The 55,671-nt window shown below is 59.6% G+C and carries 55 protein-coding genes, 2 tRNA genes and 2 pseudogenes (2 of these 59 only partly in view); 26 read left to right on the plus strand and 33 right to left on the minus strand.

Annotated elements, in window-relative coordinates:
* Together V8P86_RS06385 and V8P86_RS06390 are read right to left on the minus strand one after the other, a co-directional pair.
* Positions 1-596 carry the 5' portion of an MFS transporter gene (locus V8P86_RS06385; protein WP_336326418.1) on the minus strand. Its footprint begins 598 nt before the window's first position, so only the first 596 of its 1,194 coding nucleotides appear in the window; the start codon lies at positions 594-596; its stop codon lies beyond the left edge, outside the window.
* A complete protein-coding gene (locus V8P86_RS06390; RefSeq protein ID WP_336326419.1) occupies positions 593-1,435 on the minus strand; it encodes a ribose-phosphate diphosphokinase in 843 nt (280 codons plus the stop codon). The genes V8P86_RS06385 and V8P86_RS06390 overlap by 4 nt, the downstream gene beginning before the upstream one ends.
* Before the next feature lie 194 nt (positions 1,436-1,629).
* On the opposite strand from V8P86_RS06390, the gene V8P86_RS06395 reads away from it, so the two are divergent.
* Entirely contained in the window at positions 1,630-4,224 is a 2,595-nt protein-coding gene (locus V8P86_RS06395; protein WP_336326420.1) for a PAS domain S-box protein, read from the plus strand.
* Between the two features lie 4 nt (positions 4,225-4,228).
* On the opposite strand, the gene V8P86_RS06400 is transcribed toward V8P86_RS06395, so the two are convergent.
* From V8P86_RS06400 to V8P86_RS06420, 5 genes and pseudogenes are all read right to left on the minus strand, one after another.
* Positions 4,229-5,098, minus strand: coding sequence for an HVO_0234 family beta-propeller protein (locus V8P86_RS06400; RefSeq protein WP_336326421.1), 870 nt, complete (start codon positions 5,096-5,098; stop codon positions 4,229-4,231).
* A gap of 2 nt (positions 5,099-5,100) precedes the next feature.
* Positions 5,101-6,438: a glutamate-1-semialdehyde 2,1-aminomutase gene (hemL, locus tag V8P86_RS06405; protein WP_336326422.1), complete on the minus strand. Its 1,338-nt coding sequence runs from the start codon at positions 6,436-6,438 to the stop codon at positions 5,101-5,103.
* Positions 6,439-6,482: 44 nt separating this feature from the next.
* Positions 6,483-7,835 carry an ABC transporter substrate-binding protein gene (locus V8P86_RS06410; protein ID WP_336326423.1) on the minus strand — a complete coding sequence of 451 codons (1,353 nt, stop codon included), beginning with the start codon at positions 7,833-7,835 and terminating at the stop codon, positions 6,483-6,485.
* A 124-nt stretch (positions 7,836-7,959) separates the two neighbouring features.
* On the minus strand, positions 7,960-9,672 hold the full coding sequence (locus V8P86_RS06415; protein WP_336326424.1) for an ammonium transporter: 1,713 nt from the start codon (positions 9,670-9,672) through the stop codon (positions 7,960-7,962).
* Between the two features lie 436 nt (positions 9,673-10,108).
* A pseudogene (locus V8P86_RS06420) lies at positions 10,109-10,510 on the minus strand (P-II family nitrogen regulator); the annotation flags it as partial.
* Positions 10,511-10,998: 488 nt separating this feature from the next.
* Between V8P86_RS06420 and V8P86_RS06425 the strand changes: the two are divergent.
* Positions 10,999-12,567, plus strand: a complete 1,569-nt coding sequence (locus V8P86_RS06425) for a methyl-accepting chemotaxis protein (RefSeq protein WP_336326426.1) — start codon at positions 10,999-11,001, stop codon at positions 12,565-12,567.
* A 2-nt stretch (positions 12,568-12,569) separates the two neighbouring features.
* Complete coding sequence (locus V8P86_RS06430; RefSeq protein WP_336326427.1) at positions 12,570-13,625, plus strand: ATP-binding protein; 1,056 nt, start codon at positions 12,570-12,572, stop codon at positions 13,623-13,625.
* Between the two features lie 8 nt (positions 13,626-13,633).
* Here the strand turns inward: V8P86_RS06430 and V8P86_RS06435 are convergent, their stop codons facing one another.
* The 3 genes from V8P86_RS06435 to V8P86_RS06445 are packed head-to-tail and all read right to left on the minus strand — an operon-like array spanning position 13,634 to position 16,178.
* On the minus strand, positions 13,634-14,458 hold the full coding sequence (locus V8P86_RS06435) for an SDR family oxidoreductase (RefSeq protein ID WP_336326428.1): 825 nt from the start codon (positions 14,456-14,458) through the stop codon (positions 13,634-13,636).
* A gap of 56 nt (positions 14,459-14,514) precedes the next feature.
* On the minus strand, positions 14,515-15,240 hold the full coding sequence (locus V8P86_RS06440) for an endonuclease V (RefSeq protein WP_336326429.1): 726 nt from the start codon (positions 15,238-15,240) through the stop codon (positions 14,515-14,517).
* Between the two features lie 2 nt (positions 15,241-15,242).
* Positions 15,243-16,178: a rhomboid family intramembrane serine protease gene (locus tag V8P86_RS06445; protein WP_336326430.1), complete on the minus strand. Its 936-nt coding sequence runs from the start codon at positions 16,176-16,178 to the stop codon at positions 15,243-15,245.
* 179 nt (positions 16,179-16,357) lie between these two features.
* Between V8P86_RS06445 and mptA the strand changes: the two genes are divergently transcribed.
* Both mptA and V8P86_RS06455 read left to right on the plus strand, forming a co-directional pair.
* The gene (gene mptA / locus V8P86_RS06450) at positions 16,358-17,296 is read left to right on the plus strand and encodes a GTP cyclohydrolase MptA (RefSeq protein ID WP_336326431.1); all 939 of its coding nucleotides are present in this window, start codon (positions 16,358-16,360) and stop codon (positions 17,294-17,296) included.
* A 101-nt stretch (positions 17,297-17,397) separates the two neighbouring features.
* Positions 17,398-18,270 (plus strand): DUF6159 family protein, encoded by an 873-nt coding sequence (locus V8P86_RS06455; RefSeq protein ID WP_336326432.1) that lies wholly within the window; start codon positions 17,398-17,400, stop codon positions 18,268-18,270.
* A 119-nt stretch (positions 18,271-18,389) separates the two neighbouring features.
* Here the strand turns inward: V8P86_RS06455 and V8P86_RS06460 are convergent, their stop codons facing one another.
* The 3 genes from V8P86_RS06460 to V8P86_RS06470 form a co-directional block, all read right to left on the minus strand.
* Positions 18,390-19,310: a sulfite exporter TauE/SafE family protein gene (locus V8P86_RS06460; RefSeq protein ID WP_336326433.1), complete on the minus strand. Its 921-nt coding sequence runs from the start codon at positions 19,308-19,310 to the stop codon at positions 18,390-18,392.
* A gap of 222 nt (positions 19,311-19,532) precedes the next feature.
* Positions 19,533-20,336, minus strand: a complete 804-nt coding sequence (locus V8P86_RS06465) for a TrmB family transcriptional regulator (RefSeq protein WP_336326434.1) — start codon at positions 20,334-20,336, stop codon at positions 19,533-19,535.
* 120 nt (positions 20,337-20,456) lie between these two features.
* Positions 20,457-22,100, minus strand: coding sequence for a DUF255 domain-containing protein (locus tag V8P86_RS06470; RefSeq protein ID WP_336326435.1), 1,644 nt, complete (start codon positions 22,098-22,100; stop codon positions 20,457-20,459).
* A 102-nt stretch (positions 22,101-22,202) separates the two neighbouring features.
* Here V8P86_RS06470 and V8P86_RS06475 point away from each other — a divergent pair, with 102 nt between their 5' ends.
* The 3 genes from V8P86_RS06475 to V8P86_RS06485 all read left to right on the plus strand — a co-directional run bounded on the left by V8P86_RS06475 (position 22,203) and on the right by V8P86_RS06485 (position 24,387).
* Positions 22,203-23,282: a DUF373 family protein gene (locus V8P86_RS06475; protein ID WP_336326436.1), complete on the plus strand. Its 1,080-nt coding sequence runs from the start codon at positions 22,203-22,205 to the stop codon at positions 23,280-23,282.
* Between the two features lie 117 nt (positions 23,283-23,399).
* Positions 23,400-23,505: transfer RNA gene (locus V8P86_RS06480), tRNA-Arg, on the plus strand.
* Between the two features lie 372 nt (positions 23,506-23,877).
* Positions 23,878-24,387, plus strand: a complete 510-nt coding sequence (locus V8P86_RS06485) for a DUF2062 domain-containing protein (RefSeq protein ID WP_336326437.1) — start codon at positions 23,878-23,880, stop codon at positions 24,385-24,387.
* Positions 24,388-24,391: 4 nt separating this feature from the next.
* Here V8P86_RS06485 and V8P86_RS06490 read toward each other — a convergent pair whose 3' ends face one another.
* Positions 24,392-25,075 (minus strand): DUF6517 family protein, encoded by a 684-nt coding sequence (locus V8P86_RS06490; RefSeq protein WP_336326438.1) that lies wholly within the window; start codon positions 25,073-25,075, stop codon positions 24,392-24,394.
* 88 nt (positions 25,076-25,163) lie between these two features.
* Here V8P86_RS06490 and V8P86_RS06495 point away from each other — a divergent pair, with 88 nt between their 5' ends.
* Complete coding sequence (locus V8P86_RS06495; RefSeq protein WP_336326439.1) at positions 25,164-26,030, plus strand: PhzF family phenazine biosynthesis protein; 867 nt, start codon at positions 25,164-25,166, stop codon at positions 26,028-26,030.
* A gap of 43 nt (positions 26,031-26,073) precedes the next feature.
* Positions 26,074-26,889, plus strand: a complete 816-nt coding sequence (locus V8P86_RS06500; protein WP_336326440.1) for a DUF8155 domain-containing protein — start codon at positions 26,074-26,076, stop codon at positions 26,887-26,889.
* A 15-nt stretch (positions 26,890-26,904) separates the two neighbouring features.
* Here V8P86_RS06500 and V8P86_RS06505 read toward each other — a convergent pair whose 3' ends face one another.
* Together V8P86_RS06505 and V8P86_RS06510 are read right to left on the minus strand one after the other, a co-directional pair.
* Positions 26,905-27,888 (minus strand): ornithine cyclodeaminase family protein, encoded by a 984-nt coding sequence (locus V8P86_RS06505; protein WP_336326441.1) that lies wholly within the window; start codon positions 27,886-27,888, stop codon positions 26,905-26,907.
* 54 nt (positions 27,889-27,942) lie between these two features.
* The gene (locus tag V8P86_RS06510) at positions 27,943-28,950 is read right to left on the minus strand and encodes a threonine aldolase family protein (RefSeq protein WP_336326442.1); all 1,008 of its coding nucleotides are present in this window, start codon (positions 28,948-28,950) and stop codon (positions 27,943-27,945) included.
* 159 nt (positions 28,951-29,109) lie between these two features.
* On the opposite strand from V8P86_RS06510, the gene V8P86_RS06515 reads away from it, so the two are divergent.
* Entirely contained in the window at positions 29,110-29,544 is a 435-nt protein-coding gene (locus V8P86_RS06515; RefSeq protein WP_336326443.1) for a universal stress protein, read from the plus strand.
* Positions 29,545-29,607: 63 nt separating this feature from the next.
* Positions 29,608-30,351 (plus strand): hypothetical protein, encoded by a 744-nt coding sequence (locus V8P86_RS06520; protein WP_336326444.1) that lies wholly within the window; start codon positions 29,608-29,610, stop codon positions 30,349-30,351.
* On the opposite strand, the gene V8P86_RS06525 is transcribed toward V8P86_RS06520, so the two are convergent.
* Entirely contained in the window at positions 30,322-31,059 is a 738-nt protein-coding gene (locus V8P86_RS06525; protein ID WP_336326445.1) for an SOS response-associated peptidase, read from the minus strand. The two genes, V8P86_RS06520 and V8P86_RS06525, sit on opposite strands and share 30 nt — an antisense overlap.
* 84 nt (positions 31,060-31,143) lie before the next feature.
* On the opposite strand from V8P86_RS06525, the gene V8P86_RS06530 reads away from it, so the two are divergent.
* Positions 31,144-31,686, plus strand: a complete 543-nt coding sequence (locus V8P86_RS06530) for a Mov34/MPN/PAD-1 family protein (RefSeq protein ID WP_336326446.1) — start codon at positions 31,144-31,146, stop codon at positions 31,684-31,686.
* Here the strand turns inward: V8P86_RS06530 and V8P86_RS06535 are convergent, their stop codons facing one another.
* A complete protein-coding gene (locus V8P86_RS06535; protein WP_336326447.1) occupies positions 31,687-32,229 on the minus strand; it encodes an NfeD family protein in 543 nt (180 codons plus the stop codon).
* A gap of 137 nt (positions 32,230-32,366) precedes the next feature.
* Between V8P86_RS06535 and V8P86_RS06540 the strand changes: the two genes are divergently transcribed.
* Both V8P86_RS06540 and V8P86_RS06545 read left to right on the plus strand, forming a co-directional pair.
* Positions 32,367-32,855, plus strand: a complete 489-nt coding sequence (locus V8P86_RS06540; RefSeq protein ID WP_336326448.1) for an RNA-binding protein — start codon at positions 32,367-32,369, stop codon at positions 32,853-32,855.
* A gap of 72 nt (positions 32,856-32,927) precedes the next feature.
* The gene (locus tag V8P86_RS06545; protein ID WP_336326449.1) at positions 32,928-33,287 is read left to right on the plus strand and encodes a cell division protein SepF; all 360 of its coding nucleotides are present in this window, start codon (positions 32,928-32,930) and stop codon (positions 33,285-33,287) included.
* 91 nt (positions 33,288-33,378) lie between these two features.
* On the opposite strand, the gene pheT is transcribed toward V8P86_RS06545, so the two are convergent.
* The 3 genes from pheT to glmM form a co-directional block, all read right to left on the minus strand.
* Positions 33,379-35,109, minus strand: coding sequence for a phenylalanine--tRNA ligase subunit beta (gene pheT, locus V8P86_RS06550; RefSeq protein ID WP_336326450.1), 1,731 nt, complete (start codon positions 35,107-35,109; stop codon positions 33,379-33,381).
* Complete coding sequence (pheS, locus tag V8P86_RS06555; protein WP_336326451.1) at positions 35,109-36,617, minus strand: phenylalanine--tRNA ligase subunit alpha; 1,509 nt, start codon at positions 36,615-36,617, stop codon at positions 35,109-35,111. The genes pheT and pheS overlap by 1 nt, the downstream gene beginning before the upstream one ends.
* 231 nt (positions 36,618-36,848) lie before the next feature.
* Entirely contained in the window at positions 36,849-38,204 is a 1,356-nt protein-coding gene (gene glmM, locus V8P86_RS06560) for a phosphoglucosamine mutase (protein WP_336326452.1), read from the minus strand.
* Positions 38,205-38,499: 295 nt separating this feature from the next.
* Here glmM and pyrE point away from each other — a divergent pair, with 295 nt between their 5' ends.
* The 3 genes from pyrE (at position 38,500) to V8P86_RS06575 (ending at position 40,555) form a co-directional block, all read left to right on the plus strand.
* Positions 38,500-39,033, plus strand: a complete 534-nt coding sequence (gene pyrE / locus V8P86_RS06565; RefSeq protein ID WP_336326453.1) for an orotate phosphoribosyltransferase — start codon at positions 38,500-38,502, stop codon at positions 39,031-39,033.
* A 61-nt stretch (positions 39,034-39,094) separates the two neighbouring features.
* Positions 39,095-39,427 carry a DUF5798 family protein gene (locus V8P86_RS06570; protein WP_336326454.1) on the plus strand — a complete coding sequence of 111 codons (333 nt, stop codon included), beginning with the start codon at positions 39,095-39,097 and terminating at the stop codon, positions 39,425-39,427.
* A gap of 9 nt (positions 39,428-39,436) precedes the next feature.
* Positions 39,437-40,555 (plus strand): THUMP domain-containing class I SAM-dependent RNA methyltransferase, encoded by a 1,119-nt coding sequence (locus tag V8P86_RS06575; protein WP_336326455.1) that lies wholly within the window; start codon positions 39,437-39,439, stop codon positions 40,553-40,555.
* A gap of 1 nt (position 40,556) precedes the next feature.
* On the opposite strand, the gene V8P86_RS06580 is transcribed toward V8P86_RS06575, so the two are convergent.
* Both V8P86_RS06580 and V8P86_RS06585 read right to left on the minus strand, forming a co-directional pair.
* Positions 40,557-41,081 (minus strand): redoxin domain-containing protein, encoded by a 525-nt coding sequence (locus V8P86_RS06580; protein ID WP_336326456.1) that lies wholly within the window; start codon positions 41,079-41,081, stop codon positions 40,557-40,559.
* A gap of 51 nt (positions 41,082-41,132) precedes the next feature.
* Positions 41,133-41,750 carry an RAD55 family ATPase gene (locus V8P86_RS06585; protein WP_336326457.1) on the minus strand — a complete coding sequence of 206 codons (618 nt, stop codon included), beginning with the start codon at positions 41,748-41,750 and terminating at the stop codon, positions 41,133-41,135.
* 162 nt (positions 41,751-41,912) lie between these two features.
* On the opposite strand from V8P86_RS06585, the gene V8P86_RS06590 reads away from it, so the two are divergent.
* Positions 41,913-41,987: transfer RNA gene (locus tag V8P86_RS06590), tRNA-Arg, on the plus strand.
* A 165-nt stretch (positions 41,988-42,152) separates the two neighbouring features.
* Here the strand turns inward: V8P86_RS06590 and V8P86_RS06595 are convergent.
* Entirely contained in the window at positions 42,153-43,175 is a 1,023-nt protein-coding gene (locus V8P86_RS06595) for a restriction endonuclease (protein WP_336326458.1), read from the minus strand.
* Positions 43,176-43,276: 101 nt separating this feature from the next.
* Between V8P86_RS06595 and V8P86_RS06600 the strand changes: the two genes are divergently transcribed.
* Together V8P86_RS06600 and V8P86_RS06605 are read left to right on the plus strand one after the other, a co-directional pair.
* Positions 43,277-43,861 carry a DUF7437 domain-containing protein gene (locus tag V8P86_RS06600; protein ID WP_336326459.1) on the plus strand — a complete coding sequence of 195 codons (585 nt, stop codon included), beginning with the start codon at positions 43,277-43,279 and terminating at the stop codon, positions 43,859-43,861.
* Between the two features lie 10 nt (positions 43,862-43,871).
* Complete coding sequence (locus V8P86_RS06605) at positions 43,872-44,405, plus strand: PIN domain-containing protein (protein ID WP_336326460.1); 534 nt, start codon at positions 43,872-43,874, stop codon at positions 44,403-44,405.
* Here the strand turns inward: V8P86_RS06605 and V8P86_RS06610 are convergent.
* Together V8P86_RS06610 and V8P86_RS06615 are read right to left on the minus strand one after the other, a co-directional pair.
* A pseudogene (locus tag V8P86_RS06610) lies at positions 44,393-44,638 on the minus strand (PIN domain-containing protein); the annotation flags it as partial. The gene V8P86_RS06605 and the pseudogene V8P86_RS06610 overlap by 13 nt on opposite strands.
* Before the next feature lie 9 nt (positions 44,639-44,647).
* Positions 44,648-44,878, minus strand: a complete 231-nt coding sequence (locus V8P86_RS06615) for an AF_0619 family ribbon-helix-helix protein (protein ID WP_442909371.1) — start codon at positions 44,876-44,878, stop codon at positions 44,648-44,650.
* Positions 44,879-45,439: 561 nt separating this feature from the next.
* Here V8P86_RS06615 and V8P86_RS06620 point away from each other — a divergent pair.
* A complete protein-coding gene (locus V8P86_RS06620; RefSeq protein ID WP_336326462.1) occupies positions 45,440-45,799 on the plus strand; it encodes a hypothetical protein in 360 nt (119 codons plus the stop codon).
* 431 nt (positions 45,800-46,230) lie between these two features.
* On the opposite strand, the gene V8P86_RS06625 is transcribed toward V8P86_RS06620, so the two are convergent.
* Complete coding sequence (locus V8P86_RS06625) at positions 46,231-46,584, minus strand: ArsR family transcriptional regulator (RefSeq protein WP_336326463.1); 354 nt, start codon at positions 46,582-46,584, stop codon at positions 46,231-46,233.
* 116 nt (positions 46,585-46,700) lie between these two features.
* Between V8P86_RS06625 and V8P86_RS06630 the strand changes: the two genes are divergently transcribed.
* Complete coding sequence (locus V8P86_RS06630) at positions 46,701-47,012, plus strand: hypothetical protein (RefSeq protein ID WP_336326464.1); 312 nt, start codon at positions 46,701-46,703, stop codon at positions 47,010-47,012.
* A gap of 218 nt (positions 47,013-47,230) precedes the next feature.
* On the plus strand, positions 47,231-47,404 hold the full coding sequence (locus V8P86_RS18905) for a hypothetical protein (RefSeq protein WP_442909377.1): 174 nt from the start codon (positions 47,231-47,233) through the stop codon (positions 47,402-47,404).
* 3 nt (positions 47,405-47,407) lie between these two features.
* On the opposite strand, the gene V8P86_RS06635 is transcribed toward V8P86_RS18905, so the two are convergent.
* The 6 genes from V8P86_RS06635 to V8P86_RS06660 form a co-directional block, all read right to left on the minus strand.
* Positions 47,408-48,118 (minus strand): hypothetical protein, encoded by a 711-nt coding sequence (locus tag V8P86_RS06635; RefSeq protein ID WP_336326465.1) that lies wholly within the window; start codon positions 48,116-48,118, stop codon positions 47,408-47,410.
* Positions 48,119-48,441: 323 nt separating this feature from the next.
* Positions 48,442-48,726 (minus strand): DUF3006 domain-containing protein, encoded by a 285-nt coding sequence (locus V8P86_RS06640; RefSeq protein WP_336326466.1) that lies wholly within the window; start codon positions 48,724-48,726, stop codon positions 48,442-48,444.
* On the minus strand, positions 48,723-50,138 hold the full coding sequence (locus V8P86_RS06645) for a lamin tail domain-containing protein (protein ID WP_336326467.1): 1,416 nt from the start codon (positions 50,136-50,138) through the stop codon (positions 48,723-48,725). The genes V8P86_RS06640 and V8P86_RS06645 overlap by 4 nt, the downstream gene beginning before the upstream one ends.
* Positions 50,139-50,247: 109 nt before the next feature.
* The gene (locus tag V8P86_RS06650) at positions 50,248-51,414 is read right to left on the minus strand and encodes a tyrosine-type recombinase/integrase (RefSeq protein ID WP_336326468.1); all 1,167 of its coding nucleotides are present in this window, start codon (positions 51,412-51,414) and stop codon (positions 50,248-50,250) included.
* 514 nt (positions 51,415-51,928) lie between these two features.
* Positions 51,929-52,375 carry a hypothetical protein gene (locus V8P86_RS06655; protein ID WP_336326469.1) on the minus strand — a complete coding sequence of 149 codons (447 nt, stop codon included), beginning with the start codon at positions 52,373-52,375 and terminating at the stop codon, positions 51,929-51,931.
* Between the two features lie 388 nt (positions 52,376-52,763).
* The gene (locus V8P86_RS06660) at positions 52,764-53,984 is read right to left on the minus strand and encodes a hypothetical protein (protein ID WP_336326470.1); all 1,221 of its coding nucleotides are present in this window, start codon (positions 53,982-53,984) and stop codon (positions 52,764-52,766) included.
* A 574-nt stretch (positions 53,985-54,558) separates the two neighbouring features.
* Between V8P86_RS06660 and V8P86_RS06665 the strand changes: the two genes are divergently transcribed.
* Together V8P86_RS06665 and V8P86_RS06670 are read left to right on the plus strand one after the other, a co-directional pair.
* Positions 54,559-55,080 carry a ribbon-helix-helix domain-containing protein gene (locus tag V8P86_RS06665; protein WP_336326471.1) on the plus strand — a complete coding sequence of 174 codons (522 nt, stop codon included), beginning with the start codon at positions 54,559-54,561 and terminating at the stop codon, positions 55,078-55,080.
* 176 nt (positions 55,081-55,256) lie between these two features.
* Positions 55,257-55,671 carry the 5' end (the start) of a tyrosine-type recombinase/integrase gene (locus tag V8P86_RS06670; RefSeq protein WP_336326472.1) on the plus strand. 587 nt of this gene lie beyond the right edge of the window, so the window shows 415 of its 1,002 coding nt (coding positions 1-415); the start codon lies at positions 55,257-55,259; its stop codon lies beyond the right edge, outside the window.

Below are 55,671 nucleotides of genomic sequence, written 5' to 3' on the forward strand. Positions count from 1 at the left end.
TCTCCCGGTGAGAGTTCGACAGCGGACCACTCGTAGGGCTCACGATTCCAGACGACGTACAGCAGGCCGACCGCCGCGAGGACGACGATCACCGGCAGAAACGCCACCTGCCACGCGGTCGTCGCGAGGACGAGGACGGCCAGTCCAGAAGCGATTACACCGCCCACGTCCGTCCCGGCGGAGTAGATGCCGAGTGCGCGCCCGCGGCGGGCCGTGAACAGATCACCGAGCAGCGCGCGGGAGGGACTGGCGAACAGGCCCTTGCCGACACCCAGCAGGATGACTGCGCCGACGAACAGCGCCGCAGTTACGGACAGCGCAATCGCCACGAAGCCGGCGACGAGCACGACGAATCCCGGGACGATCAGCGTCACCCGTGAGAGTTCGTCGGAGTAGGTGCCGCTGGGGTACTGGACTACGGCATAGACCAGCCCGAAGGCGGTCAGTGCTGCGCCGATTCCCGCCGGAGAGAAGGCGAGTGTCTCGGTGATTCGGGGCAAAAGCGGCGGCAACAGAAACCGCCCACACTGCAGTGTCGCCCAGCCGAGCGCGAGAACGAGCAGGATCCGATTGTTGTGGCTGAGACGGCCCGTCACAGCGCGTCTGCAATCGCCGGCGCGACGCTCACTTCGCTGACGCCCCGTTCGATGGTGTCGGTGCCGTAGATGGCCTCGACGCCGGCCCGGGCCAGTTTCAGCCGGGCGTTGCGAACCAACAGCGGGTGGACGCAGGTCACGAAGACGCGGGTGGCGTCGCGGTCGTTCAACACGTCGACGGACTGGCTCATCGTCGATCCGGTCGCGATGATGTCGTCGACAAGCACCACGTCACGGCCGGTGACGGCGGCCTCGCTGGGCTCGATTTCGACCTCGCTGCCGGAGTGGCGGGTCTTCTCGAAGTGATCGACGCTCCCGCGACCGTAGGCCTCTCGAACCGTCTCGGCGAGGCCGATCGCGCCCTCGTCGGGTGAGAGAAAGAGCGGATCGGTCAGGTCGCCGAGTGGCTCGGCGAGTCGACCGGCGGCGTCGACTGGTTCGCTCGGTACGTCGAAAAAGTCACAGACGGCGGTTTCGTGGGGGTTAACGGTCAGAACCCGGTCGCTTCCGGTGGAGATGGCCCGGGCCATCGCACGGGCCGAAACCGGCTCGCCCGCCTCGAAGGCGCTGTCCTGCCGGGCGTATCCCATATACGGCAGGACAGTCGTCACGTCTTCGACTCCCGATTCGGCCAGCGCGTCCTGCAACTGGAGCAGTTCGACCCAATCTCCATCCGAAACCGTCGAGGCGACGACGACTGCACGATCAGCCTCGCCGGTGATCTGGACGACGCGCTCCCCGTCCGGGAACTGTTCGTAGGAGACGGCAGCGAGTTCCTCGCCCGTCTCGGCGGCGAGTTCGGCCGCCAGCCCCTGTGTGGCCGACCCTGCAACGATCATGTTGGGCCAGTCGCCGCCCGCGGTAAACCCCCTTTCGATTTCTGACCGAACGCTGTTGGCCCGCACTGTATCCACATAAATATCCGGACGATTCCTGCGCCAGAGAGAGCGTGATGTGTGTATATCCCGATCCGGCACAAAGATTGCATAACGTGAATTGAGCGTTTCGGCTGTCGAAATTACCGTTTGGGCAAATGATACAACAGGGATACGTCTTCGTCTTCATCCTCACTGGTGTGATCTGTCTACTCGGGGGTGCCAGCGTCCGGAATCTCTCCTATCCGGCGGTCCGTCGCAGCCTCGTTGGGCTGCTCGCGTTCAACGGCATCTGGTCGCTTCTGGTGGCGGCGCAGTTGGTCACGACGGCCCCGTCGATCGTCCGGGCCATTCACATCGCTGCGCTGATCTTCGGCATCGCAACTGTCTTCGTGTGGCTTGCGTTCGCTTCCGCCTACTCCGGCCGAGAGTACCATCGCCATCGCTCGCTCCGAACTGCTGCTCTGGTTGTCTTTCTGGGGATCGTTACGGTCAAACTGACCAATCCGATCCACGGGTTCTATTTCAGTACCTCGGCCGTCTCCGAGCCGTTCGTCCACACCGCGATCACGTATCACAGTCCGCACTGGTTCGTCACCGGGTTTTCCTACACCACGGCTAGTGTCGGCTTCCTCTGGCTGTTCGAGTCGTTCAACCGACGCGGCGACGAGTCTCTCCGCCCGACACTGCTCTACGCGCTCGTGTTTGCCACCGCCCTTCCCATCATCCCCTACGGGCTGTCGTCGTACGCTGACTTTCTGATCCGGACGAACTACGAGCCACTCGGCGTTGCGGTGTTCGCCCTCGGTGTCTCCTCGTACGCGCGCACAGAGTTCACTCACCACAGTTCCCCCGGCCAGTCGACGCTGGTCGACAGTCTCTCCGATGCGGGGCTTCTCCTCGACGACTCCGGCGTTGTCCTCAATCACAACGAGCGTGCCGAGGAGATTCTGGATCGACCACACATCCCTCGTGTCCCGCTCGAACAGATCGACCCGGAGCTCGCGGCACTGGAGCCGGGAGAGACGACGCGGTTCACCTACGACCTGTCCGGCCAGAGCCGTGTCTACGAGGCCAGCCGGTCGTCTGTCGAAGACTCGCTCATCGCCAGCGAGATCATCTCGCTCAAAAACGTCACGCGGGTGACGCGGCTCGAACAACTGACGAGCATCCATCAGGAACTCGGCGATGCGCTGGTCAACGCGACCGACCCGGACAAACTCGTCCAGACGATTCCCCGGCAGTTCGCCGAGATCGACGCCTACGAACTGGTCTGGCTCTCTCCGGCCTCTGAACAGGACGAAACGGCACTGTCGAGCGACCGTAACCCGTCGTCGAGAGCCACCGACGCGCCGGGGGCCGTCGTCTGTGGACCGTCTGCCTACACCGACTGGACGACCTCGAACGCAGCGCCGACCGAACCGGTTCTGCGGGCGGCGCGGGACCGGGAGACGACCCGCGCTGACATCGAATCGAGTACGGCGGAGTGGAGCGACCGACTCGGGGATCACGGTGTTACCGACAGCCTCGCCGTCCCGTTTTCGGCCACCGACGATCAGAGCTACGTCCTCGGGATCTACACCACTGCCGCCGATGGATTCGACGCCGCCGAACGCCAGTTGATCGAGGAGATCTGTCGGCGGATTCCCGAGACGATCCAGCGAATGGCCGCCCACCGGGAAGCACTCCAGTACAAAGAAGCGATCACGCACGCGGGAACGGCTGTTTTTATTACGGACCCCGACGGGACGATCCAGTACGTCAACCCGGCGTTCGAGCGACTCACCGGCTACTCCGCGGCGGAGGCTGTCGGCGAGACCCCACACATTCTCACTTCCGGCGAGATGAGCGACGAGCATTACGACAAGCTCTGGGAGACGATCACCGCCGGAAACGTCTTCGAGGAACGCATCGTCAACAAGACCAAAAGCGGGGACCGGTACATCGCCGAGCAGACCATCTCTCCGGTACTCAACGACGGTGAGCCGGTCGCTTTCGTCGCGATCCAGTTCGAGGTGACCGACAAGATTCTCCGCGAACAACGGCTGTCGGTGCTCCGCAGAGTCCTGCGACACAACCTCCGGACGGAACTCAACGTCATCGACGGCCACGCGACGCTGCTCGAAGACCGCCTGACAGACCGGCTCGGCTCTGGCACCCTCCCCGACGACGTTTCCGAATCGATCGAGACGATCCGGACGCACGCGGCCGAACTCGCCAGCCAGTCGGATACGGCCAGAGAGATCGAACAGGCGCTCTCCCGCGACGAGACTGGTCGGGTCCGCGTCTCGACGACGGAACTCGCCAAGACTGCCGAAGAAACCGCCGAGTTTCTCGGCGGTACCTGTGCGGTTTCGGTCGCCGAGGATGTCACCCAGTGGCAGGTCGACGTGGAACTGACTCGTGTGGTCAAGGAACTCATCGAAAACGCCATCGTTCACAGCGAGTGCGACCCGTCGACGGTCGATGTCCAATTCAGTCTCGAACGGCAGGACAGCGATCTGGTACTCACCGTCGAAGACGACGGGCCCGGAATGTCCGAGCAGGAACTCATCTTCGTCGAGGAGGGTGAGGAGGACCCCCTCCGCCACGGCAGTGGACTGGATCTGTGGCTGGTCTACTGGCTCACCGTCTCGGTTGGCGGGTCGATCAGTGCCTCGACCGGTGACGAAGGGACGATCATCCGCGTGACCGTCCCGCTTCGGGCCGGGTCTGACGCCGATTCACGGGCGCAATCTGCCGTCAGTGATTGACTCCCTACTCCCGCAGTGCGAGAAAACTCGTCACGTCGCGCAGTCCAATAGCCTGTGACCGCCAGCCACCGTGGCCGTCGTGGGTCACGCCGGGATCCGCCGCGACGTGGACCGTTCCCTCGGTGTCGATCACTGCCAGCGTCTGCCCGTACGCGAGCAGGTGTGGCTCCGTACCCGGCAGGGAGAGTTCGGTCCACCCCTCACCATCGCGTTCGAGGAGTCGTCCGTCGACGACTGCGTGCGCTCGCTCGCCGTCCGCGACGACGGCCGTGGCGTCGCCCTCGTACACACGCTCCCAGTCGCCCTCGCGGTTCTCGTAGATTCCGTCTGCCGCCGCGGCCAGTGCGCCGTCGGGAGAGAGATCACGCACGTCGCTCAGGCCAACTGCTTCGAGATCCTCGCCGACCCGGAGAAGTTCCGCCGCGGCCAGCAGGTTCCCCACGAAGCGCTGCGGATCGTCTACACTCCCGACCGTCTCCCAGTCCTCGGCGGTTGCATCGGCGAGTCCGCCGGTTCGGTCCAGTCGGGCAACTCGCTCGGAATCCGCCGCGTAGACCCATTTGCCGTCGATGCCGACGGCCGCGGCGGGGCCGAATCTGAGCGACTGGAGTCCGTCGCCAGTTCTGCGCGAGACAGCTTCGTCGGTGGCGACGATCACTGTCTGCCCGTCGGTGGCGAGTCCGTGGACCGTCCCGCGGTCGAGCAGCGAGAACTGACCGACCTGTGCGGCGGCCACGTCGATCCGAGTCACGCCGAGACCGCTGCCAGCCAGCAGCGTCGTCTCCTCGCGCTTCTCGCCGAACAGCATCCGCTCGTCGTCTGCGTTGTCGCCCTCTACCTCGTCTCCGTCGTCGTCTGGTTCGAGTTCTGTCATGGCTACAGGACGGCCTTGTACGCTTCCAGCGCCGTCTCGATATCCGACTCTGTATGCGCGTCACAGATAAATTGTGACTCGAACTGGTTCGCTGTGAGAAAGACCCCCGCATCTTTCATACCCTGCCAGAACAGCCGCTCCCAGCGGTCTGTCTCGGTCTGTTTCACGTCCATGCCGTTTTTGGGACAGTGATCGTACCGCGGGCAGGATTCCCGCTGCTTACAGCCTGCCTCGCAGTGACCGTCGCGGCTGTCGGGTCCTTCTCGGGTGAAGACAGTCTTGAACATGCTGTCCGTCCCGACGACGGTGTAGTTCGGTGCCTGGTCTTCGATGATGTCCGTCAGCCCCGACCGCAGTTTTCGGCCGAGTTCGTTGACGTGGTCGTAGACGTCGTTCTCGGCGGCGTACCGCAGCGTTTCGAGTCCAGCGGCCATTGTCACCGGATGACCGGAGAAAGTGCCGGACTGGAAGACATCGCCAGCAGGTGTGAAATTCTCGATGATTTCCGAGCGACCGCCGATAGCGCCGACCGGGAAGCCGCCGCCGACGATTTTTCCGAAGGTCGTGATGTCGGGCGTGACGCCGAGTTTCCCCTGGGCACACTGCAGTCCGCCGACGCGGAAGCCGGTGATGACCTCGTCGAAGATGAGGAGTGAACCGTGCTCTTCTGTCAGATCCCGCAGCGTCTCGTGATAGCCGTCGATGGGGTGGACGATGCCGTAGTTACCGAGAATTGGCTCGGTCATCACCGCCGCGATGTCCTCGCCGTGTTCCTCGAAAACCTCGTGAACTGCTTCTTCGTCGTTGAACGGCACCGTCAGGGTGTGTTCGGCGAAGGAGTCGGGAATGCCGGGACTCGATGGGTGGGTGTTCGTCCCCGAGCCTTCGACGAGGGTTGACTCCTGTGCGCCGTGGTAGCCGCCCTGCATGATGACGATTTTGTCCCGGCCCGTGTAGGCACGGGCGAGTCGGACCGCCGAGACGGTCGCCTCGGTGCCGCTGTTGACGAAGCGAGTCATCTCGACGCTCGGGACGTGACGAGCGACGAACTCGGCGAGTTCGACCTCGACCTCGGTCGGTGCGCCGTACATCGGCCCCTGACTGGCGTGCTGTTGGACCGCCGACTGGACCTGTTCGGGGAGGCTGTGGCCCAAAAGTAGCGGGCCGTAGCCCATCACGAAATCGAGGTACTTGTTGCCGTCAGCGTCGATGACGTGTCCGCCGTCGCCTCGCTCGATGAAGAAGGGATACGGCTGGTTCGCGCGGACTGAGGAATTGACGCCGCCGGGCAGAACGGAGAGCGCGCGGTCGTATAGCGACCGAGACTGCTCGTGGTTCATACTGAGGGATTTGGTCCGGGACAGAAAGAAGCTACCGTCCGCGATTACAGCTCGCAGTCGCTGGCTGGACTCTCCTCACAACTGTAGCTCACGTCGGCAACCTCGACGAGTTCGGTGTACTCGCCCGGATCCTGCTGGATTTCGGGCAGCCCCATGACGACGGGGACGGGCTGGATCGCCTGGTGATCGCAGGCCCGCAACTCGGCGCTGCCGGGACCGACGTTGTACTGCTGGCCTTCGAGCTCATCGATCACTGCGCCGGGGTCGGTGCTGCCCGCCCGTTCGACCGCCGCAGCGTACTGGTACAACTGGACGTAGGCGAGATGTGACAGTGCCGAGGGCATCTCTGGGACGCTCAGGTCGATGGAGAGATTGGCGTCCTGCCAGCTTTCGAGAAACCGGTTCGTGAACGGATCGTCGAGGTTGTGCGTCCACGGGACCGCCCCGAGGACGGGGTTGCCGTCGATAACCAGTGAGTCCCCGGCGTTGCGCAGCAGTTCGCGGGTCATCATCGGAACGATGGCCTGAATGTTGCTCTCCTCGCGCTTCGCTGCGAGGTCAGCGAGGTCCTGCAGCGCGATTGCGCCGTTGAGTCCGGTGAAATTCAGGACGATCACCGACACCTGCGTCTCCAGGACGCGTTCGAGGGTTTCGGTGTAGCTTCCGGCCCCGACCTGCGTCGCAAACGAGCGGTTCTCCCTGAGCCGCGAGTCGCTGCTCAGACCGTCCTCGGCGGCTTCGAGCAACTCTTCGCCGAACTCGCTTTCCGGGTACACCTGCGCGAAGGTACTCTGCTCGTCGGGCAGTTGCTTGGGAACCACCGTCCCGAGTGCGTCGGCGGCCAGCCGGGAGTTCTGGACGCCGTTGAATCCGTACTGCGAACACTGTCCGCCGCCCATCTCGGTGGTCGGCGTAAACCCACCCATGTAGATTGTCTCTTCCTCGCTCGCAACGCGTTGCAAGCCCAGTCCTTCTGCCGGCGAGGCCCCGCCTGCGAGTGCGATGACACCCTCCGAAGCGAGTTCGCTCGCACTCTGGCGGGCTCTCTCCTCCGTCGAGGCAGTGTTTCGGACCTCCAACTCGATGGTCTCACCGAGCAATCCACCGTCGAGTTCGCCGAGTGGGGGCTCGTACTCGCCGTCGGCTACCACCGGTCCGGCACCCTCGTTGATGTGCTGTGTGGCGAGGAGATAGCCGGCCTCCAGCAGTTTCCCCTCGTTCTCCCAGCGACCGTCGTCGGGTAGCCCGATCCCAATGACCGTCTCACGCTCCGACTCTTCGTCGCTATCGCCCGACAACACGCCACAGCCCGCCATCGAAACGGCCCCTGCAGTCCCCACTGCGCCGAGTACCGCCCGCCGCGATACCGACTCGACTCCTGTATTCTGGTCAGTCATTCCTGGCTACTACAACCGTATTACGTCCGTATTAATACCTTTTCCTTCGCTGGAACTGACTTTTTGTTGTAAAATAAAAAACCGCGAGTGACAAAGGAGCCGAAAAACTCAGCAGGGAGCCGCGTTAGACCGCTTCGGTGCCGCGTTTGCCGGTGCGGATCTGGAGTGCGTCCTCGACTGGCATCACGAAGACCTTACCGTCACCAGGCTCACCGGTGCTTGCAGCCTCCGAAATTGCCTTGACCACGTCTTCGGTCGGCACGTCGGCGACGACACACTCGATTTTGACTTTCTGGTGCAGATCGACGCTGTACTCCTCGCCGCGCCACTGGCCTTTCTTGGCTGGCTGTGAGCCACGGCCGGAGACGTTCGTGACCGTCAGCGACGGGGCCTCGGCTTCCGAGAGGCCTTGCTTCACGTCGCCGAGTTTGTCCGGGCGGATGTAGGCGACGACCATCTCGATACCGCTGCCGGCACCGCCGTCGGCTCGGAGGTCGTGGGTGTCGAGACCGCCGTCGGTCGCAACGCTCGGGTCACCGAATTCGGGGTAGGTCTCGACGCCGTGTTCGGCGATATCGAGTCCTTCGCGCTCGTGCTCTTGGGTGACACGAGCCTGGCCGACGGCTTTGAATGCGCCCCAGATGAGCGCCGTCGCGGTGACCGTCCAGATGGTGATCATGAAGACACCGAATGCCTGTGCGATGAACGCGTCGGCAATCGACACGCCTTCAGGAAGGCTCACTGCCACGAACGGGTACGCGAGCGTTCCGAGGACACCTGCGCTCCCGTGGACCGGGAAGACCGCACAGACGTCGTCGATCTTGAGCTTGTGCTGGACGAAGTCGAAGACGATCGGGAGCTGAACGCCGGCAAGCGTACCGACGAGCAGGGCGCCCCACCAAGTCGTCGTGTTCGGGATCGCCGTGATGCCGACGAGGCCGGCGAGCAGACCGTTCGCGACGTACAGGGTGTCGACTTTGCCGTTTTTGAGTACCGAAACCGTTCCGGCACCAACCGCACCCATCGCCATCGCCAGCGTCGTCGTCATCACGACACGACCGAGCGCTTCGCCGTTTGCGGTGATCGCTGCGATCGTCTCACCCTCACCAGGCAGGCCGATTCCTGCGGCCGTCCCGACGTTGAAGCCGTACCAGCCGAAGGCGAGGATGAGCGTTCCCAGCACCGCGAACGTCAGCGAGTGACCCGGGATGATGTTCGCGCTTCCATCGCTATCGTATTTATCCATCCGCGGACCGAGAATCCAGGCTGCCGTCAGCCCGGCAATCCCGCCCATGCCGTGAACGATCATACCGCCTGCGAAGTCAGCAAAACCAGTGCCCGTTACCTCTTCGATGAGGCTTACCTCCGGCGTCCAAGTCATCGCAATGACCATCGGGTAAATGACCGCCGCGAGCAGGAACGTGTACGTAACGTACGCACGAAGCTTCGCACGTCCCGCCACTGCTCCGGAAACGATCGTCGCTGCCGTCATCGCGAACACAGCGCCGTAGACCCAGCTGATGTAATCGACGGCTGCGTCACCCTGGAACGGGGCGCTGAATCCGCCACCGGTAAACGCACTCGCGAGTCCGGCACCGAGCACGAAGAACACTACGACACCGACACTCCAGGTGAGCAGGTTCTTCGTCAACTGGTTGGCGACGTTTTTCGAGCGAACCTGACCCGACTCCAGCATCGCGAAGCCTGCGTGCATGAAGAAGATCAGGAACGACACTGTGAGGACCCACGTCTGGTTGACTGCCGTCGCAACCTCACCCACCGCCGTCTGCGTTTCACCGAGCGATACTCCCGTTTCGAGTAGGACTGACCCTATCATTGTTTGCTAATCTCCGGTTTGTTTGCGAAGCTGTCCAACAAATTCCGATATTGGCACGTGTTTGTAATTCGGATCACGCCAGAGTGTGTGCAATCCCGACATATAAGGGTTGGCTTGACAATGTCGCTATTTCCGCGTATAATTTGGATAAACACTCAGTATTGCCTACGATACAATGTATATAAGGTTATTTACTGTACAGAAATCCGGCCATATGTTCGTTACTTTCGGACGATTGTCTACTCCGATTTCTCCGCAAGTGCCGGTTGAGGGCCGCTCGCGCGCTCCCGCCCGGTTCTATTCACTCACCTGACACAGATAGCAGTGCTCTCCGCCCGGCAGTGAGGACGCAGCGGCCCGCTACTGTCCGAGATTGGCTGCTCTCGCGCGTTATTCGACGTTCGTCCCGCCACTGGGCGCAAAAATGGGTGTGTATTCAGACTGCTTCGGTGCCGCGTTTGCCGGTGCGGATCTGGAGTGCTTCTGTCACGGGCATGACGAAGATCTTGCCGTCTCCGGGCTCGCCAGTCCGTGCCGCGTCGGCGATGGCTTCGACGACATTCTTGGTCGGCACGTCGGCGACGACACACTCGATTTTGACTTTCTGGTGCAGATCGACTGTATACTCTTCACCGCGCCACTGGCCTTTCTTAGCCGGTTGTGAGCCGCGGCCGGAGACGTTGGTGACCGTCAGCGACGGGGCCTCGGCTTCCGAGAGGCCTTGCTTCACGTCGCCGAGTTTGTCCGGGCGGATGTAGGCGACGACCATCTCGATTGGCGTCCCGCCGTCCGGTCGCAGGTCGCAGGTATCCAGTCCGCCGTCTGTAAGGGCTGTCGGGGACTGCCGATTCGTTCTCGTTTGCTGCTGGTCGGCTGTCCTTCGATCGAGGAGCGTCTGACAACCGACTACCGCGAGTACTGTCCAGAGTGTCCCACCGAAAAGCACGGTTCCCAGCACCAGCGGATCCGCTGTCCCAACTCCGCTTATGAGTCGTTGTATCATTGTGTAGTCTCGCTCGTTAGTCTACCGATCTGTTCACTATTTGGTCCTGTTCTCCTCGTTTCATTGTCCTATTCGCGTGATAGTTGTATCTTCCTGTACGCATAAACATTTGCCCGGCCTGTTGCTGTCCGGCGATTTCTGGATGCCAGGGGCGACTCACTCTCGACGCTCCTGTCGACTGGCGTGAAAAGTACTGTATAAGGTCCGTATTATTGAATTGAGGAAACCGTTAAAACAGTATGGAGATTGAAAACGAATACAGGCAAAATCGAGACAATGTTGGCACAATATCCAATCAGTACCGATATTGGTTACTAATCAGTATGCACGATCGTAGTTCAGCGCACATTGACGACTCGGATCGGCGAACGTTGGTGAACGCACAGGGAGCAGTCCAGGTCGTCCGGACGACATCCGAATCGGTCGACGACCGGCTGCAGCGGCTGCTCACTCGCGCGGACGACCAGGAGGGTGAACTGACGGAGGTTGCGGATGCAGTCTCCGAACTGAGCGCCACCATCGAAGAAATCGCGGCCAGTGCCGAACAGGTCGACAACCGCTCGGCAGAGGCCGCAGATCGCGTCTCGGACGGACACGAATCTGCGACGCAGGCGATGGACCGAATGGACGGCATTCAGACGACCATGGCCTCCGTCCAGACGGAACTCGATTCCTTGCTCGATCAGATCGACGAGATCGAATCCGCACTCGCGGGTATCACCCGGATCGCCGAGCAGACGAACATGCTCGCGTTGAACGCCTCGATTGAGGCTGCCCGGGCGGGTGACGACAGCGACGGATTCGCGGTCGTCGCCGACGAGATCGAATCGCTCGCCGCCGAATCACAGGAGCGAGCAGACGAGATCGATGCGATCCTGACCGACGTTCGCTCGGCAGCCGACGCGACCAACTCCGAACTCGATGCCGCACTCTCGGAAGTCACAGAGAGTACGGACGAAGTCGAACACGCTCTCGACCAGCTCGCGGCTGTCGCCGACGCCGTCGACGAAACTGCCAGCGATGTGAGCTCGGTCTCCGATGCGACGGACGAACAGGCCCGCGTCAGCCAGAGCGTCATGGACCGCTGCACGACCGCCGCGGACCAGGCGACCGAGATGACCGAGACCGTCCGCGATATCGACGCCTTCCGCGCCGAACAGACGGTGATGCTCGAAGAGATCGACGGCGCGCTCACCGAGGCGACGCCGACGCTTTCGGTCGAAGAGATCGACCGGATCCCGACCGGTGTCGAGCCCCTCGACGACGCCACCGACGGCGGCCTGCTTACCGGCGGGCAGAGCGTCCTCCAGCACGACACGAACGCTGTCGATGTCGTCGCGACGCTGTGTGGCTCTGCGCTGGCGGCCGGCTACGCCGTCTCGCTGATGCCGCCGGAATCCATGTCCCGCTCGCTGCTCGCCGACGGGCTGGACAGTTACGACGTCTCGCTCTCGCAGGCGCTCGACGGCAACCGCCTGTTCATCCTCGATATGTTCGACGAGTGGCGCGGTTCGTACAACGTCTTCGACGTTCGCTCGCGCTCGCTTGGCGCGGTTAACAGCGAGACAGCGAATCGACGCGACCAGCCGCTTTTGATCGTCGGCAACATCGCCGGCGAGATTGCCGTCCTCGGCGAAGAGGCCGCCCGCGAGGCCCGATACGAGAACGACTCGACGGTGTTTGCACCGTCAGATACGGTCTGTAACGTGGTCGACGAGCGGACCGTCGACGAGACGTTCGGTGCCTTCTACGCCGGTGCCGCCGATCAGGTGCTCGAACTGACCGGCGCCGACGGGAACCGGGAAATTGCCCTTCGCAGTTCGCCGACGGGTTCGACCCCGCCGCGTTCGCTGGCCGCCACCAGCACGGCTGTCTCGAAACTCGGGGACTGATCATGTCCCCGGAATACACACACGACCGGCATCCAGACACCAGTACGGCCAGCGGTGCCTCTGATCGCTTCGGCCACCTCTTCGATCTGATCGGCGACGCCGTCGTCGAGATCGAACTCGTCGACACGACGCCTGTCGTCCGCGCGGTTAATCCGGCCTTCGAGGACATTTTCGGCTACGACGAGCGCACCGTTCTCGGCGAATCACTCAACGAGTTCATCGTTCCCGACAGTCACTCCACCGACGCGGACTCCTTCGACGAACGGACTGCCGCCGGCAAGCCGAACCACGCGATCGTTCGTCGCCAGACCGCGACCGGTGTTCGGGAGTTTCTCTACCGCGGTGTGCCGTACGAGGGACCGAACGACCACCGCTTCGGCTTCGCGATCTACTCCGATATCACCGAACAGCGGACCTACGAGCGGCACATCCAGGTCATCCACCGGATCCTCCGGCACAACCTTCGCAACGAACTCTCGGTGATCATGGGGGCCGCTCAGTTGCTCGAAACCGAGACGAACCGCGAAGACATCGAGCGGCGAGCGGCTCAAATCACTAGGCACGCTCACGAACTCGCAAGTCTCGGCAAGGAAGCACAGACGCTCGAACGCATCCTCACCGAGGATCGCCACCCCGAACCGGTCGATGTCGTCCCGATGTGTGTCGAGGCGGCCGACGCCGTCGCCGAGCGAACGACCGGAACGATCGATCTCGATGTCCCCGAGCAACTCCGAGTCACCGGCGTCCCCGAACTCGTCACGGCGATCGAAGCGCTGGTCGAAAACGGGATCGTTCACAATGACGGTGATCCGGTCGTCTGCGTCGACGCCCACTACGAGCCCAAACGCACAGTCGTCGAAATCGCCGACAACGGCCCCGGAATCCCGGCATCTGAACGCGGGCCGGTCTTCGACCGCGGCGATATCACTCAGCTCCAGCACGGCACCGGGCTCGGCCTCTGGCTCGCTCGCTGTACCGTCGAGGTCTGTGACGGCCGTCTCGAATACGACCGAGCGGATGGCTGGACGGTCGTCCGGATGGTGCTTCGTCCGGCCTGAGCCGCCGATCAGAATAGTTTCCGGACGAACCTGAAGATCCCGTCACGCAGGCGATCCGGGAGGTACCGCGTGTACGCCGAGAGCTTCGCGAACTGGCCGACCGGATACCGCGGTTCCGGGTCGCTGAGCGAGGCGGCGTCGTGGATCACCGTCGCCACCTCCGCCGGTTCGAGCGCGAAGGGCAGCGAGTCGGAGGTCATCGTCGCGTCCTCGATGGCCTCGTAGACCCAGCCGTACTCGCGGGTCTGCGGTAGCTCGTCGAGTTCGGTCTCGGCACGGGAACTGAACTCTGTGGTGACGGGTCCGGGCTGGACGACCACCACGTCGATGCCCAGATCGTCGACTTCCGCCCGCAGGGAGTCACTCATCGCCTCCAGCGCGAACTTCGAGCCCGCATAGGGACCTGCACCGGGCGTCGAAATCTGGCCGTAGACACTGGAAACGTTGACGATGGTGCCGTCCTCCTGGGCGCGCATCATCGGCAGCACTTCGCGGGTGAGCCGATGCGGGCCGAAGACGTTCACGTCGAACTGCTCGCGGACTCGCTTCGTCGAGACATCTTCGAGGGGGCCGTACTGGGCGAAGCCGGCGTTGTTGACTAGACAATCGAGTCGGCCCATCTCCTCGTCGATGCGGTCGACGACCCGTTCGATGTCGTCCGGATTCGTCACGTCGAGTTCGGCCGTGTAACAGCCGGCTTCTTCGAGGTCAGCGATGTCCTCCTCGTCGCGCGCTGTCGCGTAGACCTTCCACTCCTCCTCGCGAAAGGCCTCGGCGCTGGCCCGACCGATCCCGGAGGAACAACCCGTAATGAGTACCGTCTTGTTCGGCATAGTCGGTCGGACGAACGGCAGATAGTTAATTACCTGCCATTTGGGGCTCCCTCTGGTCAACTCACGTCGGCGGCGTACGAATCTGCCAGCCGTGTCGGCTCCGGCAACTTGTACCCCGCCGAGCAGTTCGCGACGATATCCGTCGCCGTCTCGGCGCTCACGCGATGGCCGGGACTGACGTACAGCGGGTTGATGTACTGATTCCCGGAGTCGTACTGTCTGCTCTGGAAGGCGTGACCGATCACCGTCCCGATGGGTGCGGTCACCTCCTCGTCGGCCTCGATTGGGATTCTGGTACCCTCTGGGAGTGGATCGGCGAGCGATTCGGTGGGTCGGCCACAGAGGAGGTTCTTGGCGACGCCGATTGCCGGCACGTCGAGCATGACGCCGATGTGCGTCGCCAGTCCGGCCTCCCGGAAGTGAATTCGGCCGCTGCCGTCGAACAGCACGATGTCGGGATCGGTCTCCAGTTTCTCGAAGGCCGCGAGAATCGCCCCGCCCTCCCGGAAACTCAGCAGGCCGGGAATGTAGGGAATCTCCGTCTCGACGCGTGCATGGACGCGCTCGATGACGCTCTCGCCGCGGGTGACGACGATGGCGCTGGTCGCCATGTCGTCGGAAAAGCCCTGATCGACGCCAGCGACGAGCGTGTGTGGATCGAGCGGATCGATGGCCAGGTCGTCCGAGAAGGTTGCTGTCTCCGCAATCTCCCGCTGGAGGATTTCCATCTCTTCGCGGGAGAGGGACGGATCGGGTGCGAATTCAGGACGAACTGGCTCCATTGTTAGAAGGGACCGCGCCCGCCACCGCGACCGGGGCCACCCGGACCACCGGGGCCGCCCGGACCGCCGCCGCCGCCGAAGCGGACCTGTTGGGGAATCCGTACTCTGTCCTTGACTCGCTTGCCGTAGGCCAGTCCGATGAGCACACCGACGAGGTGGGCCGCGTGAGCAATTCCGTACGCGCCGGGACTACCGATCGCCACGAACAACGCGCTGATGACGACCGTGCCGCCTGTAATTACCCAGATCGGTGCTGGGATGATGAAGTAGAGATAGACGGTCAGATTGGGGTTCATGATCGTCAGCACGCCCATCAGCGCCAGTGCCGCCCCACTTGCCCCGACGACGCCGGGGCCGAGTGGTTCCAGGCCGATTACCGCCGGAGCGATCTGTGCGAGGCCCGCGAGGACACCGCTGCCGAGAAACAGCGCTGCGAACTGTTTGGAGCCGATATACTGCTCGACCAACCGGCCGAAGAAGAAAATAACGAGACTATTGACGAAGATGTGAAGAGCACCGCCGTGTGCGAAAACGGATGTCACCCACGTCCAGACGTAGAAGGGATTCGCCGGCGAGAGGACGAACAGCGTCTCCACAGCGGCCCGACCGGCCACCGCGCCGATGATCACCTGTAGCGCGAAGGTGATCCACATCAAGCCGAGGAAGACGAACGTCATGTTTCCCCGGAAGTACGCGAGCGGTCCCCCCGGACCGGTGTCGATGCCGAGGCGGTCGGCGATGCCGGCGTTGCCGGATTGGCTGCTGTTGACACTCTCCTCGAAGCCGCTGTCGAAGACGGGACCGGACTGCTCCCAGTTGTCCAGTCCCGGACAATCGTGTGATTCGGGCAGGCGGTGATCTCCGCAGTACGTGCCGCCGCAGTGGCGACAGTTGTACGGCATACTCTCTTCCTCGCCGCAGATATCACACTCTGCCATCGGTTGCCCTTCGGACGGCAATTGCAAATGAATTGTGCTTGAGGAGTCGCGGGGCGCGTGGCCTATCCGGTGAACCGATGACTCGCGAGACGAACAGGTCGAAAGTTCTCTGTTCGATTCCCAAACCAACGTTGACGGAAGCGAAAGCACTAACCCGTTTTCTCCCATAATACTGTTCGATGAGTCAGCAATTGCCGGACGTGCAGGCCTCCAGTCCCGAGGTCACTGTTGGACTCAACCGCGTTGGTGTCACAGGCGTCGAGAAACTCGTCAAGGTTGCCCGGCCGGAGAAACGGCCGATCATCCTCATGGCTGAGTTCGAGGTCTTCGTCGACCTCCCATCTTGGCGAAAAGGCGCCGACATGAGTCGCAATATGGAGGTCATCGACGAGACGCTCGAAGAAGCCGTCAGCGAACCGACCTACCGCGTCGAGGATGTCTGTGGGGATACAGCCGAACGACTACTGGACAAACACGATTACACCACCAAAGCCGAGGTGCGGATGGAAGCCGAGTACGTCATCCGAGAGGAGACACCCGAGAGCGGGCGTCCAACCCAGAGTTCGGCCGACATCATCGCCGCTGCGACGGCGACCGAAGAAGAGGGAACGACCGAGAAAATCGGCGCTCGCGTGACGGGGATGACCGTCTGTCCGTGCTCACAGGGGATGTCCGCGAGTCGCGCTCGCGAGACGCTTCGCGGTCTGGATGTCGACGACGAGACCATCGACCAGTTCCTCGAAGAGGCCCCACAACCGGGTCACTCCCAGCGCGGCCACGCCACGCTCACCGTCGAGAGTTCCGGCGCGCCGGAAGTCGACCTCCACGATCTGATCGAGGTCGCCCGTGACTCGATGAGCGCCCGCATCTACAACATGGCCAAACGTCCCGATGAGGACCACATGACCTACCAGTCCCACCAGAACGCCAAGTTCGTCGAGGACTGTGTTCGGGCGATGGCCGAAGGCATCGTCGACGAGTTCCCGGATCTCCCGGACGACGCCGTCGTAACGATGAAACAGTCCAACGACGAGTCGATCCACCAGCACAACGCCCACGCTGAGCGAGTCGCCGAACTCGGGACGCTGCGAACGGAAGTCAACGGCAATACCAACTGACCACGACCGAAGTTGTTTCTGTACTAAAATATTGTGCACTGTTCGCGACTCGGAAGCCGACCCGATCTTTAAGTAGGATAGATAGACAACACTTCCCTACAATGGGTATCTTCCGTCGGTTCAAGATCGGATTCGGGATGGCACGTCGGAGCGGCCGCGTGCTCCGTGCACACCCGAAACTGCTGGTCTTCCCGCTGGTCGGCGGGATTTCGGGTATCGCTTTTCTCGTGACGCTGTTCGGGAGTCTGTTCCTCGCGGACTCGCTGCTGGAAGGGGGGTCGGTGGTCTACGTCGCGCTGTTCGCCGCCTACCTCGTCGAGACGTTCATCGCGTCGTTCTTTACAGCGGCGCTTGTCGCCGCAACGCGCACCGTTTTCGAGGGCGGCGAGCCCTCGATCCGTGGTGCATTAGCAACCGCGTGGGAGCGGAAACTCCCGATTTTAATCTGGTCGGTCATCGCCGCGACCGTGGGGGTACTCATCCGCATGATCGAGTCGCAGGACAACTTCGTCGCACAGATCATCGCGGGCATCTTCGCGGTGGCGTGGAGCGTGATGACCTACTTCGTCGTTCCGGTGATCGTCTTCCGTGATCCGTCTGCGGTGGAGATGCTCAAAGAGAGCGGGCGGACCTTCAAAGACACGTGGGGAGAGTCACTCGGTGCGATGGGTGCGATCGATATTATCACCGTGCTGCTCGCCATCGTCGCAGTCGCCCTCGGTGGCCTCACGTTCGTTGCCACCGCTGGACTCGGGGCGGTCCAACTGCTGGCGACGGTGTTGATCGGCGGGACCGCGCTCATCTTCGCTCTGCTGTTGGGCAAGACACTCAGCGGCATCGCCAAAACCGCGCTGTACGTCTACACGACCGATAGCGCCGCACCGGAGCATTTCGAGGATATGGATTTCAGCACCGTCGGCGGTACCGACTCGGCGTCCACGGGTCGATTTACCGGCGGGAACGGTCGGATCTGACTCCCGCCGCGGCGATCACTATAATCGCCGTTTAACTCTGCACAACAGCAATACCCTGCTGTCCCGACCGCTTGGGTATGCAACGACCGTTCTCCGGCGAGGAAGCCTCGCTGGCGTAATCACAACAGCGCGGGAATTGTGTTTCTGAAGATGTTGAGCGAGATGACGAACAAAAGCGCCACGACGAACCAGTTGAATTTCTCCTCGTCGACTTCGAGTCGACGGAGATACGTTCCGATGAGCAGGCCGACGATGGTCACGACGGCGATGATCGACCCGAGCCACAGCCGATAGGTCGTCAGCAGATCGGTGAACAGCGCCATCTGGACGATCCGGACGGTGAATATCGTCCCCAACACCATCGAGAGGCCGCCGATGTATCGCTCGGTGTCACGCTCGAAGGTGTGGAAATACGCCGGCAGCAGCGGGCCGAGATTGGCAACAGCGAGCAGGAAGCCCTGCAGGAATCCGGCCGTCCCGAGCGCGACGGGATTGTGCGTCTGCTCGACGGTCACGAATCCCTGCCCGACCTGAAACAGCACGTACCCGAAGATCACGACGCCGATCAGAAACGGAACGATCGGACCGGCACTAAACTCGGCGAGAAAGCTGACGCCGAGGACGGACCCGACGACGGCCAACAGCAGAAGCGCCCACTCCTCGCGGACGAAGGCCAGTCCGGTATCGGTCTCGCCGATCTGGAACATGTTGAGCATCCACGGCGGAATTGCCAGCACGACGACGGCGAGGGTCGGATCGATCACCGACGCGAAAATCGGCGTCGTGACGATTGCGTAGCCGAACCCGACCATCCCCTTGATGATCCCCGCGAGGATTGCGACGAGCAAAAAGAGCACGAGGAGCCCACTCGAAATCTCCGACTGGAGGCCCTGGCTCAGATTCCCGAACCCGGGAAAGAAGACGATTGAACTCGCGACGACTGCGACCGTTGCGAAGACCATAATTACCTCTCGATACTGGAACGCAACGAAATTCGAGACGAACTGCGCCGGATCGATCCGTGGCTCTTGTGAACTCATACTCTCCTCTGCGGGGCTTCCATCTTCCACAGCCTACCGGTCCACGGTACATTCGAGTTCTCTTAGCGGCGACAGGGGCGCCCGTCGCAGTCGCTGTTCACTCGCGAAAATCACTCCCTCGCAGCCTCATACCGAGGCATCCAGGGGTATGGCGCTCTCGAAATCGTCACAGGATGGCGCAAATTTCTCCGGTAGATGCGGTGGGTTCTTCACCGCTTTCGATCACAGTTCGAGTTCGGTCGCTTCTTTCCAGCGAGGGTCGAAGGCGTTCTGGACGTTTGCCGCGAACTCGGTGTCTTTGAGGTTGATAATCGCGAACAGTTCCGAGGCGTCGGTCGGGTGGGGGACCTCGATACAGACTTCACCGCGGTCGATCAGTGCGAAAGTCGCGGTGACGTTTCTGCCGACGCGGACCTCGAAGTCCTCGTGGTTCTGGAGGTGATACCGGTACCGTCGCCCGACACTTTCGGGCAGTTGATCGACGACATCCGGATGGAGCAGAATCGAGACGGGAACGCCGCGTTCGATGGCGGCTTCGAGTTCTTCGGCGATCTGTTCGCCGACGATATCGAGGTCGACGTAGGAGGCTGTCGTCGCGGCGACGAAGACGATCCGTTCGTCGGCGGCCTGGATTCGCTCGACGAGTAGTTCGGCGGCCTCGCCCCCGCCCAGCGCGGCCGTCCAGAACGGCTCGTCGACTGGATCGGCCGTTTCGAGTTTGTCCTCCAGTTCCGTCGCGATGTCCTCGTACTGGTCGATTTTCTCTTCGAGTTCCTCGCGCTTGTTTTCGAGCAGGCGATCCAGTGCGGTCTCCGGTTCGACCGCGACGTACTTCTTCGGGCGACTCGCGGTCTGACTGCGGATCAGATTGTGTGTCTCCAGACTGTTGAGCACGTCGTAGATCCGGCCCATCGGCACGTCGCTGGTCCGCGACAACTCCTTGGCCGTTGTCGGGCCGGTCTGCAACAGTGACCGGTAGGCGCGTGATTCGTACTCGGACAGGCCGAGATCCCTGAGACTTGCCATTGTCTACCCTGTTTTTGCCCAGCGTGATAAACGAACCGGCTGTTTATCAAATTCAAAACTCCCTTCCAAGTTGTCTTGCTAACTGTTCGTGTTTCTTCGCGCTCCAGTCGCCGTGGGCTCTCAGTCGGTCAACAACGATTCCAGTTCTGCCGGTGAGTCGGCCGTCCCCTGCTCCTCCCCGTCGACGAGTAGTCGGGCAGTTCCGTCGGCCAGTTCGGCGGCGGCACTCTCGACGTCGGCGTCGGTTCGTGGCGCGACGACGGTTTCGTGATCCGCCAGTCGGAGCGCGGCGCGGTGGAGGTCGCTGCCGGGGTCGGTCCCGACCTCGATCACCTGCGGGCTCTGGAGGCGGGCGGCGGCGGAGGCGAACTCTGCAACTTCGACACCCATCCGGTCGGCCGCGCCGGCGAAGGCCTCGATTGCCTCTCGGGCGGCGGTCTCGTAGCGATCCTCGCCGGTCAACAGTGCCAGATCCAACAATGCCTGTGCTGCGCTGACGTTCGTATCGAGCGGGGACAGCGGGGTATCGAGCAGTGCCACGTCGCTGACCGGACCGTCGTGGAACTCGCCGCTGTCGGCCTGTAGTTGGTCGATCATCCAGTCGGCAACCGCGACGGCCGGGCCGGGTTCGCCCAGCACCGACCACGAGGTAGCCAGCCCCTGCAACACGCGGGCCTGATCGAGGAGCAGTCCCGATTCGCCGGTTTCGTCGTCGGCGACGAAGTGAGTCACCTCGCCATCGTCGACGAGTGTCTCGACGACGTGCTCGCGGGCACGGCGAGCGTACTGGCGGGCCTGTTCGTCGTCGGTGTAGGCGACGTACTGGAGCAGACCGTCGATTGCGACGCCGTTGCGGTCGGCCAGCACCGTCTCGTCGACTGGCGGCCCTTCGGCGTCTTCTCTGGCGGTCGGATCGAGGGTGAAATACTCCTCGTCGCCGCCCTGACTCGCCGCGAAGGCGTCACCAGTCCACAGCGTCGTCGTCAGGTACTCGACGCCTTGCTCGGCGGCCTCGCGGTAGGTCTCGTTGCCTGTATAGCGGTAGCCGTGGGCGAAAGCACGGATGGTCGCGGCGTTCTCGTCGAGCAGTTTCTCTCGTCGAGCAGCGCCCCAGTTTCGGTTGCGCGCCACCCGGTAGAAGCCGCCGTCGTAGGTGTCCAGCAGGTGCGTGTGAATCGCTTCGAGCGTGCGGGTCGCCTGATCGCGGGCGCGGACGAGCGCGAACTCGATGGTTCGGGGCATCGGGAACTTTGCGTCCGTTCCCCACCCGCCGAACTCGTCGTCGTAGGCGCCGAGCAACTGCTCGATCATGTGCTCCTCGATGCGGTCGGTGATCGGTCCGCTGGGCGGCACGTCGTCCCGGACGGCCCGGGGTTTCGAGCCCGCGTCTTCGCCTTTGGTGTCCCACGTCTCTCGAACACTATCGAGAATCCCGCGGAAGCCGTCGACCCCGAGGAGGGTCGCGCCGGTGAGGATATCTCCGCTGGGGGTCAGAAAGACTGTCGAGGGAAAGCCGCCCATGTTGTATCGCTCTCGAACGCGGGGGTGGCGGTCGGCGTCGACGCGGATTGGGACGAAGCCGTCGTTGATATTCGCTGCGATCCGCGGTTCGGCGTAGGTCGTCTCGTCCATCTCCGCACACTCCTCGGCCCAGTCGGTGACCAGCGCGAGGAGGACCGGTTTGCCCGACCGGTCGGCGATATCGAAGGCCTCCTGGCCCCAGTCGTTCCACTCGACTTTCGTCGGGTCCGTACCGTCAGTCATACGCTCGCTTCGGGACTGGCACCTAAAGCCGTTTCAATCCCGGTCGAGGCTCGCACGTGCAAGCCCGAAAGCAGATAAATCACCGTTTCGTACATCAGACTAATGCTGCTGGTCCTGTGTGTCGATCTGGATGACGACCTCGGCCGCAAGACTGGCGTCGAGACGCCCGTTGTCGGCCGCGATGCGGTCAGCGATGCGGCGGTCGATCTCGCCACGGCCGACCCCGAAGACAGCGACGTGAACGTCCTCTTTCAGGGGATCCACCTCGCCGAAGAGATCGACGGAGAGTCCGTCGAAGTCGCTGCGGTGACCGGCGTCGACGGCCGTGAGGTCGAAGCCAACCGCCAGGTCGGCGAGGAGGTCGACCGCGTCCTCGCCGAGCTCGCCACTGGTGAGGATATCCGCGCGGTCGTCGTCACGGATGGCGCACAGGACGAGACGGTCATCCCGGTGATTCGCTCGCGGATCCAGATCGACAGCGTTCGGCGCGTGGTCGTCCGTCAGTCACAGGATTTGGAGTCGATGTACTACACGATCAAGCAGGTGCTCGACGACCCCGAGACCCGGGGGACGCTTCTGGTCCCGCTCGGCATCCTGCTGTTGATCTATCCGCTGACGATCATCGCCAACCTGGTTGGCTTCCCCGGGACTGTCTTCGGCATCGTCTCCGGGATGCTCGGGCTCTACATCCTCGCTCGGGGGCTCGGGGTCGTCGAGTGGGTCGACCGCACCGTCGAGGGGCTCCGAACCGCGCTGTTTACCGGTCGGGTGACACTCATTACTTCGCTAGTCGCGGCGGCGTTGCTTGTCGTCGGCGGCGTCAGCGGCGTCGACACCGTCGAACAGATGCGCGAATCGGGTGGGCTGGATGCCGTCGAAATCGTCGCCGCGTTGATTTTCGGCTCGATTCAGTGGGTCGCGGCCGCCGGCGTGACGAGTAGTTTCGGCCGCGTGACCGACGAGTATCTCTCCGGCGATTTCCACTGGCGATATCTCAACGCCCCCTTCTACGTCGTCGCCATCGCGGGCGTGCTGCACGGCCTGAGCGCCTTCTTTCTCGAACAGGGCTCACTCGAATATCTCGCCTTCATGCTGACTGGTGGCACGCTGCTCGGACTCGCGAGTACGCTCTCCTTTGCCGTGGCGGAGTCGTGGGCCGGTGACCAGATCGAGGCCGCCTGATACTGCCGACTGTGAAATCCACAAGTCTCGGTGCCTGTGAGCGAATCTTGTCACGGCTCACAGCCGGCAGTATGAGAACACAACATGGATATGGGTTGACTCGTACATCTCAGACGAGGGCACGTAGCTCAGTCCGGACTAGAGCGTCGGACTTCTAACGCCGGTACGGCCTGTGGCGGCGGAAGTTATCCGACGGTCGTGGGTTCAAATCCCACCGTGCCCGTGAAGCCGCTGAACGGCAGTGAAGCGCGCTGAACAAACCACGCAGGAGATTTGAACCGCGGCAGACCGAGCGAAGCGAGGTCTGGCATCGGGTGAAACATCCCACCGTGCCCGTCAATTAGTTGACCGGTTCCTACTTTTTCGCTCAGATGCTGATAATTCTCGGCTAACCGCCTCTCTCGCCGGCTCACAAAATAAATCTCAAACTCAAAATCCTGATCCCAACAAGCGGCTGAACGGTCCCCCGCGCCCTCCGTCGAATCCCGGTTCCGGAGGTGGATTCCGGTGACGGGGCCCAATTGGATTCGACACCCACGGGTTTCCGAGCAACAAGGGAAGCGTTGATAATCATCACGCTCGTAACACCGACTGAATGGTCCGACAACGGGTCGACCGTGTCCTCGAAGAGGTCAAGGAGCGGCTGATCACCGCCTTCGTCGAGAAACATACCTCGCACGAAGTCTCGTTTAGCTTCGGCCTCGGCGTGTTCATCACTGCGCTGCCCTCGCTGGGGACAGGCCTGTTCGTCTTCGTCGTCCTCGCATTTCTGTTCGACCGCCTGAGCAAGATCGCGCTGTTCGCGTCGGTGGTCATCCTCAACCCGGTCGTGAAGTGGGGCGTCTACGGAGCGAGCTATTCGCTCGGGCGATTCATTCTCGGGCCCGCGCCGGGAGTAACGTTCAAGACTGCCGATATTTCGCTGTCGGCCGGTCCGGACATGCTTGTCCGGCTCTGGCTCGGCAATCTCATCCTCGCGGCGATCTTTTCGGTCATCGGATACTTGCTCGCGCTGCGGATCGTCAACGAGTTTCGCCGCCGGGTCGATAGCGACGCGCACCCGAACGTGGGCCTCCCGACGGATACGCCAACCTCCGAAGACTAACTCGCTACGAGTCCTCTTCGACCGATTCCGACAGTTGAATGATGTTCTCTTCCTCGCCGGGGAGCAGCCTCGGATAGCCACCGACAGTGACGACGAAATCGCTGCCGAGTTCCACCGCTTCGGTAATGTGCAACACGAGTTCGACTGGACTGCCGTCGAACTGCGCCTCGGCCCGGAATTTGGTCATCGTCGTCTCTTCGCCGTTGATCGTCACGCTCTGTTCTCCCTGCTCTCTCGGATCTGCAACGAGTTCGTACTCCTCTTGAACCATCGCGGCGATCTCTTTCGCAGACATGTCCTCGACGGGATTGAAATCCTGGCCGAGAACGTCGACCTGCGGTGTGGTCAGTGAGGTAAAAATCGCTGCGTCGGCGTTATCGAGGCCGACCTCGGAGACGCTCACCGATTTACTGTGTTCGGCGAGTTTGTTCGTCACGATCACGTCCCTGCTCTCCCCACCGGCCTCGAACGTCCGCTCGACCTCTTGATCCGAGACGCCGTCGCGCTCGTACCCCGTCTCGTCGAGGACGCTCTGTGGAACGCGGGAAGGGCTGGCCTCGAACTCCGCGGCCCCACCGGTGATGAAGTCGAGACAGCCAGAGAGTCCGGCGACTGCCGTTGCTGCTGCACCTGCGCCCGCCAGATACGTCCGTCGTGAGTACTGCTGCCCGCTCTCGTTCCCAGTCATGTCTGTGAGAGTGAGGGCGAGCCAAATATCCCTTGTGGGCTAGTGATCAACAGCGAGTATTTTTTATCTGGCAGTGCAACCGCCCGGTATGACCCGGCAGTTCTCTCTCGTCGACGTCTTCGCCTGCGAGCGCTACGCTGGCAACCAACTCGCCGTAATCACGGACGCGACCGATCTCGATACCGAGGAGATGCAGGCCATTGCTGCGGAGATGGACTACTCCGAGACGACTTTTGTCACCGGCGAGCAGCGCGACGGTGCGTGGCCGGTTCGCATCTTCACGCCGACTGACGAGGTGCCCTTCGCCGGCCATCCGACGCTTGGTACCGCCGCCGTGATCCGCGACCGACTCGCCGACGGTGACCCCGAGGAGGTCGTTCTCGACCTGCAGGTCGGCCACGTCCCCGTCGGCAGGGAGAGCGACCAACTCTGGATGCACCAACAACCCCCCGAGTTCGGCGACCGACTCGCCCACGACGACCTCGCCGCAGTGCTCGGACTGGGTCTCGACCAACTCGATCCCGACTATCCCGTGCAGGTGGTCTCCACTGGCCTGCCAACGATCATCGTCCCGCTCCGTGACCGGGATGCCCTCACCGGCATCGATCTGAACCTCGACGCCTACGATGACTTCGTCGAGAATCGAGAGGCAAAACTGATCCACGCCTTCTGTCCCGACCCGCGGGAACCCGAGGACGACATCGCCGCACGGATGTTCGCGCCCGCACTCGGCGTCCGCGAGGATCCCGCCACTGGCTCCGCGAACGGCTGTCTCGCTGCTTATCTCTCCGCCGAGGAGTATTTCGGCTCGCCGACCGTCGAGGCCCGCGTCGAACAGGGATACGAACTCGGCCGACCTTCGCTGCTCCAACTCCGCGCGAATCCGGACGGGGAGTCGATTGCCGTCGAGGTTGGCGGACAGGTCGTCCCGGTTGCCCGCGGGGAGTTGCTCTGAGTCCACCGACGGATCTTTGTTCGCGTCGGCCAACTGTGGGGTGATGACAGTCACGCTCGGGCCGGAAGTTCTCTTTCAGTACTACCGCTTTTCGCTGTACAACTCTCCGTTTACCGCCCACGACGAGGGCTGTGCGATCGATCTCTACCCCGAGTCTGAGACTGCGCCCTCGCCCGTCGCCGGGGAGGTCATCGAGACGAAAACCGTCGAAGCGCCGTCGAAACCCTACGCCGCCGAGCACGACCATCTCATCCTCATCGACACCGGCGAGTACGTCGCCCGCACGCTCCACGTCGATCCGTCGGTCGAAGCGGGCGACACAGTAGCAGTCGGCGACCCGCTCGGCGACCTCGTCCGTGCGGGCTTTTTCGCCCCGTGGGTCCCCAATCACATCCACCTCGGCTTCCGAACTCACGAGGACAACCCCTACCGGGCTTCGGGATCGCTGCCGATCAGCGTCGAGGCCGAACTGAGCGCCGTCCCGTGGGACGGCACCGGCACCGTCACCGACGCGGGGAAGACGTGGGTCCGCCTCGACGCACCGGGTCATCCCGACCCCGGGAACCGGTTCGCGGGCGTCGAGAGCGGTGGCGGAGTACTCGACGGTGGATTCCCCCATTACGACGGCGGGGGTGTGCTCGCTGGCGGGACTTGCGCCGAACTCGCCGATCGAGCGATCGGCACACTATCGGATCGGACCGTCTCCTGGACGGAGTGTACCGTGCTCGCAAATGGGACGCCGATCACCGGCGTTGCCCTGTTCTGCGGTCGGGATCGGCTGGGTGTGAAACTCGTCGATTACGAGATGGATCTCTCCGTCGGTGAGGAAGTCACACTCTCCATCGAAGAGGAGTCGTAGCGCCCGAACGGCCGCTTACGTATCGGTTCCTACGAGGGCAAACTCGGTACCGATCTCGTTCTCTGTTGCGTGCTCGTAGATGACGTGTGCCGCGGCTACGTCCTGAATGGCGAGTCCCGTCGAGTCGAACAGCGTCACACTCTCGGGATCGGGTTCGTCGACGCGGCCCGTCACGACATCGCCGAGTTCGCCGTGAATATCGTCGTCGTCGAGTTTCCCTGCGCTCCACGGGACGTTGATCTCTCCCGAGTGGGTGCACTGCTCGTAATCGTCGATTACGATGGTCGCATCTTCGACGACGTCGAAGGCGATTTCGTTTTTGTCCGGCGCATCCGCGCCCATCGCGTTGATGTGCGTGTGCTCGCCGACAGCCTCGACAATTGGGTCGGTGACCGGCGTCGTCGTCGAGACGATATCACACGACGCGGCCTCGGTGATCGACCCCTCTCGAACGTCGAATTCCTCGCCGAACTCGGCGATGAACTCCTCGATGGCTTCCTCCCGGAGGTCGCTGATGAGGACCGTCTGGATGTCTCGGACCTGCGCGATTGCCTCCAGTTGCGTGTACGCCTGGATGCCCGCGCCGACCAGTCCGAGCGAGGTGGCGTTCTCGGGGGCGAGATACCGGGTCGCGACGGCGGCGGCCGCGCCCGTCCGCAGGCGCGTGAGGCCGGTCCCGTCCAGCATCGCCAGCGGGAAGGCCGTCTCGGGGTCGGAGTAGATCATCGTCCCCATCACCGTCGGAAGGTCGTGGTTTTTGGGGTTGTCGGCGTGGGAGTTGACCCACTTCACGCCGGCGGCCTCCCAGTCGTCGGCATCGATGTAGGCGGGCATCGAGCGGAAATCGCCGTTGTGCTGGGGCAGGTCGATGTAGGATTTGGCGGGCATCTGCGTGTCGCCGTCGGCGTAGGCCGCGAAGGCGGCCTCGACGGCGTCGATTACCTCTCCCATCTCCGTACTCGCCGTGACATCATCGGGATCGAGAAGTACCGTCTCCATAGCGTGAGGTTCCGCTGGCACGTACTTATAGCTGTGTTGCGGTTTCAGCCCGCGTCACACTGCTCGCTCGATACCCTCGATTGCGCGGTCGATATCGTCGTCGGTCACGTCCCAGTGCGTACAGAAGCGGATCGTGTGCTCGGCGAAGGGCACGCCAAGGACGCTTTCGTCCTCGCAGTCGTCCAGCACTGCCTCAGCGGGGCGGTCGGTGTGGACCAGCACGATGTTCGTCTCGGGGTCGTCGACCTGCAAGCCGTCGATTCGGGCGAGTCCCGCGGCGAGTCGCTCCGCTCGCCGGTGGTCTTCGCTCAGACGCTCCCGGTTGGCAAGTGCCTCCAGCCCCGGTGCGGCGATCATCCCGGCCTGTCGCATCCCGCCGCCGAGGAGTTTCCGGACGCGGTGGCCCTCCTCGATCAGTTCCTCGGGACCGGCGAGCATCGAGCCGACGGGCGCACCCAGCCCCTTCGAGAGACAGCACATCACGGTGTCGACCGGCTCGACGAAGTCGGCGGCGGGGCAGTTGTGGGCGGCCGCGGCGTTGAACAGCCGTGCGCCGTCGAGGTGGACTGTCAGCCCGAGGTCGTGGGCGGCCTCGGCAGCGGCGGTGACCTTTTTTGGAGCGATCGCGGTCCCGCCGCGGCTGTTGTGGGTGTTTTCGAGAGCCAGCGCGTCGGTGCCGGGCCGGTGGCCGCTCGCTCCGACGTAGCCCTCTCGGACCTGTTCGGGCTCGATGACCCCGCGCGGGCCGGCGTCGATCGTTCTGGGCTGGACTTCGGCGTGCTGGGCGAGTCCGGCGAGTTCCCACTTGTAGATGTGGCTCTCTCGTTCACAGAGCAGTTCCGCGCCGCGCTCGGTGTGGATCCGGCCGGCGATCTGATTGCCCATCGTTCCCGAGGGGACGTACAGCGCGTCGTCGGTGCCGAGAATCTCTGCTGTGCGTGCCTCGAGTTCGTTGATCGTCGGATCTTCGCCGTACACGTCGTCACCGACATCGGCATCGCGGGCTGCCTCGCGCATCTCCTCGCTCGGTTTCGTTACCGTATCGCTCCGTAGATCGATCATACGCTCTGTACCGCTTCGACGACTAAAAAGCCGGGCGCAGCACGCACAGCCGTCGATGAGTCACAGACGGCGGGCTCTCGGCCGATCTCGCTCTCGAAGCGTCTGCTGTCGGCGAGAACGGGGGAAACGTACAACTGTTCGCCCTTCGCAGAGGGGGACATGTACGACAACATCCTGCTGCCGACCGACGGCAGTTCCGCGACGACGGAGGCACTCGACCACGCGCTGACGATCGCAATCGACAAAGACGCGACCGTCCACCCGCTGTATATCGTCGACAAACGCCACCTTCGGGCGGCAGACGACGACACGACCGAAGAGGTCCGGCGCTCGCTCGAAGAGGAAGCGACCCACGCGCTCGACGACGCGCAGGTCCGAATCGAAGACGAGGGGGCGGAGGTCGAAACCGCACAACGAGAAGGGACGCCACACCGGGCGATTCTCGACTACGCCGAGGAGGCGGATATCGACCTGATCGTGATGGGGACCCACGGCAAGAACGGCCGCGAACGACTCGCCCAACTCGGGAGTACAACCGAGCGAGTCGTCAAGAATGCGGACTTGCCGGTGCTGGTCGTCGAGATTGGTGATTGACATGCGTATGCCCGCCGTCTGACGCAGTTTTAATTGGATAGGGTGGCAGGTTTCAGGACAAGCATGCCACGCCTGACGGTGACAATCAGCGACGAACACGAGCGGATTCTCGAACGCCAGGCGGACGGCGGAGGCGCATATCGGTCGAAATCCGAGGTGGTTCGGGAGTGTATCGAGGCCCACGAGCGCGTCGAGGACCTCTCGGAGCAACTGGCCTGTCTCGAAGCCGAAGTCGAGTTGTTGCGCGAGCAGCGGGCTAAACTGAAAGAGAAAGCCGCCCGCGTCGACGAACTCGAATCACAGCTTTGCCAGCTCCAGACCGCCTACCACCAGGCGATCAGCGAGGGGAAATCCCCACAGGAACTGGAACCGATCACCGACCAACCGGTCGAACCCGGTCCATCTGCGGAGGCACTCATCGAAGAAGCGGAATCGACGCCGTCCGACACCACCCAAACGACCGTCGAACCCTCGCCGGAGCCCCAAGCAATCGAAGCGGCCGAACCGGTGGAATCCTCGACGGAGTCGGAACCGGCTACGAAGACGGTCGGCTCGGCCGATCCGAAAACGACAGCTGCACCGACGCCGAACTCAGCAGAAACGACAGCGAAATCGGGCGATTCCGGAAGGAAATCGGCTCCAGCGGCGACGGCCACCGTGTCTGGTGGCTCCGCAAAGAGCACCGACCAGGCCGAATCGGCGACCGACGGCGGTGTCGAAATCGACGAAGAACTGCTCTATCAGTCGCCAGGTGTCGGCTCGCGGCTCAAATCAGCCCTATTCGGTGGACCCGGCGGTAGTCGGTGACTCGACCGCATCGACCAGTTCCGCGTGGTCGTTGGCGGGGTCGTTGACCGCCGTCGAAACGGGATAGGCATGCATTGCGTCGGCGGAGTACGGTTCGAGGAGATTTTCGGCGTTCTCTGCTGGTTCGGTGAGCCACGCCTCCTGCTGCTCGTCGGGCAGGATCACGGCCATCCGGTGATGGAGGTCCGCCACGAGGTCGTTCGGCTCCGTGGTGACGATGGTGAAGGTATCTATCGGGTCGGCCTGTGGCTCAGAACTGCCCTCAGTAAACGCGTCGAGTCCCGTCTGTGTCGTCGGCGGTTGCCAGCGCGTCCACAGCCCCGCCATCAGGAAGGGGCGGCCGTCCGCGAAGGTGACTCTGTACGGCTGTGTCCCCTCTTCTGTCTCGACCCACTCGTAGAAGCCGTCGGCGGGGACGAGACAGCGGCCGCCGCCCTCGATCGACCCCTCGAAGGCGTCGGCGAAACTCGACTTCTCGGTGAGTGTTTCCGCGCGAGCGTTGATGTGTCCGCCGTCGCTTTTCGTCTCGGCCCACTCCGGGATCAGCCCCCATTCGAGTCGGCGGAGTCGGTCGGGTTCGTTGTCGGTGATGATCGGTAACTGCTGGCCCGGGGCGGCATTGTAGGTCGGTTCGTAGGCCTCGACATCGACGCCGAACCGATCTGACAGCGTCTCGGGGGCGACGAAGAGTGTGTAGCGGCCGCACATACTCCCACGAGGGACCGATCTTCCAAAAGGAATCCGGTGGAGCGAACAGAATACTTAGGGATCGAGAGGTCACAGCATTACCAAATGGGGTTGTTTCGGTCGAGCGAACTGCTCGGGATCGCTGAGGAAACACTGGAGTTCATTCTCTCGGCCTCCGAGCAGACCCACCCGAACGAGTACATGGGATTTCTCCGGGCCGACAGCGCGAGCAGACTCGACCTCGATCGGGATGGCAAGGTCATCACGGATATTCTGATCATCCCCGGAACCGAATCCGGGCCGACCAGCGCCTCGGTCAAGGAGATGATGAAACCGAACGACGTGAGTTCCGTCGGGTCGGTCCACTCACACCCCAACGGCGTGCTCCGACCCAGCGATGCTGACCTGCAGACGTTCACCAGCGGCGAGGTCCACATCATCGTCGGAGCGCCGTACGGCCGCGACGACTGGCAGGCCTTCGACAATCAGGGCCAACCGACCGAACTGGACGTGCTCGACGTGGCGCTGCCCGACGACGAGTTTTTTGAGTTGACACAGGAGGGACTGGAAGACGAACATCTCGAACAGTCGCGCGGAGATACTGATGAGGATACCAACAGTGGCGGCTTCCTCTCGTGGTTTCGGTAATCAGGCCTGTTCGGCTTCAGCCTCGGCCTCGCGTTCGAGTTCGCGGTCGATTTCGTCTTTGACGTTGTCGACTGACTCGACAGTGAGAACGTTTCCGCCGCCGGGATCGACGACAATCACTTCTGTTCCTTCGGCGAGATTGTCGTCGAAACTGCGGGCTTCGTAGTACGGATTGAAGCCGCCCTCGTCGAGTTTGACCTGCCCGTCGGTCGGCGTGACGCGCTCGGTGACACGGCCGGATTTACCACGGAGTGAGTCCGAATCGCTCGTTTTCCCTTTCCCCTTGCCGCCGTAGAGATCGAGTTCGCGGTAGGCGTACAGCGTGCCGACGGAGGTCACTAACACGGTGATCGCCATGATCGTGAGGATGATGGGGGCCGGGATGACCGAGGGGAGGAGCACGCCGACGATGCCGGCGGCAAGAATACCGGTCCCGGCGACGAAGAAGTGCGCTCCCGGCGCGAACGCTTCGGCGATGATGAGTCCCGCACCGGCGACGAGCATGAACAGCGCGACGCTGCCCATGAGCGACTCCAAGACCATACCAGATGTTGGGCTGGAATAATGATAACAGTTCGGGCTGGTTTCGAGTCGGGAAACGAGTGAGAGCAGACGGCGGTGCTGTCGGCCGATGCCGGGAAAGCCGAGTTGTTTATGCACGCAGCCACTGACTCACATGTATGGACGTGAAGTCGCGTCACCATCTCCGGTCGGATGCAATCGGGGCGATCCAAGAGGGTATCGAGGCCGAACTCGGCGTCACGGTCGATGCCGACTCTTTCGAGAAGGTCGAGTTCGACGACAGCGACTGGAACGTCGTCCTCGTCGACGGCGACCCGCTGGTGCTCTACGTGGATGACGAAGAGGAAGAGCCGTTTCTGACGGTCCGCGGCGCGAACGAGTACCCGCCGACCAAGCGCATCGTCACCGTTGACGCCGGCGCAATCCAGTTCGTATCCAACGGTGCCGACGTGATGCGGCCAGGCATCGTCGAGGCCGACGATGTCATCGAGGATGGCGATCTGGTGGTCATCAACGAGGAAGGCCACGGCAAGTTCCTCGCCATCGGGCGCGCGCTCACCGACGGCTCCGATATGGTCGGTGACGAAGGTCGCGTGGTCGAATCGGTCCACCACGTCGGCGACGATCTCTACGAGATGACGATCTGACTCGTCGTTACTTTTGAGTGATAGCTATCGTCTGACGTAAAGCCTAAACGGTCGGCGGCCGCCTGCTGTTGTATGGGACTCATGAGCAAGATACTCGGTGGATCGGGTGGAACCCGACAGACCGAGGATTACGTGGAACTCAGCGCCGACGACCTGGCCGGCGAAGATGTCGAAGCCGACACAGAGGTCAAAATCGCCAAAATCGCCGACAAGTCGGATGTCATCGACATCAAAGACGAGGTCTACGACGGCAACATCGTCATCGCCGACATTACCCGCCACAGCACGCAGGACCGGACGATGGAACACATCACGGACGAACTCAAACAGGTCGCCAAGGAGGTCCGTGGCGATATCGTCCAGAAAGACGACGACCAACTTATCATCACGCCGACCGGCGCGCGGATCAGTCGCGAACGGATCGGGCACTAAGAAGCGACCACCGTTTTCCCGCTCGGGTTGCTCGCTGCGCTCGCAACCACTCGCGGCAAAAACGTGGATCAAAAAGGCCGCTCACTCGCGATTACTGCAGCGCATCTAACTTGAACTCGAACGCAGCTACCGGCAACTCCAGATCGTGCTCGACGAGCACCTTCGGATGGATCTCACCGACCACACCGGCGGACTCACCGTCGAGGACGACCTCTGCGGTCCGACCCGGAATGAAGGTCGGATGCTCGGTCGGCGGCGTCTCCAGTTCGACATCGAAGGCCTGTGCGAGCGCTTGCAGGCGACCGCGGGCATCCTCGTAGGAGGCCTCGGTGTCTGCGAGCACGGCCGCGACGGTCTGGTGTTCGGCGACGCCCGTGTTCTCGCTGTCGTCCAGTTGGGCCGCCAGTCCAATCTCGGAGAGATGCTGCGGATACTCGCGGTGGGTGTTGTTCTCCAAGACGAGTAGCAGCGAGGGCAGCGCCCACGTCCGGAGAATCTCGTAGGCCTCGCTGTACGGCTCCCGGATCGTCACTGGTTTGCCGCCGCCCAGCACGTCCGTGCCGGGGTCGACGCCCAGTCGGTCGAAGTTCTCCTCGGTGGAGATCATGTGGAAGTTCAGCAGGTCCTCGAAGCCCAGACCGACGAGCGCGTCCCGGGCCGCGTCTTCGAGTCGAGAGCGTTCGTGTCGCCCACCGACGGTCGAGACATCGGGATAGCGCGGTTCGAGGTCGTTGAATCCGTAGGCCCGACCGATGTCGTCGATCACGTCCAGCGGATGCAACACGTCGACGCGGTACGGCGGAATCTCCACCTCGTAGGTGATTGCCTCGGCATCCTCGTCCTCGATTGTGCCGTCGAGGCCGGCGCGTTCGAGGCAGTCGAGCACCGTGCCGCTGTCGAGGTCGACGCCGATGATACTCTCGATTCGCTCGTGGGCAACAGTCTTCGTCTTGACCGAGAAGTCCGGGCGATCCAGCGTCCGGCCAGCGTACTCGCCGGGGGTGTCCTCAGTGTACTCGACGTTGACGCGCTCGACCGTGCCGCCGCGGGCCGACAGCGCGTAGCAGACGATGTTGCACATGTGATCGACCGTCCACTGGTCGGTGCCGGTCATCTCGATCAGCAGGTCCCGAGAGTCCTCGGAGACTTCGGTCCGGCGGCCGTTGATCACCGGCGGGAACGAGAACAGTCCGATGTCGTCGTAGATGGCCGGGTACTCCTCGAAGCCTTCGACGAGGTCGGCGTACTGCGAGCCCATGTGATGGGATTCGGTCACTTCTCGTGGGGTCATGCCCTCGTCGCTTTCAAGTGGGACGAACCGCTCCTCGTCGGGATCCATCGACGTGTAGCGGATCGTCTTCCCGCCGCCGGTCCCGCCAGTGCCTTTCAGCGCCACGAGGTCGTGGACACCGATTGCGCCCTTCGCGCGCTGACGCCCCATCGTCGCGTGCAGTTTCTCCTGAATCTGGATCAGCGAGTCCAGCGAATCCTCGTTGAACTCCAACCCGCGAACGACCGCACCCGTCACGTACGGGCGCTCCGCGGGCGGGCCGTCGACCTCGATGGTCCACTCGGCGTTGTTCGTGTTCGGGATGTAGACGCCGCGGTCGATGCCGTATTGATACCGCAGCGACCGAGCGATTCCTTCGACGGAAAGACGGTCGAGGCGGTCCGGCGCGAACTCTAGTTGGAACTCGTCGTCTTCGGTCCAGCCCTCGAACTCCAGTCCGAGCGCGAACAGATCCTCTCGGAGTTCGTCGTCGTCTTTCTCCGTACCGACGAGTTGTCGGAGTTCGTTGGGATCGACGTCGACGACGGGCATCAGTACACCACCTCCACGTCCCGCAGCAGTTCAAGATCACACAGCGTCCCGTGCACGTCGCGGATGTCCTCGAATCCGTACATAAGCATGAGTAGTCGTTCCAGTGAGAGTCCCCAGGCCATCACGTCGGCCTCGACACCCAGTGGTTCCAGTACTTCGGCCCGGAAGATGCCCGAGTTGCCGACTTCGACGATTTCGCCGGTTTCGGGATGGGTCCCGAATAGCTCGAAGGACGGCTCGGTGTAGGGGTTGTAATGCGGTTTGAAGTCCAGATCGGTGATGCCGAACTGCTCGTAGAACTCGGTGAAGGTGCCCATCAGATCCCGCGCGGAGAGATCCTCGGCGAGCACCCACCCCTCGATCTGGAAGAATTCGAGCAGGTGCGTCGGGTCGAGGGTGTCGTTGCGGTAGACTTTCTCGACGCTGAAGTACCGCTCCGGCGGTTCGAGGTCGCCCTCAGCAAATCCGGAGAGATGGCGCATCGACAGCGAGGTCGTATGTCCACGGAGGTCGAGCGATCGGGCGACGCTTTCCTCCCACGGCGAGTGATAGCCTTCGCCGTCCTCACCGACGCCGTTGAGATGGGCTGACTTGACTCGCTCGACCAGTTCGTCCGGCAGATTGTGAATCTCGTCGGGCGACTCCAGATCGAACTGGTCCCAGTGGGTGCGCGCGGGGTGGTCCTGGGGCATGAACAGACAGTCGTTGATCCAGAACTGGGCGTCGACGTGGGGCCCTTCCATCTCCTTGAATCCCATCCCCACCAACACGTCTTTCACGCGGTTTGCGGTCTGGCGGAGGATGTGCTCTTTCCCGTGAGCGGGCTCCTCGGCTTCGGCTTCGACGTTGTACTCGGCGAATTCGACATTCTCCCACTCGCCGCTGGTGATCAGTTCCGGCGTCACCTGCCCGACCGTCTCGGCGACTTCGACGCCCTCCATCAGCGCCGTCACGCCGTCGTCGGAGACGGAGACCAGTCGGGTCGTCGATTCCTGTCGGTCGATGAGTCCGCGACTTTCGAGTTGGTCGAGCAGATCCCCGTCCTCGACTGCCTCGTCAGCGTCGAGAGATTCGAGCGCACGGAGTTCTTCGTCGGCATCTGGCTGGGCGTCGGGGTCGGCAGAGACATCGCCGCTGTCGACGGAGCCGTAGCCTTTCCGGGCGAAGTTCGCGAGAGCGATATCGACCGCAGGACCTTCGAGGCCGGCGTCGCCGAGCAGTCGACCCAGCGAGACGGGATCGTCGTCGGCACCGGCTTCCAGTGCGGTCTTGTAGAGACGGAGTTCGGGCAGGCCCTGCTCGACGTATTTGCGACCCTCGTCGGTGAGTATCGTCGTCTCTTCGTCGCGCTCAGTGATCGAGACGAGCCCTTCCTCTTCGAGCGCGAGCGCTGCGCCGGTGGCGGTCTCGACTTTGAGATCAGCCACCTCCGCAATGTCGGTTATCGGGCGATCCGTGTCGGCGTCGGCGGTCTTGAGGACCGCGACCTGTGCTTCGGGGAGTTGCATGATTCGTTGGTGAATACACCGCGGGTTAGTCAGTTAACGGTTCTCACTCGCGCACGGACGGTTTCACCGGCCACGCCGGATTTCACCCGGATTCTGGTCGGCTCCGCCATCCGCATCAAAAGAAGTGAAAGCCCCACAGCAGCGGCTGTTCGCGGACGAACCGTCGCCTGCGGGGATCGGACGCCATACGCGAATGATTGACGCTCGCCCACAAAAATATTCTGGGTCCAGTCAGGCCTGCTCGATAGCCTCGACCATCCCGTCGAGCAGGGACTCGGCCCGCTCTTGCTCACGGGCTTCCGCGTAGACGCGAATCATCGGCTCGGTCCCGCTCGGCCGGGCGAGCACCCACGCGTCGCCGTAATCGAGGCGGTAGCCGTCGATGGTGTCGGCCTCGATATCGGCCGCTGCGGCGTACTGTTCGATTGCGTCGACCATCGCCGTTCGTTCGGCGTCAGTCTCGTATTCGAGATTCGTCCGCGTCTGGTGGTAGCCGCCGTACGGCTCCAGCACTACACTCGCTGGCTGGTCGGCGAGCAGTTCGCAGAACTTCGCGGCGGTGTACGCGCCGTCGCGTGCGACCCGGTAGTCGGGGAACATGATCCCACCGTTGCCTTCGCCCGCGATGGGAACGCGCTCGCCGCGGCCCTGCAACTTGGTAATCGCCGTGATGAGATAGGTGCTCCCGATGGGGGTGAGATGCAGACCTGCACCGACCTCGTCGACGACATCGACGAGTCGTTGCGAGCAGTTGACCGCCGAGACAACGGTGTCGCCAGCCTCCAGTTGTGTCGCCGCCAGCGCCGCGAGGACGGCATCACCTTCGACGAGCGTTCCGGTTTCGTCGACGATCATCGCCCGGTCGGCGTCGCCGTCGTGGGCGATTCCCACATCAGCCTCGCTCGCGGCGACGAGCGCTTCGAGATCACCGAGGTGTTCTTTGACTGGTTCGGGGTCCCGGCCCGGGAACCGGCCGTCTGGCTGGCCGTTGACCGTCAGCACGCGACAGCCGAGTTCGCGGAACAACTGCGGGTTGGTGAGCGCGCCGGCCCCGTGGGCAGGGTCGAGCGCGACGGTCAGATTCGCGTCGGCGATCCGGTCGCGGTCGACCGCCGCCAGCAGTTCCTCGCGGTAGGCCCGGTTCGCGCCGTCGACGTGGTTGGAGTGGCCGCTTTTCTGCCAGTCGACGGTGTCGTAGCCGTCGTGAAAGCGGCGTTCGATCTCTTCGAGAACGTCCCTGGTCAGTTCGACGCCGCTGCTCCCACAGAGTTTGATCCCGTTGAACTCCGGCGGGTTGTGTGAGGCCGTCACCATCACGCCCGGCACACCCTCGCGCTCGCAGTAGGCTTGCAGACTCGGCGTCGGGACGACACCGAGGCGGTCGACGCGACAGCCAACGCTCGCGAGTCCACTCGCGACGGCGTCGGCGAACATGCCCCCGGTTTCGCGCGTGTCGCGACCGAGTGCGGCGCGGTCGTGATTCTCCGCGAAGACGCTGCCCGCCGCCCCAGCGAGGTCGAGCGCGTACTCCGGCGTCAGTGTCTCCAGTGCAACGCCGCGCACACCACTCGATCCGAATTCCTCCATTCAGGTGGAGTTGTGAACCCAGGGCCAATAGTGGTTGTGTTCGGGAGGGGGAGTCTCAGTTGGTTACCGAATAGTTTCGTTTTCGGAGAACCAGAAAGCCCCGAGGCTCTCGACTCGGGGGCCTCGCCCCTTTCAGTCCCACCCGTGGTGGCCTGTGACACAAGCAATAGGGCGGGACTGAAAGCGGACGGGGGCTTTCTGGTTGTTCGCCCGCTCGAAACACCACTTACCGATAAACCAAACACACCAACACATAATCGGCAGAGCCAAGGAATCGCGGGGCCACCGCCGTGATATGGACACGCAGTCGCTCATCGATCTGTTGCGCGAAGCCGACGCAGTACGGTTCGGCGAGTTCGAACTCTCCCACGGCGGGACGAGCAACTACTACGTCGACAAGTACGTCTTCGAGACCGATCCTGCCTGTCTCGATGCAATCGCTTCGGCCTTCGCCGAGCGGGTCGACAGGAAACTCGCCGGCGTCGCCCTCGGTGCCGTACCGCTCGCCGCCGCGACGAGTGTCGCCGCCGACCAGCCGTACCTGATCGTCCGGAAATCCGCCAAGGAATACGGCACCGGCAACCGGATCGAAGGCGAGTTCGAGGAAGGTGAGGAGGTCGTCGTCCTCGAAGATATCGCGACGACGGGCCAGAGTGCAATCGACGCCGTCGAAGCGTTGCGGGAGGCTGGCGCAGTCGTCGACCGCGTACTGGTCGTCGTCGACCGGGAGGAAGGCGCACGCGAGAACCTCGCCGAGCACGATATCGAACTGGAGTCGTTGTTGACCGCCTCGGAGTTGCTCGCCGATACCGACTACGACCCCGAATAGCTCACGTCAGCGGGCCGCACGCTCCGAAACACCCACAAAGCCACCCATCGTACGCCCTCGTATGGACATCGCCGGAACAAAAAAGAAGATTCAGCGGGTGGTCAAAGTCGGTGAGGAGACCTACAAGAAGATCAACGAGGTCATGGAAAAGATCGAGCAACTGCAGAAGGATCTCGCCCAAACGAGCGAGCAGGTCGATCACATCGAGCGCGAACAGGCCGAACAGCGCGCGCTGCTCGAAGCGCTGGCCGAAGAGCAGAACCTCGACGTGGAAGAGATTCTCGCAGATGTCGAGTATCCCGAGCGACTGACGGAGGACCCCGAAGATGTGGAGTCAGACGCCTCCGATACGACAGAGATGGCGACCAGTCGCCCGTCCGCAGCGGAGGAGTGACCACCCGCCGTGACGCGGATTCACGATCCGAGGGCCGACCGCTGGCGGTTTCTCGTCACGACGAATCGCGGTCTCGAACCGATCGCCCAGAGCGAACTGCGCGACCTCGGCGCGAGCGATCTGTCGACACTGTATCCGGGGATGATCGAGTGTGCGGGTCCGGAAGCGTTGATTCCGCGACTGCACGCCCGCGGGCGAACGGTGCATCGCCTGCTGCTCGAAGTTGCCCGCAGCGAGTGTTCCACGCTCGCGGAGATCACCGCACTGATCGACGAACTCGACTGGCCGCGGTATCTCGGCGCCGAGCAGTCTGTTGCCGTCCGGGCACAGCGCCGCGGTGACCAACCGTTCGGAAGTCCGGATGTCGAGTCTGCGGTCGGCCAAGCGATTCTCGACAACTATCGGGCTACAGAGCGAACGCGGCCGCCGGTCGATCTGGACGACCCGGATCTCATCGTCAGAGTGTTGGTCCGTGAGCAGCGTGTAATCGTCACAATCGACACGACCGGCCAGCGGTCGCTCCATCGACGTCGCTATCGGGTGGCCGAACACGAGGCACCGATCCGGCCGACGATGGCCGCAGCGATGTATCGGCTGGCGGAATGCCAGCCAGGTGATCGGGTCGTCGATCCGATGTGTGGCTGTGGAACGATTCCGATCGAAGCCGCGGCGACGACGCTGGACTGGCCACCCGAAATCGAATCAGATCTGGCGTTCGGAGCGTTCCAGTTTCTCGACACCGACGGAGTTGATCTCGACCGCTCCCGCCGCTCAACCGAAGATCTCTCGCTGGATATCCACGGCTCTGATATCGATGCGCAGGCGGTCGCGGATGCACGCGAGAATACAGCACATGCTGGACTCGGTGATGCCATCGCCTTCGAGACGGCAGATCTCCGGGGCCACTCCCTCGATGCCGACATCGTGCTCACGGACATGCCCTTCGGCATCCGGACCGGCGGCGATATTCACTCGCTCTATCGGGAGTTTGCGGATCGGCTGGCCGACGCCGACTGTCGGCGTGCCGTCGTCCATACGGCGCGTGATGACCTGCTCGGATTGGAGCCGACGAAACGACTGGAGATGCGTCGTGGTCGACTGGAGACAGTGCTGCTCGTTATCGAGTGATTCAGGGAACGATGGTGTAGTCTGTCTCTGGCCGGGTGAGATCGAAGCCGAGTTCGTCGAGTTCTCGGGTTGCGTGCGCGACAGGTGCAGGCGATGTCTCCGCCAGCGGATCGGCCTGTTCGACCGCGCGAATCTCCCAGTCGCCGTCGATCACGACCGTCGCTCTGGCGGGGATGTGCCGGTGGCCCTCCCAGTCGTCGAGCAAGAGGTCGTACTGATCGGCGATGCCAGCGTGGAAATCGGAGATGATCGGGAATGGGATTTCGTACTGATCGGCGTAGGCGGCGTGACTGAACAGGCTGTCGCCAGTGAGTCCGAGGACAGCCAGCCCCTGTGTGTCGTGCCAGCCAGCCTCCCGAACGGCGGCCCACTCCGCAGTACAGGGGCCGACGAAATCCGCCGGCGAGAACAGCAGGACGACCGCCTCGTGGGCGTCGATCTCGGAGACCAGTTCGACAATTTCGCCACCGTCACCGACGAAGGTCGGCGCTCTGAAATCTGGGGCCTGTTGGCCGACTGTAACCATGAGAGAACGAACGACAGCCAGGCAAAAAGGGATACCGCTCCGCCGACCTGTTCAGGCGGTTCCGGGCAGTTGCATCGTGACGCTGCGGTCCTCTTCGACGGTGACGATACCGTCGAACAGTTGCTTGAGCGTATTGAGCGTCTCGGCGTCGTGGGCCGTCGATTCGAGCACGTGAATCCCGATGGCGTCGGCGTCCTCGATACGGCTGGTGAGCACGTGCATGAATCGGAAGACGGTCTGGAGATCGGAGTACATCAGCAGTGTCGACAGCGAGTCGACGGCGACCCGATTGCGCTTGACCCCGCGGTCGGTGTAGAACTCCTCGACGAACTCTGAGAATTTGATCCCGATGCCAGTCATGTCCACCGGCGAGGAGGTGTATTTGACCTGCGCGGTGTCGTTTGCGGATCGACCCTGATGTTTCGTTACGCAGTCGACGATGCCGAGATGCGTCTCGTCAGGGTCGGTTAGTAGCGACTGGAAATCCGTCAGGACCCGATCTGAACTGTCTCGTGTCGTGACGATAACGCTGCCCTCCCCGTTGTTTCCCCCGTGAGCGAGCGCCTCGAACGCCAGCCGACGCTTACCGCTCAGTGCCGGACCGGAAATGAGAAGATTCGTCCCCGGTTCGAGCGTGTTATCGTCGAATTCTGGTCCAAGCTCGTACATTGTAAATTCGTGACACACGGGGCGGCGGTCCCGCCCGTCGCCGTCTGTTACTTGTTATCTCTCTTGTCCAGCTTATATATATGAGTTTTCGTTATCGGCACATCTCGGGTCCGGGTTCGAACCGGGGAGTTTTTATTCCGACGTTGGTTTGTAGAAGATGCCGGGCGCTTAGCTCAGCTTGGACAGAGCACTTGGCTTCGGACCAAGATGCCGCGGGTTCAAATCCTGCAGCGCCCATAGCAAATTTTGCCTGTAAATCAGCAGACGACAGCACTTTCTAGGTATCTGTACCAGAGGCGCATCGTTCGTGTCTCGAACGATTCTGAATTGTGACCGTTCTGTGCCACTGCTCGCTACATCTCCATCGGAACGAACGCCAGAATTGGTTCGTCGTATCTGAGTTTAGACCCTCACGAACTTCTTGTTGTGCCCGTCTCGTCTTTCCTCAACCTCTGGAAGTGTTGCTAACCACGTAGCAACTGTACTACTTCGCCGGGAGACACTGGAGTCCGAGAGCCTTGTTTCGACTTTCAGGACCTCTCGAAGTTCATCGTACGTCAACTCCTCTGATCGCTCAAGTTCGGCATAGACTCGTCGTACAATCTCCACATTGCGTATTGCTTCGATAAGTCGATCTGTAGCTGCGTCTGTATTCCCTTGATCGTGTAACGTGAGGTATTCGACGCCATCACGTGTGAGCCCCCAACATCGGACGCTACGTCCGTTTACTTCCTTCGGCGTGTCCTTGTGGACAAATCCGAGCAACCACCCAGCAATGCCGTAGAGGTCGGAGTGTCTCGGAGCAAACTCCTGTTGTAGCTCATCCGCGACATACTGCTGTATCTCGTGTTTGGATCCGTCCGTTGCCTCGATGCCGCGGAGAAATAGCCGAAGCGTGTCGAACCGATCAGCCAAAGGGACTTCTTTCGATGGAACGAGATCATTGTCGGTTGGTTTTTCGAACGCCTGCCAGAATTCGTCGTCAATCTCGTACGTATTTCCCGTTTTTTCGACGCCGATCTGCCGGTCTACCATTCCCTGCGAGAGTGTGGTTCCGTCGACGAGACAGATCTGTAGATCGTCAGCGGTCTCGACAGCGGGTCCAGTAAACGAACTCGATGTGATATAGGTCCCAACCTGATGGTTGCCCTGCGTCAGAGCCCCGTGAAACCGCTGAATGTAGTTGTTGCTAACCGTATTCCCCTCTGCGTATTGTTTGACCTGAACGCCTAGGTATGCCCTGATAATTCCCTCGTCGATAACACCCTCAATATCTATCCCATCGTCTTGTCGAAACGCGGTTACCTGCAGTGCCGGCGTCTCAAGTCGCCGAATGAGAACCATCTTGCAGAGAACCTCGAATTCCTCCGGCGTGATCTCGAACATTCGATCTTGGAGGTGGTCCTGCATCGCTGCGGCATGCATACCAAATTGCTTCTTCGGGCAGAGCATAAAATCCCGTCACGGTTTCCGGGTTTGTCCTTTCTGAACCAAACCGTTATTACACAACACACGAATTATGTAATATGTCGAAAGCAGCCGGAGACCCCGAACGCGCGATCAATGGGCTCATGTCAGTCGCGCAGTTGCTCGAAGAGCCACGGCTGGCACGTCTCTACACGTATATCCTCCGTGAAGACGAGGTGACCATCGACGAAATCGTCGCCGGGTTAGAGATGCCCCGGACGACCGCGTATTCGGACACGAGCACGCTCGTTGATCTCGGCGTCCTAGCGCGAGATGAATCTCAGAAGACACACACGTATACAGCAGTTCCAATCTCGCTCACCGCAAATCTCGATGGCGACGAGTACACGATTACTCCAACCCTCCTCGAAGCATTCGGGCGGTCGCCACGGGATCAGGATCTCGACTTGCTCATCGAACGTCATGGGCTCGGAAAGCTTGCCGCTGCGCTCACCTATGCCGTCCCGTATGCAGAAGGCGAAATCTCGGAACGAGTTGCAGGTCGGGAACTCGACCTGCAACACGCATTTGCCATTGCCGTGTTGCAGGCCCTCCGGGATGTCGTCCACGAAATGAGAGAGATAGACCCGTACTTCGAGGATATTCGGAACGCGCGAAACCAGCCACCGAAAACTGGAGAGTGACACAGCAGGGATGACCGATCCGTTTGATCCTTACGACGATTCAGTCGCGTGGGTCGCAGACACCGGCCTGTTCATCGCCTGTGGTCGCCAGCAGAACAACAAGTACACTGCGCTCAAACGCTTTGCCCAGCGCAACGAACTCACTTTTATCGTCCTACCGCGTGTCTACGACGAACTCGGTGGTGCGCCTGATCGGAGTACGCCGGGGCAGACACCAATCAACAGTGCGATTGATGCTGGCTGGGTGACGGTTGCCGATGAACCGGATTACACGAACAGTACTATTGCACAGGTAATGGACGACGTACAGCGGTTTATTGCTCATTCATCAAACCGGGATGAAGATCAAATTGAGAAGGCTGATGCTGCTCTTGCTGCCATCGCTGTCGAACATCTTGGCAGTGGACCCGCGGATTACGCATGTGTCGTAACGACCGATAGAGACGCTGGTGAGGGGACCGTTACTGCACTTGAAGCGAATGGGTTTGAGAACAGAATCCAGTTCAAAGACGGATTTGAGTTGATTGATGAGATAGCCGGATAGAAATCGTCGGCTGGGATGACTTCGATATACTGGAACAGCAGGTCAGTGAACTGTTCTACTCGGTCCGGGTCCATCCCAGATTTCTCCACGATCAGCTCTTCGTAGTTTTCGATCTCGTCGTAGACGAACGCGGGTGTCAGGAGATTTGGTTCGAGCGTGACGATGAGCTCTCGCGTTTTCGAATCAGCGATGAGTGCGGAGATGACGATGTTTGCGTCGATGACCAACTTCATCAGTTGTGTCTACGCTGATTCCTCGTCAACGTGCTTGCGTCCACTCTCGTTGATTTTATCAGCAATTTCCTGCACGTCGCTCTCCGTGAGTTCGCTCTCGCTAGTGAGTTCGTCCATAACTTCGAGCGCTTCGATTTTTTCCTCGATGGCCTGCCGCGTGACCTCACTCCAGTTGATTTCGGGGTGCTTCTCCATGCGCTCTTTCAGGTTGTCATCCACATTGACTGTGATAGTCGGCATGCGAAAAACTATGCACACACAGTATACTGTGTCTTTCGGTGTCTTTAGTACTCGCTGATTTCAGCTACCTCACGCCCTAACAGTGGATTCGTTCGACAGTCGGGCCAGCGCCTGCAGCGCCCATGTCAGTTATTCTCCAAAAATTGGCTTACGTAGGTCCTGTTATGAGGTTTTAGAGATCTGGACGAAGAGTTTGCTTTCGTTCGATTGGCGGGCGGGTGACATCTACAGGAGTTTGCGTACGTATCCATTGGTGCCGACAGTGACACTCAATAGCCGATCAACGCAATATTTTACTTTTTGATAGGTTTCAGGTGCTGAATACAGAGCGTCTAGTCAACACAGCGTCCTTGTTTCAGACTATACCCACTGACCGGCTATCGGGGCAAGTCCGTATATTGAATGACTGCGGTGACTGGATACAGTACGCCGGCTGTTCTGCAGTACCCTGGGCGTCACTTTATGCCGTGATATCTCACAGGACGACATCGTGGAAATATTCGGGTATTCTCACGATGTCGGGTCCACAGCTTTAATTCGCCGAATCTGCTAAATACGACCATGTCTGCGACTGGAATCGATACCGAACCCTCGTCGAGTCCGCTTCAGTCACTCACAGCGCTGCACCTGATCGGCATTGTTTTGGCTGTGATCACTGGAGGAATCCATTTGTGGCTAGGTGTCGTGGAGAGTTCACCCGCTCTTTTTATTGCTGGAGTCGGCTTTGCCATCGGGACCGTCGCTGTCGCCGCTAACATCCGGCGCTTGACGGTCGTCAAGCTCGGAATTCCATTCACTGGGACACAGACCGTGTACTATCTTGCGACACACTTTGATCAAATCACGCTGATAAGCGCCACAGACAAACTCGTTCAACTCGGACTGATTGGGGTTCTGTTTCTGATTGCCCGCCGCAACTGATACGAATGCTTCCAGCAACCGACTAGTACAAGTAGTCCAAATCGGAGTCCACCGCGGTGCTACACTCGCGCCCTCTATTCAGCATGGGCGCAAACGTATATAAATGGGAGTCCATTTCCCCCGTTCTCAAACACTAGATTTCGGCCGCCTCGCGCCCTGAAATGGGATTTATCCGTCGTGCGAGCGAGCGCCTGCAGCGCCCATAGCAGATTTCACGGGCCAAATCGCAAGACGACGGTCGGTTTCGCAATATACGTTTAGATTACATTCGTTCACTTCCTGAACGATTCTGAAACCCGCCGTTTCCATCCCATGGTTCGCTACATCTACGCAACCGTTCAGTCCGTCTAATCAGTGGGTAATTGAAAAGGATGGATAATTGGACGATACCGAATAAGGATACTCGATGGCAGCCGATCAGTCGCTCTCGACTATTCAGACAGTCGTTTATTGACTTTTCCATTCACCTGATGAAGCAAGTCAAGCAGTTCGCTGTCGCTGTCGACACGATATCGCTCAGGGGAGGAATCTTCGACCGGTTCGAGGACGCCCAGAACCAGCAACAGATCTAGATGCGTGTACACCGACTGGCGGCTGACACCTGCTTCGGTTGCAAGCTCTGATTTCGTGAACTCTGAACCCGGAAGCGCATCCATCAGTGCGTCAAGAATGTAGCCGATACTCTCGTTTTGGACGAGAATCCGCCAGCCGCTTGGATACTCGTCACGCAGGTCGTCCATCGAGAGATCATCGGCCGAGTTCGGTGGTGATTTTTGACTTGACATAGAGTTTCACGCTGATTGTGTCTCAGTCTAGCGTCTATGCCGTGTTAAATCCATTGGACATATGTGACTATTCAATTTGAATAGATACAATTATACGCGGTACGAAGCACAGGAAAATGTCGGATGCAGCGGCGAGATTCGTCTGGAAACTTGCTCGTCGTCATTCGTGGGGGTCACCGATTCCAGCCGAAGAGTTGATTCGACTGGTCGCAAGGACGGAGGACTACGACGAGATGGAACGCGTTCTCGAAGAAGAGGTACTTGAACTTCCGTTCATCGTGCAGTCTCCAGATGGCATACATATTCCGAACGGACAGGACGCCCACGTCGAGGCTGCAGACTGGTTGCAAGAGCAGACTGGAATAGACGATTTCAAAATCAAGGCAACATTGTCGCGTCTGCCAGATACCTGGCCGACTGATGAGTGAACTGGTGGCTGTCTGGAATCGTCGGGACCGGTACCTGATTATCTGATCTACGGAGCTTTTCGGCTATGGGCGTTCCACATTCAGCAACTACTAGTAGTCGCCAAGGTTGCTAAAATCGACAGTCAGAGTCCGAATAATCGCATAGAATTTTCTGGTCACTTCTAACAACCAATTAAATGAGGGATTTTAATGAGATGGACCGAATAGCATTTAACGACATGGCTGTCCGGAGTGTTGCTTGTCCCTACTGCAGCGTTCAAACCTCGGTCACAATACCTAGGGGTGCAGAGATCTCTAAGGTACTCAAAGAGGGGTCTGCAAGTACGGAAGGCAGCGATGCAGGATGTCCAAACGGTCACCGGTTCAAAGTCATATATTCGAGAACACAGTAAAATTTAGTCTAATGAATCGATTATCGAGTTTTTGTTAGTACAGTTCTGAATCGCTTTTTCAAGTGTTACTCCAGTATCAATCTCAAAGTCGTTTATGCATTTAATTCTCTGAACAAACCTGTCTCCAATTTCGCTATCATAAATAAGGTATAATTCAGCCCCAAATTTTCTATCCCGCTCGATCTGTCCTAATTGGTTTATCGCCTCGGAAAAGTAGAAACTTGTAGTTCCAGAGTCGGGATATCCTAATTTTACGGTTCCCTTGTACAACTCTGCATCTCCCGACCCGGGGTCATCACATCTGGAAAGTGGAACTACAACTGGTCGGAAACACGGTCCATCTACCTCCCAAGCCGGTCGATAGTTTCCTTTACTATCCGTTACATAGGGTTGGCAACTAACCCTGAAGTTCTTAGCCCGCCCTCTTCCTTGGTTCGAGATATTGATTTTGACGGTGTCCCCCTCTGTCAAAGTATCCTTGACTATGACATCTGGCGTAAATGAGGCGGCCATAATTTTACTCTGTATATCCATGATATCTGTTTGTGACTGCTGAATTTCATTTTGGCTTTTTTGAACACGATACATCCTCCAATAAATAAGAACAAGAAGTGCTGAGAGAATTGAGGAAGCAAGGACTCCGATCAATTCAACTCCCCACGCGGGGGGTTGATCAAGAAGAGACTGTTGAAGAATTCTAACTATATTGTACATAGAACACACCTCCACAATTTGTACACCCGCATTGCTCACACTGATCCGTTTCGACCAAATTTCGGTGTACCAGTCCTAACCTCGCATCTACAGGTATCATCGCGAATGTTTCTCTACCGCAATAAGGACATCCAACTTTCACTACCTGCATAGATCTGATATAATTTCTCCGGGAAGAGGCTTCAATTTCAGGGAGAGGTGATCAAGACGCCGCGAGTTCGCATTCAGTAACCACTAGCAGTTCTCAGGTATCGTGACTGCACGGCAGCCAAATACTATCACTTTCCTGTTAGAGTGTCTCTGAAGAATAACTACTATTCCGACTAGTTATCATCGTCCGATTGCGGTCGCTTGGAGAGTCGATCAAATCGACTTTGTGCTGACTCCAGTCGCTCTTCTGTCTCGCTCGCCTCGTAGCGTGCCTCAACCACCTCCTCGCCCCGAACCTCAATATTCAGCACTGCATCGGCGTGCTGGCCATCCTCGGGCAACTCTGCTGGCTCGACGAGCAATTCGTAGGCGTCTGTCCCATTCTCTTCGAGGAGCACGGCTGCGAGGCCATTTTCGATCCGGTCAACCACAGCCGTATATTGTCCGTCGGGAATCATGAGTAGTCCTCCATCAGTACACGTTCACCATCACTAGTTCTCACAATAACAGTATCGCCGCTGTTGTTCCAGACTGGACTGCCAGCGTCCCAGTAGAGATCGGTCGATGTATCATCTCCACTCCCAGTCCGCAACGTCACTGTCGCCCCTGGATCCAGTGTGAACGCGGCTGGGAACGTGTACTGTTTGCCCGCTTCGTCTGCGACCGTCCAGCCACCCAGTGCCAGCGACTCGTCACCAGTGTTCTCGAAGACCACGTACTCGTCGTTGAGGTTCTCCCGGTCGTCACCCTCTGCATCGGCATTGATTGTCTCTATGGTAAATTCACCACCACCCCCCGCGTCACTGTCGTCGTCAGAGTCGGTGCCCGTATCTGTCGAGTCCTCGCTCGGGTCAGCACCAATCTGTTCGCGTTCACTCACTGCACTGTCCGTGCCTGGTTCGATTGGCTCGCCATCATGCAGCGACAGCGCGTCAGTCGGCGCTGTCTGCTGTGTACGAATCGAGACGCCCTCGCCATTCGAGATGAAGACGACATCGCCGTGCGTGGCCGTCCAGTAGGTCGCGATCGACCGGTCGGCGAAGTTCTGGAGAACTTCGTCGTGCGGGTGTCCGTACTGGGAGTTATAGGCACTGGAGATGATCGCCGCCCGCGAGTCCACTGCGTCCAGCAGTTCGTCGCTACTGGAACTGCTACTGCCGTGATGTCCCGCCTTATAGATTGTCGAATCCAGCGCTGACTCGTATTCTTCGACGAGGTACGATTCCTGTGCCTCCTCAGCATCGCCCGTGTAGAGAAAGCTCGTCTGTCCGTACGCAAACCGGAGGACGATGCTGTTGTCGTTGCGATTCTCACCACTGAGATACTCTTCTGGTGGACCGAGGACCTGGACATCAACATTCTCAAGCGGGATGGAATCGCCATCCTGTGTTCTGATCAGTTGCACACCGTGTTCTTCGACGGCGTCAAGGTACTCGTCGTAGGTGTTCGTATTGGCTGCAATCCCTGGGTCGTAGACTGTGCCAACACCATCAGCTTCGGTCTCGAAATATTCGATGACGGCGGCATTCCCACCGATATGATCAGCATCGTTGTGGGAAGTCACGAGATAGTCAATCCGATTGATGTCGTGGCGTTGCAGATAGGAAAGTACGTACTCACCGTCATCGTTGAAATGACCGGTATCAACTAACATTGTCTCGCCAGTCGGCCCAACGACTAACGTCGAGACTGACTGGCCGACGTTGATATTATGGACAGCAACAGTGCCATTGGCCTCGAAATCATTCTTGCCGGGGTTTGTTTCGGGGGCTTCAGTGTCATTAACAGTATCACTCGGCAACCCAGCACAACCAGATAGTACGAGGAGGAAAGCGAAACCGCAGACCGCAAGCCATCGTGAGCGCGTCATATCTGGCCCAGGGCAGCCATCCGTTTAGATATACTGGCTCGGAGGCCATACAACAACTGTTCTGGAGAGATGAGTAAACTTAGGAGCTGATTTATTGACCAAACGTCACTCAATCAAGCTGACTATGCTCCAGTGAGATATTGAGTTTGAATATATTTTGTCGGTAGGCAGACTCAATGAGATCGTAGTTCGGATGAAGATAGTCATCGATCGAGTCTGGAAAATCATCGAGGGGCTGGACGCGATCGCCGCGCATGTACTGAACGTGTTCCCGCTCCAGGCCCTCGACGAGCCGCCAGTATGAACTGAACCAGTGGCGGCCATAGTGACTCGTGATCGGGGCGGAGTCATCCGTCTCCGCATATTTTGGATGGAACGCTTCTTTCCATTCCTTATTCACTCCTTGTGGTACCATTTTCGTGAAAGTCCGTTTCGAGAGAAACACCCAGGGTTCGTCAACTTGCGGACGCGTCAGTAGATGCCGTAGCAAGAGCCAACGTAGTTCTTCATCGATGGGTAGAAGCCGAGGATTCGAGGATTTGTTGCCATCTCGGTCATGAGGAATGTATAGGACATCTTTCTTGTCTCCGATTGCTGGATGTGTACCGAGTTCTGGGTATTGCTTTTGCAATTCTTGATGACTAATATGGATCTCAGAAATGCGAAGGTTGCATTCCTCTCCTGCTCGGAGCCCCTCTTTTAACTGCGCACCAATAATGGCTCGACGGCGTATATTGGTGATGTGGCTAAATTGCAATTGGAGTTCTGAGAGAGACAGGTCATGGTAGTCTTTGTTGCTATTCTCACCAAGAGTTGTCTCTTTTCGCCCGAGTTCAATTGGGTTCCAGTCTGGCGGGTGTGGGAACATCGACTTCTGTTGCCAGTATTCATAGGCTTGAGAGAGCCGCGAGAGTTTTCCCTTGATCGTTTGCCGACTATTCCCGTGGATGTCACGCCTCCATTCGATAAATCGTTGGACGTGTTTCGGTGTCGGGCACGCTGGATGACGGCCGTCAGTAATTGCATCAACGTGTTCACGCCATTGGTCGTATGTTCGTCGATAGTGGAGAAGTGTGTCATCGTCGGTGATGCTGCCCCGGTTATGAAGGACGTTTGTGATGAAAAACTCAAACGGATCAGGAAGCCGCTGAAACTTCTTGCTGTATTGACCGAGTGGGTCGGTTTGTTTGTCAAACGCGGCCGCATACTGTTTCTCAACTTCTTCAGGATCTACTGTCTCTTGCCCGGGATCTGTCTCGTTCAAGTCGTTACTCACGCGAGACCACCTCCGGACGAGCATCAACCCGGTACATCCAGAGGTTGCGTGCGGTTTCGTACTCAATCGCCGCAAGTAGTAACGGATTGTAAAGATGTGGGTGCTGGTGGTTTTGTTTAAGATAATCGTAGAATTGGTATACTCGAACGTAGTATTGCTCGTAGCAGGTTCGGCGGACACGGTCTCCATCAAGCAGCTTTTCACACCACAAGTTTGCATCAAGAGGAGTTGCCAAAGCGTGGTGCCGGCCCTGTTTCTCCATATGGCTTAGCCACGAGTCGCCTGCTTTCCGAGCTACTTTCCGCATGTGCTTTGAGTCATATTCTTCAAGCAGTATCTCGCTGCAGTACCGATCCCAGGTGTCTTGGGCTTGATATTGTCCTGTATAGGTTTCCAACCGATAGCGTGGTGGAATCTCACTATACTGCTGAAAAGCTCCCGCGAACTGTTCTGGCTTTGTTCCTTTTCTCCGGCTCATGATTGTAGGGAGTGTCCAAAGAGAGAATCCTGAGGACTACCCATCACTCTCATCAAGGTAGTACCCATCAGCTTGTTGCTTGATTAGTTCTCCTTCAAGCGCGTCAAGATGGCTGGCTACACGTCCCGGGACAGTGTCAGCCACTGTCTGCGTTATCTCTGGCATCCGGGCACCTGGATTATCCTCAATGTAGGAGACGATCTTTGACCGCGAGGTATGCTGGAGCTGTCGTTCCAGATCTTGGATGCGCTGTTCTTTCCGCTGTATTTCTCGTTTGAGGTCTGCTTTCTGTTGTAGAAGTTCGCGGATGGATTCAGATGAAGCATCATCCATACTGATATTCTGCCTACCAGCTTCTACCATTCTGATCATATACTGGCTAATGGCCATATCGAGACCATCCGCATGGTTTGACCACTGCTCGTAGAGTGATTCAGGGGGGTAAGTAACCGCGGTTGTTTTGTTGGGGCCAAGATCGGGCATTTTTATTGGATAGAGTGTCGCGTGTAGAGGTCGTAATCAATCACCGCTTGAGGTTTGGAGAGTCAGCTGGCTTGTTGCCTTGTCAATGCGATACTCAACGAGTGCAGAATCACTCTTTTCAATATCAACACTGAGGGAGCGGAGATCAGCAGTGGTGAGAAATAGACACACACCAAGTTGATCTCCATCGTATGTTGATATCCGAGCACATCGTGGCGTTTCGATTAAGTTCGTGTCACCAGAGCTTCCGTCATTTTTCAGCGAGTCCGACATCAGAACTTGGTTAGCGAATGGTCAAGGTGAATTCGCGGCCGCCCTCCCCATCCAAGAAAAATATAAGTGTATTCGTTTTCGCAAAACCGCGGCACTCTATCAAAGAGGAGCTAAGTTACTCAAGCTCAGACATACTTCCAGAGATTCGGTCGTGTATTTCGTGCTGTCCTTGCTGGTCAGTTATCACTTGAGCAATAGCACGGTGCACAAACTCAATACCTCTGTCTTCAAACATCGAAAATCCAATAACGTATCCTAGATCCGTCAGGGACCACTCGGGATTTACTCTGCCACCTCCTTCTTTCACAAGAGGTGGCTCGTTTTTCCATTTTTCAGAGGTCGGATTGCTACCGAGATTATTCATTATTTCGGTAACTTGTTTTTTGCTTGTATTGCATGCCTGCTTGATACTGTCTCGGTCTACAGAGTAATTGTTCTTTTTCCAGACCTCGCGAAATACGTCTTCAGCGGACAAATTCCCACTCCGGCTATCATGAATAAGAGAGGTGTGTCTCTGAACTTGCGAAGTCAATTTTCCGGCTTTTTTGAGGGTGTCAGGAGAAGCAGTAAGGACGCTATCAAGCACGTCAGCATATTCTAGTCGATTAGCAATAGCGTTAACCTCAGCAATATCACGATCGGCGATAGCGTTAACCTCAGCAATATCTTGTCTAACCCTGCGGACCCTTTTGTCAATAGGATTATTATATTCAAGAGGTCTTCCAGAGCGATAGCGACCAAGATCCTCTTCAATAGACTCCATTTCGACTGTTTCGTTCATCTCTGGAGACTGTTGTCTACTCTTCTTCTGGGAGAGTCGTTCTGTCATATTATTCAAAAAGTCAGACGTCTTCTGGTACTCCCTATCAAAACCAGATCTGGATTCCCCAAAGATTCCTAATATAAACCCCCACCCCAGATCATCGTAATCAACATCTGCGCCTGCCACCGAACCAAGCGAGCGCAGCATCTGGCCTACTGTATAGCCAAGACGAACTTCGTCGTCAAGTTGGGTATTGGGCATCCAAGTATGAGGGTCTACAAATTCGGAGTCTCGTTCCAATTGCATTCGAGGTTGGATATCAAGGATTTCGTCCCATCCCTCTGACCAGTGTTCAGAATTAAGATAACCCCCCGCACACAATAGTGCAACATCATCTACAAGCGCTTGTATCCGCTGCGGAAGGTTTGGAAGGCGTGTATTGATAATATTACGACGAGCTCTATTTTTTGTTTGCTGGTCAAGATCGGTCTCGTGAGGGGGGCCTGCCAGTAGCTTCCGCTCATTTTTATAGAGCTGAGATTTTTGCAGGTTTCGATTCTCTTCTAGGTCCATATTCTATCATAATATGCAGGAAATATGGAAATTGGGGTGGGGTGAATATTGGGGCGATATGGAAATTTATAAAATTTTTCTCCACCCCCCTTCCGAGCCTGAACTCTCAGTAACCGTTCACTGAATATCAGTCGAAGATGATTTCGCGTGACAGTAAGCGAAGGATCAAAACGAGCCACCATCTGCTTCCGCCCGCAATTCCACAGTGGAGTCTACCAATACGGGACAGAAAGGTAGGTCAACACGATCTAACTAACCAATTTAAGAAGGACACATTGACAGCGCACATTTTGAGCCTGTACAGAGTACTTAAAATAGCACTGGACAGCAAAGGCATAATTCGGTACTTGAAAGAGCACATCGATTTAGTACAGGAGAAACGAGAAGCAATCCGACCTCACAAGGCCCTGATTGTGATGTGCGAAAAATCTGTAATCGACCCTCATAGAAACAACATTCAATCATCTATCTCAGTCGGTCGTCCAGAACAGTCTACCCCAAATCGTCTCAGAAATCTTTGGGGTAGAGTCGGTTTTCGCCTCACCGAGAACCTCCTCGTCCGAGGTGACTCACTATGAGTGATACGGACACACCAATCGTTCGACGAAAGTTCACACTTCCTGAGTCTCTTGACGACCAACTCACGGAATATGCAAAAAAGTACTATACCGGCAACCGAAGCGAGTTCCTCCGTTGTGCAATACAGGATCACATCCGCACACGCGAGGGATACGACGAGTTTGCAATCGAGAAGGTCCAAACAACACTTGAAGACCTCATTGAAAGAGTTGACGAGCTTGAAGAGACAACCAAAGAGAACGCCGCCCCACAACCTCTCCACACAACACCGGACGCCCGACAACCTGCCGCGACAGAGTCATCGGAGACTCTTGGTGACATGGACGCTCAACGAACTGTACATCAGTGTCTGCTAAATGCTGAGCCGAAGGGTCTCACCTTCTCAGAGGTAAACGACCGGCTTGATGCAGATTCAATGGCCATCCAAGCAGCTATTGACGAACTACTCAGTAAAGAGTTCATCGAGCAAAAGAACAGCGAACAGCCGACGAAATACCAGATCGATAACAGAACGTAGAAATTATGTCTAATAACTCATCCGAGAACAGAACGCTTGACGAATTCGTCGAGCAAAGCAAGTCGTCAGACACAGAAACACGCACAGCCTCCGACTCACACGACACTTCTGCTGAAACGTCATCAGCAAATACTCGGTCTAGCTCTTCTACGGAGACAACAACCAACCGACCCGCGTTGCAAACCGGCCATCCCCTGTGTGACAAATATCTGCACACAGTCGCCGGCGTTGAGATACAGGACTCATCAGCGGAGCGCTACGCAACCGCGCTTCGATCCTTTGTACAATATCTCACGGATAAAAAAAGTGATGTACTCGTCGTTAAGGTCGGGGATGTCAAAGAGTATCTGCGACATCGGACGCGAATCAGACTCGCAAAAAACACGCTAAAGACGGATCTCACCGCGATTAATAACCTCTACAAATTCATTCGACTTGACACTACTAATGAGACGGAGATTGATCTTTTTGCGCTGAGTGAACTCAACGTGGAAAAATTCCAAGCGCGCGAATCAGTCGAAATCGAACCGCTTGAGCCAGCTGAAGTTGAGAAGTTAGCCGCTGCTGTTAATAACCCGCGGGATCGACTCA

It is taken from the genome of Halovenus anhuiensis, from assembly GCF_037080055.1.
Classification (GTDB): domain Archaea; phylum Halobacteriota; class Halobacteria; order Halobacteriales; family Haloarculaceae; genus Halovenus.

Bases quoted from the DNA above. Each gene is read 5' to 3' on its own strand.
- V8P86_RS06390 (WP_336326419.1), bottom strand. From the start codon at position 1,435: ATGATCGTTGCAGGGTCGGCCACACAGGGGCTGGCGGCCGAACTCGCC.
- V8P86_RS06395 (WP_336326420.1), top strand. From the start codon at position 1,630: ATGATACAACAGGGATACGTCTTCGTCTTCATCCTCACTGGTGTGATC.
- V8P86_RS06400 (WP_336326421.1), bottom strand. From the start codon at position 5,098: ATGACAGAACTCGAACCAGACGACGACGGAGACGAGGTAGAGGGCGAC.
- hemL (WP_336326422.1), bottom strand. From the start codon at position 6,438: ATGAACCACGAGCAGTCTCGGTCGCTATACGACCGCGCGCTCTCCGTT.
- V8P86_RS06410 (WP_336326423.1), bottom strand. From the start codon at position 7,835: ATGACTGACCAGAATACAGGAGTCGAGTCGGTATCGCGGCGGGCGGTA.
- V8P86_RS06415 (WP_336326424.1), bottom strand. From the start codon at position 9,672: ATGATAGGGTCAGTCCTACTCGAAACGGGAGTATCGCTCGGTGAAACG.
- V8P86_RS06425 (WP_336326426.1), top strand. From the start codon at position 10,999: ATGCACGATCGTAGTTCAGCGCACATTGACGACTCGGATCGGCGAACG.
- V8P86_RS06430 (WP_336326427.1), top strand. From the start codon at position 12,570: ATGTCCCCGGAATACACACACGACCGGCATCCAGACACCAGTACGGCC.
- V8P86_RS06435 (WP_336326428.1), bottom strand. From the start codon at position 14,458: ATGCCGAACAAGACGGTACTCATTACGGGTTGTTCCTCCGGGATCGGT.
- V8P86_RS06440 (WP_336326429.1), bottom strand. From the start codon at position 15,240: ATGGAGCCAGTTCGTCCTGAATTCGCACCCGATCCGTCCCTCTCCCGC.
- V8P86_RS06445 (WP_336326430.1), bottom strand. From the start codon at position 16,178: ATGGCAGAGTGTGATATCTGCGGCGAGGAAGAGAGTATGCCGTACAAC.
- mptA (WP_336326431.1), top strand. From the start codon at position 16,358: ATGAGTCAGCAATTGCCGGACGTGCAGGCCTCCAGTCCCGAGGTCACT.
- V8P86_RS06455 (WP_336326432.1), top strand. From the start codon at position 17,398: ATGGGTATCTTCCGTCGGTTCAAGATCGGATTCGGGATGGCACGTCGG.
- V8P86_RS06460 (WP_336326433.1), bottom strand. From the start codon at position 19,310: ATGAGTTCACAAGAGCCACGGATCGATCCGGCGCAGTTCGTCTCGAAT.
- V8P86_RS06465 (WP_336326434.1), bottom strand. From the start codon at position 20,336: ATGGCAAGTCTCAGGGATCTCGGCCTGTCCGAGTACGAATCACGCGCC.
- V8P86_RS06470 (WP_336326435.1), bottom strand. From the start codon at position 22,100: ATGACTGACGGTACGGACCCGACGAAAGTCGAGTGGAACGACTGGGGC.
- V8P86_RS06475 (WP_336326436.1), top strand. From the start codon at position 22,203: ATGCTGCTGGTCCTGTGTGTCGATCTGGATGACGACCTCGGCCGCAAG.
- V8P86_RS06485 (WP_336326437.1), top strand. From the start codon at position 23,878: ATGGTCCGACAACGGGTCGACCGTGTCCTCGAAGAGGTCAAGGAGCGG.
- V8P86_RS06490 (WP_336326438.1), bottom strand. From the start codon at position 25,075: ATGACTGGGAACGAGAGCGGGCAGCAGTACTCACGACGGACGTATCTG.
- V8P86_RS06495 (WP_336326439.1), top strand. From the start codon at position 25,164: ATGACCCGGCAGTTCTCTCTCGTCGACGTCTTCGCCTGCGAGCGCTAC.
- V8P86_RS06500 (WP_336326440.1), top strand. From the start codon at position 26,074: ATGACAGTCACGCTCGGGCCGGAAGTTCTCTTTCAGTACTACCGCTTT.
- V8P86_RS06505 (WP_336326441.1), bottom strand. From the start codon at position 27,888: ATGGAGACGGTACTTCTCGATCCCGATGATGTCACGGCGAGTACGGAG.
- V8P86_RS06510 (WP_336326442.1), bottom strand. From the start codon at position 28,950: ATGATCGATCTACGGAGCGATACGGTAACGAAACCGAGCGAGGAGATG.
- V8P86_RS06515 (WP_336326443.1), top strand. From the start codon at position 29,110: ATGTACGACAACATCCTGCTGCCGACCGACGGCAGTTCCGCGACGACG.
- V8P86_RS06520 (WP_336326444.1), top strand. From the start codon at position 29,608: ATGCCACGCCTGACGGTGACAATCAGCGACGAACACGAGCGGATTCTC.
- V8P86_RS06525 (WP_336326445.1), bottom strand. From the start codon at position 31,059: ATGTGCGGCCGCTACACACTCTTCGTCGCCCCCGAGACGCTGTCAGAT.
- V8P86_RS06530 (WP_336326446.1), top strand. From the start codon at position 31,144: ATGGGGTTGTTTCGGTCGAGCGAACTGCTCGGGATCGCTGAGGAAACA.
- V8P86_RS06535 (WP_336326447.1), bottom strand. From the start codon at position 32,229: ATGGTCTTGGAGTCGCTCATGGGCAGCGTCGCGCTGTTCATGCTCGTC.
- V8P86_RS06540 (WP_336326448.1), top strand. From the start codon at position 32,367: ATGGACGTGAAGTCGCGTCACCATCTCCGGTCGGATGCAATCGGGGCG.
- V8P86_RS06545 (WP_336326449.1), top strand. From the start codon at position 32,928: ATGGGACTCATGAGCAAGATACTCGGTGGATCGGGTGGAACCCGACAG.
- pheT (WP_336326450.1), bottom strand. From the start codon at position 35,109: ATGCCCGTCGTCGACGTCGATCCCAACGAACTCCGACAACTCGTCGGT.
- pheS (WP_336326451.1), bottom strand. From the start codon at position 36,617: ATGCAACTCCCCGAAGCACAGGTCGCGGTCCTCAAGACCGCCGACGCC.
- glmM (WP_336326452.1), bottom strand. From the start codon at position 38,204: ATGGAGGAATTCGGATCGAGTGGTGTGCGCGGCGTTGCACTGGAGACA.
- pyrE (WP_336326453.1), top strand. From the start codon at position 38,500: ATGGACACGCAGTCGCTCATCGATCTGTTGCGCGAAGCCGACGCAGTA.
- V8P86_RS06570 (WP_336326454.1), top strand. From the start codon at position 39,095: ATGGACATCGCCGGAACAAAAAAGAAGATTCAGCGGGTGGTCAAAGTC.
- V8P86_RS06580 (WP_336326456.1), bottom strand. From the start codon at position 41,081: ATGGTTACAGTCGGCCAACAGGCCCCAGATTTCAGAGCGCCGACCTTC.
- V8P86_RS06585 (WP_336326457.1), bottom strand. From the start codon at position 41,750: ATGTACGAGCTTGGACCAGAATTCGACGATAACACGCTCGAACCGGGG.
- V8P86_RS06595 (WP_336326458.1), bottom strand. From the start codon at position 43,175: ATGCATGCCGCAGCGATGCAGGACCACCTCCAAGATCGAATGTTCGAG.
- V8P86_RS06600 (WP_336326459.1), top strand. From the start codon at position 43,277: ATGTCGAAAGCAGCCGGAGACCCCGAACGCGCGATCAATGGGCTCATG.
- V8P86_RS06605 (WP_336326460.1), top strand. From the start codon at position 43,872: ATGACCGATCCGTTTGATCCTTACGACGATTCAGTCGCGTGGGTCGCA.
- V8P86_RS06615 (WP_442909371.1), bottom strand. From the start codon at position 44,878: ATGCCGACTATCACAGTCAATGTGGATGACAACCTGAAAGAGCGCATG.
- V8P86_RS06620 (WP_336326462.1), top strand. From the start codon at position 45,440: ATGTCTGCGACTGGAATCGATACCGAACCCTCGTCGAGTCCGCTTCAG.
- V8P86_RS06625 (WP_336326463.1), bottom strand. From the start codon at position 46,584: ATGTCAAGTCAAAAATCACCACCGAACTCGGCCGATGATCTCTCGATG.
- V8P86_RS06630 (WP_336326464.1), top strand. From the start codon at position 46,701: ATGTCGGATGCAGCGGCGAGATTCGTCTGGAAACTTGCTCGTCGTCAT.
- V8P86_RS18905 (WP_442909377.1), top strand. From the start codon at position 47,231: ATGGCTGTCCGGAGTGTTGCTTGTCCCTACTGCAGCGTTCAAACCTCG.
- V8P86_RS06635 (WP_336326465.1), bottom strand. From the start codon at position 48,118: ATGTACAATATAGTTAGAATTCTTCAACAGTCTCTTCTTGATCAACCC.
- V8P86_RS06640 (WP_336326466.1), bottom strand. From the start codon at position 48,726: ATGATTCCCGACGGACAATATACGGCTGTGGTTGACCGGATCGAAAAT.
- V8P86_RS06645 (WP_336326467.1), bottom strand. From the start codon at position 50,138: ATGACGCGCTCACGATGGCTTGCGGTCTGCGGTTTCGCTTTCCTCCTC.
- V8P86_RS06655 (WP_336326469.1), bottom strand. From the start codon at position 52,375: ATGCCCGATCTTGGCCCCAACAAAACAACCGCGGTTACTTACCCCCCT.
- V8P86_RS06660 (WP_336326470.1), bottom strand. From the start codon at position 53,984: ATGGACCTAGAAGAGAATCGAAACCTGCAAAAATCTCAGCTCTATAAA.
- V8P86_RS06665 (WP_336326471.1), top strand. From the start codon at position 54,559: ATGAGTGATACGGACACACCAATCGTTCGACGAAAGTTCACACTTCCT.